The organism is Algoriphagus zhangzhouensis (genome assembly GCF_900148515.1).
Classification (GTDB): Bacteria; Bacteroidota; Bacteroidia; order Cytophagales; family Cyclobacteriaceae; genus Algoriphagus; species Algoriphagus zhangzhouensis.
Map to the genome: position 1 here is coordinate 57672 of NZ_FRXN01000003.1, position 57671 is coordinate 115342.

Here is a 57671-nt window from a genome sequence, read left to right on the forward strand (position 1 = left end):
CCCTGATTCCTGATGACAATTTTCCCAACTGGATCATCTGCAATCCCTAAAAACTCAGCAGCTTTTTGATTGATTAGGATTTTACTTTTATCAGCACCTTCCACCAAAGAAAAGTTACGGCCTTCCACCAATTCAAATTGGTAGGCGTCCAAATAATCAGGATCCGCTTCATACCAATTCATTCCATGTTCCAATTCATCATCTCTCAGATTGAAAGAACGCATTTGAAACTGTCCTGTCATTGGAATCCCTGTCGAAAAGCTAATAGAATTGATTTGAGATTGAGAAGCAAGCATGTTTTTGAAAGCTTCTCTTTCTTCATTTTGAATTTCCCCGTCGTTATGAATTATCAGGAGTTGTTCCTTATTAAATCCAGGATTTGAGTTTTGAAAAAAGCTCACCTGTCTCTGAACTAAGAGCGTGCAAATAATCAAAGCCAGGGAAGTAGCAAACTGGAAAACCACTAGGGCATTTCGGAAAGTATGCGAATTTTTACCGATTCCCATTTGCTGTTTGATCACCAGCAGCGGTTTGAAGGAAGAAAGGTAAAATGCCGGATAGGCTCCAGACAAGAAGGTCAAAACAACAATCAAGACAGGGACCAAGCTCAAAATCAAAGGATTCTGTAGTAGGTTAAACTGAAGGTCTTTTCCTGAAATCTGATTAAACAAGCCATTGGATAATTGAACCAAAATCAATGAAATCCCCATCGCTACAACAACAACCAAAAACGCCTCAGTTAAAAACTGAAAGACAAGTTGCGACTTTTGAGAGCCCATTTCTTTTCGAACTCCAACTTCCATGCTTCTCAATCCAGCTTTCGCTGTCGCCAAATTCATGAAATTGATGCATGCCAAAAGCAATACGAAAAGGGCCACCAGAGAAAACATGTAGACATAACTCTCATATCCATTAGCTTCCATTTCCCGAAGCAGATGAGATTTCAAATGGATATCTTTAATGGGCATCAGTTGTAAGTTGAAGTCTGAACCTTCCTCCTCACTTCCGAATGCCGGAACCGCATAATTGGCAACGATCTGGTTTAATTTCCCTTGAACCTCTTCTTGCTTTCCCTTCGGAAATTTCAAGTAGGTATTCAAAATAGGCCAAGTCCAGGAGTCCATTAAAAAGATCTCTTGGTACATTCCTGGTTCATAGACGAGCATATCAAAATGCATGTGCGACTGAGTAGGCAAATCTTCAAAGACTACTGCTATTTCTCTTGCTACCGGCTCATTGCTACCAATCATCAGAGCTTTCCCAATCAATTCCTGCGGAGCCAAATCACCAAAATACTTTTGAGCCATGGATGCCGAAATAGCTAAAAGATTGGGCTCAGAGAGTGCTTTCTCCTTACTTCCTGCCAAAACGGGTAGATCGAAGACATTGAAAAATCCAGGCTCGGCGTAGAACACTTTTTCTTCTCTGAAAACCTGTTCCTTGTTAGGGCCAGTAGCAGGCTGGATCGTAAAGTCATTCCATTTCAAAATCCTAGTCATTGCCTCTACTTCAGGAATATCCTCTGACACCCTTACTCCCAAAGCTGGAGGTGCAGTCGCATAACTTGCAGTTTCAGCATTCCCCCAATTCGCACTAACCCTAAAAATCTGATCTGAGTCCGTCAAATAACGATCATAGCTCAATTCATCCTGAACAAACAAGAGAATGATCAAAAAGCTGCTCAAGCCTAAACTCAGCCCAAAAATGTTCAATCCCGTATAGAGTTTATTTTTCCGAAGAGTTCTCCAAGCTATTTTCAGGTAGTTTTTGAGCATAATAGATTCAGGTTTGCATAAGTAATTACCCTAGGATTATGCCAGTAATAAATGGCCGAATTAAGCACTCTAAGGCCATTTTCCGATATTCTCCCTAAAAGATCCGAACAGTTTCGTCCGATTTCGAGCAATGGAATTCCCTAGTTCACATCCTATAGCAAAATCGGTTAAAAATCAGTAGTTTAAAGAAAAAAATCATCACCTATGTACGTCAAAAGGCATTATCATATCTATAGCACCATTCGTTGGTCAAGAAAGCTTCTAGTCAACGGGTTCCTATATTCTGCTGCGGTGATCCTAATTTATGAAATCACCAAAATCCCATTTTACCTACCCTGGCAACCTATTTCTGTAATTGGTATTGCCGTGGCTTTTTATCTGGGTTTTAAAAACAACTCCTCCTACGACAGAACATGGGAGGCCAGAAAAATCTGGGGAGCAATCATCAACGACAGCCGATCTTTTGCAACAGGAATCATATCTCTTCCTGTCTCAGAAGAAGTCTCTGATAAGAAGAAAAAGGAAATCATTTACAGACATCTGGCTTGGGTTATTGCACTGAAACATGCCATGAGAGCCGGTAAATCTTGGGAGCACAATGGGGCGGTTGACAAGCTGATTTTTACGCCACATTTTATGGAGGAAGCCATTCAGGGAGTATTCCCAGAAATCAAACGTTACCTTTCAAAGGAAGAAATCGAAGAATTGAAAAAACACAGTAACCTTCCGAGTCAGATTCTACTCAATCAGACTAAAGCTGTGAAGGAATTGGAGGATAGCGGTCAAATTTCGGAATTCAAGCACATCTGGCTTCATGAATTGATCACGCGTCTCTATACAGATCAGGGAATGACAGAGCGGATCAAAAACTTCCCTTTTCCACGTCAATATGCCTCTACGGGTCTTTTTATCAATTACATTTTCTGCGCACTGATTCCATTTGGCCTTTTGGATATTTTTATCCAATCAGACAGCCTCCATCATTGGATGACCATTCCATTTTCTGGAATCATCATCTGGATTTTCTTTTTGGTGGATCGAATCGGTGACTATTCCGAAAACCCATTTGAATCAGCTTATAATGATGTGCCTATTTCATCGATTACGAGAGCAATTGAAATTGATTTGCTCGAAATGATCAGAGACAAGGACATTCCAGATCCTTATCCAGTGGAAAATGGATTTTTAATGTAAAACCAAAAAAACCCTATCATTCAATCTGACAGGGCTTTTTTAGGGTGCAATCGCTAAATTATCTTTTACGGATTGAGCTGGAGCCAGAAACTCTGACTTCACCCATTCTAGGAGAACCTGAATAAATAATATCTCCAGAACCTGAAGATCTTACAGAGATTTCACCTAAGTCGCCTACTTCAGTATCACCGGATCCTGATTTGGACACGTTCAACTCTCCAATCGCCAAGTTCTCAGCTAAGAAGTCTCCAGACCCTGATTGTTTGATTTCTGCCTCATCTACCGAACCTCCTTTGATCTTAATTTCAGCCGAACCAGAAATCGAAGCTTCCAATTCTCTTGCTTCCAAAGTATTCATGATGATATCTCCAGAACCTGAAAGTCCGATATAAAATTCACTAGCCTCCACAGGAGATGTCACTTCCATTTCACCGGAACCAGAGCATCTCACTCCTTCCAATTCACGATATGTGATGTAAAATTTCAGCTTTACATTGTTATAGCTTCCTCTTACCAATCCAACTTCTAGCACATCTCCGTCAATCTCGGTTTTCACTTTATCCAAGCTTACTCCTTTAGCTTCAATTCTGATTTCTTCCTTGTTTCCTTCAGTTAAAATCACTTCCCAGCTACCTCCAGAATGTACTTTTGTAAAATGCCCTGGAGTTCTTGTTTCTGTCTGTTGTGCCTGCACGCAAGATCCCAATCCAAATACCATGAGGATGACTGCGGCAATTTTAGTGTTGATTTTCATATTATTAAGTTTAAAGTTCTAATGTTTTAAGGTTGGAATGTCCCCTTTCTCCGGTACTTGGGTTTAAAATAGATTGTATTTGGTTCTTTGGACTTTGTGCTAAATCATTCATTCTTGATACTCTTAATAGGATTGGCCCAAGCCGCTCTGATGGTTTGACTTGTCACCGTAACAGCAGCAATTATTCCAGCAATACCTCCGGCCCAAAGGAAAGTGGTCCAGGAAATACCGATATGGTAAGCAAAGTCCTGAAGCCAACTATCCATTCCAAACCAGGAAATCGGAATTGCAATTATAAAACCGATAGCCACAAGCTTCAGGAAGTCTTTCCCCAACAGAAGCAAAATATTGGAAGTCTCTGCTCCCATTACTTTTCTGATTCCTATTTCACGAGTTCTTTGTTCGGTTGCAAAAGTCACCAAGCCCAAAAGACCCAAAACTGAGATCACAATGGCTAAGGCTGAGAAGAAAGTGAAGATGGTTTTCACTCGTGCTTCTGCTTCATATTGTCTATTGAAACCCTCATCTATGAAATTAGGCTCGAAAGGATACCCAGGTCTAAAATCCGCCCATTCACCTCTCAAATAAGCCAACACTTCATCTCTTCTACCTGCCTCATACTTCACGCTCACATTGTTATTTCTATCCTGAGAAATCATAAAAACAATCGGAACGATAGGTTGATGAAGGCTTTCGAAATGGAAATCTTTCATAACACCAGTTACAAACCCTCTTCTTCCACCATAATTGAAAGCTTTTCCAATGGCCTCCTCTGGTGATGACCAACCAATTTCTCTTACTGAAGCCTCGTTTAAAATAAATGCCTCTGTCGAATCACTTGCCAATTGGTAATCAAAATCTCTCCCTGCTACGATCGGAATACCATAGGTTTCAAGGAAATTATGAGCCACATGGACATCCGCAATTCGAAGGTTCAACTGAGTCATTTCTCCATTCACTTCGGTAGTCGCTCCCTGCGAATCCAACAATCTACCTGAAGGAACTCTACTTGACATAGAAACTTCAATAATTCCAGGTTGATTTTCCAATCTATCTTTAAGGATCAGATAGTTTTCATTGATCGTGCTATTGCTTGGCAATACCACCATGTCTTCTTTTTCAAACCCCAGATCTTTGTTTTGCATATAGCTCAATTGCCCAATCACAACCAAAACAGCAACGATCAATACAACAGAAATTGCAAATTGACCAACTACTAGAACAGACCTGAAATTCTCATGACCTTTTCCAGCTTTGAACGCTCCTTTGAGCACTTTTGCAGGAGCAAAACCAGATAGAAAAAGTGCTGGATAACTCCCTGAAATCATCCCCACAAATAGGATAATTCCTCCGATCCAAAGCAAGTATTCTGGGTGGCTAAAAAAGTTTAAGGATAGTGGTTTTTCAAGGAAATCGGAGAAGATCGGAAGGAAAAGGAATACTAGAACCAAAGCGATAATCATTGACAAGAAAGTCATTACAAAGCCTTCTCCCATAAATTGGCGAACCAAAACGAGTTTGTCTGCTCCCATCGCCTTTCTCAATCCCACCTCCATGGAACGGAGGGAAGATCTGGCGGTACTTAGATTCATAAAATTGATACAAGCAATCAGCAGAATAAATAAAGCAACAGCACCGTAGATGTACACATAATCGATATTGCCATTAGCCTCAATTTCAGAATCTAGATTGGAATGCAAGTGGATATCCTGAATCGGCCATAAAAACAAATCTGTGGTTTTTGACATTGGAATTCCCTGCCCAGTTTCACCCATATGACGATCAATCATTCCCGCCAACTTATCTTCAAAAGCCTGAGGATCTACTCCATCAGCAAGCTTCAAATAGGTTGAAAAATTATTGGATCCAAAGTTACTCATGAAGGCATCTTGTCCTCCATAAAACTGGACAACCGGAATCAGCGAAGTCAAGAAATCCACATGAAAATGGGAGTTTTCAGGCATATCTTCCATCACTCCTCTCACTTGAAGTGTGAATTTCATTCCCGCAATCTCCATTTCCAGCTCCTTTCCAACAGCTGACTGATCTCCAAAATAGCGTTGAGCAGTACTCTCAGAGAGAATTACTCCATCAGCCTCCTTCAAAGCTTCCTTCCCTTCCCCTTCCTTTACTTTCCAGGAAAAGACATCAAAAACCTCTGGATCTGCCATAAAAAATCGCTCCTCAACAAATGAATTTTCTCCATTTGTGATCAAAGGATCAGCCCCCATCAGTCTTGCAGAATAAACTACATCCTCAGGAAAATCAGATTGAATTAGCGGACCAAATGGTGGCGCCACATGCCCTAGATGAAGGCTTTCTTGACCATCTTGGTTAAACCAAGCTCTGGAAACTCGATAAATTCTATCTACATCTTGATGATAATTGTCATAGCTCAATTCAAACTTCACGTACAACAAAATCACAATACTAACAGCCATGCCTATGGCCAAACCAAACAAGTTGATAAAGACATAAAGTGGATGCTTTTTGGCATTCCTAAAGACAATCTTAAAATAGTTTTTAAACATAGTTGGGTAGTTTTATTCGGATTTAAGGCTTTTGACAGGGTTGGATCTGGCTGCAGAAAAAGCCTGATAGCTGACAGTTAGTAATGCAATTATCATCACAAGGACTCCTGCCAATAAGAATATCAATGGATTAAGTTCTGTCTGGTAAGCAAAGGTTTGAAGCCATTCATCCATGGCCCAATAGGAAATCGGAACAGCTATCACAAAAGCAACCAAAACCAGTTTGCTGAAATTGGTGGTTAGCATCCAGACCAACCCCGATGTAGAGGCTCCCAAGACCTTTCTTACTCCTATTTCCTTGGTCTTTTTGTAAGCTGTGTATGCAGCAAGACCAAATAATCCTATACATGCAATCAGAATTGCCAAGACGGAGAATGAGGCTAAAATCTTACTGGAAACCTGCTCTTCTACATATTGCTTCTGAAGATTATTTTCTAAAAACGAGAATGAGAAGGGTTGATTTTGGCCAAACGAATCCCACAATTTCTCTACATCAGCGATGGTTTGCTGAGGATAATCCCCTGAAATATTCAAAGCCAAGAAATTCTGGAACCCAACAGCAGATTCAGTACTGAAAATCGCCAGAGGTGTAATCGGAAGGTGCAAAGATTCAAAATGAAAATCCTCTGCCAAGCCAACCACGGTATACGGGATATTGACTTGCTCCCCATTCACATTTGCCCCGCTGTATATTTTCTTTCCGATAGGGTCTTCCAAGCCAAAGGCCTGAGCTGCGGCATGATTGAGAATCACAGAGGTACTGTCATTGAATTCCTCTCCAAACATCCTTCCTTCAGTCATTTTGATGCCCATGGCATTCAAGAAGAAGTCATCTGCAACAAAGCCTTTTCCAGTCAACACCTCTGATTTTCCTTCAGGAGTGAATTGGACTCCAAAGAAAGAATTCCCCGGCATGGCACTACTTCCTCCTGCATTGAGTACTCCTGGTATTTTCAGTACTTCTTTTCTGAAAGTCTCTGGGTTTTCCAATTGTCCAAAACGGTCCACAACGAGTACATTTTCTCGCTGAAAGCCCAGATTTTTGGTTTGGATAAAACTGATTTGTCGCTGGATGATCAAGGTTCCAGCGATTAGCATAATGGAAATCGTAAACTGAAAAACAACCAGACCATTTCTTAAAAATTGACCTTTTCGAGTAGAAGAAAGCTTTCCTTTCATGATCTCAACGGCATGCATTTTTGAAATTTGAAAAGCCGGATAATAACCAGCTACTAGGGAAACAAAAACTCCCATTCCCAATAGCCAAGGAATTAAATCGATAGCTTCATCCATTCCAATTGACAAGCTCTTTTGTGCCATATCATTGAAAAATGGAAGAGCCAAGCCAACCAAAATACTGGACAAAGCCAAACTGATAACCACCAGCAAGACTGCCTCCATCAAAAACTGAATAATCAACTGTTGACGATCTGAACCCATTGCCTTTCTAACCCCCACTTCTCTTGCTCTTTCTGAGGATCTAGCGGTTGCCAGATTGATGAAATTAACCGAAGCAATCAGCAGGATGAAAATGGCAATGGAAATAAAAATATAGACATAGCGAATATCTCCATTCGCTTTCATTTCATTCTGGAGCTTGGAAGTCAAATGGATATCTCCGAGTGGTTGAAGGAAGTAATTATAGCCATTTCCGGCAGCGATGTAGTCATCATAATTTACTCCGGTATTCTGCTCTATTTGACCAGCAGCATATTTTTTCACTAAGGAAGGGATATCATTTTGAACCTTCTCCCAAGATGCTGTTGGTATCAATTTGATATAGGTCATCGCAGAAAAACTGGCATATGTGGGGTTTTGATTGAATGGCAAACCAGCCGTAGAACCCAACATATCAAAATTGAAATGGGTATTGACAGGTAAGTCTTGCATCACTCCCGTCACTTCCACATCCTGTCCATTGACTTTCAGTTGCTTCCCAACCACATCAATGGTTCCAAAATATTTAAGTGCTGTTTTTTCATTTAATACATAAGCACTGGTCTGATAAAGGGCCGTTTTGGCATCTCCAGCAACCATAGGAATGGGAAACATTTCGAAAAAATTAGAATCCGCCATGGCTACCAATCGCTCCTCATAAAAATCCTCATCCACTTGAACCATGCTAGCAAAGTCCCCAAATGTAAAAAGCCTGGTGGCATCCTCCACTTCCGGGATTTCATCCTTGAAAACCTCAGCGAATCCATCTGGAATGATCGCATAGAGATTGATATGATCAGGATAGATTCTCTCTAAACCTACTCGATATATTTCCTTTTGATCCGCCCAAAACTTATCATAACTCACTTCGTCTTTTACCTGTAAAAAAATCAGTAAACAACAGGTTAGTCCTAATGTCAATCCCAAAATGTTAATCCCGGTATAAATCTTATTTTTCACCAGGTTCCGATAGGCAATCTTCAGGTAATTTTTAAACATGAGACTAGGATTTTAGATGGATGATTTTGACAAAAAAAGCCGATAAGTATGTTCTCACCGGCTTTTCCATTCATAAGGCTGGGTTATTTTATTGTTTTACAACTTTGGCAGAGCCAGAAGTCGCGACTTGCATTCTTGGGTCACCTCTGTAGTATACATTTCCAGATCCTGAAGCTCCAACTTTTAGGTTTTCCAAGGCAGTGATATAAGTTTTTCCTGATCCTGATTTTCCAACATCTACTGATTCAGCTTCCAAATCAATGGCTTCGAAAGCTCCTGATCCAGATTGACCGACATGGACGTCTCTTGCAGTTCCTCCTTCGATCAAAATATCACCAGATCCACTAATTCCTGCACTGACTGTTCTAGCATGTACATTTTTCAATTTGATCAATCCTGAGCCGGATACACCCAATGCCAATTTATCAGTTTCGATATTGTCTTCAACAGTGATAGAGCCTGATCCGGAAGATCCAAGACCTTCGATTTCACGCATTGTAACATAGAACTTCAGGCGAACATTTTTATAGTTCCCTTTTTCAAGCTTCAGCTTCAACTTGCCATTGTCAACCTCAGTGATGATTTTATCCAAGTCAATATTTTCTGACTCGATTCGTACTTCATCTCTATTTCCGATCTCAACATAGACATCCCAACTTCCTCCAGATTCAATTTTGGTAAAATCCCCTGGGGTACGGGTTTCAGTTCCTTGTGCATTTGCCGTCAATCCTACTAAAAAAAGTAAAACGATCAAGGCTGTGGTTTTCGCAGTATTCATAGCGTGCTTCATAATAGTATTAGGTTTAAATTTAAATTCATCAATTGTGCCAAGGTCTAAAAAGGCCATTTTATGGCAATGGGAGCACTTTTACAATAATTCACTGTCCGTATCAATTGGATTTCGACCGCCAGCGGACAAAGATCATTTTAGAGAATTATCCTATTTTTCAACTTCAATAAATCCAATCCGGTTAAAAATCGAATATGAAAGAATTAAATCTATTTCTCTATTTGACTTCCAATAATGTAGATGCACTCAAAAGCGAATAGGTTGCATATGGGCACAAAAAAACCTCCCTTAACAGGGAGGCATTTTTACTATAAATTAACCTTTAATTTTACTCACTTTTAATGGCTTGAACCGGATTGGAATGTGCCGCTTTCAAGGACTGCAATGTCACAGTCAAGAATGCCACTCCAAAAATGGTAATCGCAGCCAGCGGGATAAACCACCACTCGAAATTGATTCGGTACTGGTACCCTTCCAGCCAATCTTGCATGACCCAGAAGGCTATTCCAGATCCTATCAATATGGAGAAGGATACAATCAGAATAAATTCCTTGTTGATCACCTGCAAAATGGAGAAGGTGGATGCTCCCAAGACTTTTCTAATACCAATTTCCTTGGTCTTTTGTTCGGCGACATGGGCAGAAAGTCCCAATAATCCCAGACAGGAAATCAAAATGGTCAAAATACTGAAGTATTGAGCCAAGTCCCTCAGCCTCACATCCTCTTGATAAAGTCTTGCATAGTTTTCATCCATGAAACTGTATTCGAAAGGAAACTCCGGGTTCATATTTCTTCCCGTCGCTTCCAGAAAAGCTACAGTCTCACGAATCTTATCTGTATTCACTTTGATATACGCTTGCCAGGTATTTTCTGGATCTAAAAGGAGAATAGCTGGAGCCACATTGTTTCTAAAACTTTCGAAGTGAAAGTCTTTCACCACTCCAGTAATGGAACGTTCATCTCCCCACATTCTAAAAAATTCCTGACCCTCTTGATCCTGTTCCATCAGTTTCAATGCTGTTTCATTTAGGATTGCTCCAGATACAGAATCTGCTCCGTTTGCTCGGTCAAAAGCTCGACCTTTAACCAAGCTCAACCCTGTCGTCTCGAGGAAATCATAATCCACCCGAATAATCTCAAAAAGTGCATTGTTTTCAGGATCTTTGCCTTCCCAGGAAACACCTCCTGTATTGGAGTTTCTTCCCATGAATCCGAATGAAGATCTACTGACAGATAAGATATTTTCATTTTTTTCCAATTCAGCCTTGAAAACATCAAAGCTTTCTAAAAGCTTACCTTCCAATGGCACTTGAATCAGTTGATCTTTGGAGTATCCCAAATCCTGATTCATCGCAAAGTTAATTTGCTGATAAACCACCATGGTAGAAACAATCAGAATGGTCGCTAAAATGAATTGGAATAGCACCAAACCTTTCCGAGCCATCACCACTCCTTTTCCTGATTTGGTAAAAGAACGGAAGACGGAAACCACTTTTGTAGCGGAGAGATAGAAAGCAGGATAGGATCCTGCAACCAATCCAGTTAGGATAATAATCCCCAGAATCTGTACCCAGAAAAATCCTGATAAATAAGGAACTGACATATCCTTACCAGTCAGATTATTGAAAATTGGCAAAGTCACTTGAACCAAAAGGATTGCAAAAAAAGCTGCAAATAAGGTGATCAGCAGCGATTCACTCAAAAACTGAAACACCAGAGAATTCTTATTGGCGCCAGAGACTTTTCTCACTCCAACTTCCTTGGCTCTTTTTTGGGATTTTGCTGTACTCAAATTCATGAAGTTGATGCATGCAATGATCAAAACGAATATGCCAATCATGGCAAAAAGCTTCACGTTTTTGATTCTTCCCTCAACTGGCATCCCGTCCTTCCATTGGCCATGGAGATACAATTCTCCTCTCGGGTATGCAAACAGCTCCACATTGGAATCCTCATTTCTCTCTACGATATATTCTGATATACTTTTAGAAAAAGCCTCACCATCTACTCCTTCTCTTAGCTTGATGATCGTGCTTGGGCCATTGTTTCCCCAATCACCTAGCCAGTCATTTTCATCAAAAAACACTTGGTAAGGAAGTAAATACTCAAACTTCAGGGTAGAATTCTTAGGGAGAGTTTTCAATACACCCTGTACTATAAAATTCTTCGAATCTGTTCCTTGACGAATCTCTACATCCTCTCCTACTACGTCAGTTCTGCCAAACAGGGAAATCGCTCCCTCCTCAGTTAATACCACGTGATTGTTCTCGGTAAGCATCCGATTGATATCTCCTTCTAAAGGCTCAAACTGGTAGATATGAAGCAAATCAGGCATGGCGTAGATTCCCTCCAATTTGATGCGCTTGTCTTTTTGAATAAAAAGTTGAGTTTGAGTCCAGGTGTAGGTAGAGGCATATTCGACTTCTGACAAAGTTTCCTTCATACTTTCAGCCAAAACACCGGGAGTAGAAGTGGTAGTGAAAATATCGGCTCCATAGGTCTGATGCTCCATCACTCTATAGATCCGATCGATGTCAGCAAACTCTCTGTCCATTTTCAACTCAGAATCCACCCATAAACCAATCAGGATAGCTGCCCATAATCCCAGGGACAAGCCGAATAAATTAATGAAGAATGTAAGCTTATGTTTTTTGAAACCTCGGAGAGCAATTTTAAAGTAGTTTTTAAACATGTTGGTGGAAGGTTAATCGTTGCGTAGAAAAATTGTGGTAGTCCAGTTGGTTTAGTTCTTATTACTTTAAAGATGTCCCTGCGATTCAAAAGGTTGCATTGAAAATTCAAACGTTTGAAAAAGAAGTGACTGGTAATTATTGCTACTTTATAATGCTTCTGTTTATAAAAAGTTACACAGGTAATGCCAAGTGGTAAAAACAAGCTATACGGCCAGTTTGGAGACTTTTGTCTCAAAAGTATTGTTCGCCAAAAATCAATTTTGTTCGCTGGCGGGCAAAAGAATTTAGTATAGGAAAAGGATTTGACCTTTTCCTATTCTGCAGAATATAAAATTAGTGTGCGATTTATCCTATAAAGCTATTCGCTTTTCAAATGATTTACTGGGTTTGAAGAGGCAGTCTTAAAACTTTGATAACTCACCGTGAGCCAGGCAATCAAAATAGCCAATAGTCCGGCGCCAAATACCACAATCAGACTAATACTTGTTCTAAAAGCGAAATTTTGCAACCAGTAGGTTTCCATCACATAATAGGCCAGAGGACCAGCAATTATAAATGCTATTAAAACCAAAAGTGTAAAGTCTTTGCTCAATAGGGTAATCAGATTTGGCATGCTTGCTCCCAAAGCTTTGCGGATGCTTATTTCCTTTGCTCTTTGCTCAGTTGTAAATGCAGCTAACCCAAACAAACCAAGACAAGCTATACTTATAGCAAGGACAGTAAACACTAAAATTATATTCCCCATATTTTTTTCAGACCTGTAGAGAGAATCGAAATTAGAGTCCACGAAAGAATATTCGAAAGCTGCTCCATCTGCATATTTTGTCCATAGATTTTCGATCAAATCTATTCTATCAGAAATATCTCCTGGATTAATGCGAATAGCCATTTCTTGAAAATAGTCGGGATAAATACCCATGATCAAAGGCTCAATTTTTAGCTTTAGGTTATCGTAATTAAAATCCTTAATCACACCTATCACTTCTCTTTCCTCATTTTCATCATCATTGAAGAATCCAGAGATCTTTTGAGTACCATCCAACTCAGTCCATCCTATCTGTTTAAAGGCACTCTCATTGACCACTAAGGCCAAGCTATCAGTCGGAAAATCCTTTGAAAAAAACCGCCCAGCAACCATCTCATACCCCATGGCATCAAGGTGATCGTGGTCAACCCAATTCATTGTAAATAGAAAGTCCTGCTCGGTATCCACAGCCCGATAAACCGAAGTCCAGTCTATTTCTGGAGGAAGGTTATTTGCATAAGAGGCTGCCACAAAACCGGTATTTGCCAATAGTTCCTGTTTGAAAGCTTCGGCATTATTTCCAAGTGATCGTGTATGAAGAAGGTTAATCACATTTTCCTTATCAAAACCCAAATTGACTTCCTGCATATATGTGAGTTGCCTGTAAACGACAAGACTGCTAATGATCAAGCTGATCGAAACAAAAAATTGGAAAACTACCAATCCATTCCTCAAGCCGGATCGTTTGGCTCCCTTTCTTACTTTACCCTTTAAAACCTCCGACGGAGTAAAAGAGGTGAGATAAAAAGCAGGATATGAACCTGCAAGAAGCCCTACCAAAAACAAAAAGGCAAAGAAACCTAAAAGCAGTACAGGATCTAAGAATACAGACCAGCTCAGTTCTTTACCTGACAAGGCGTTAAAAGGCTGAAGCGCAATCAAAATTAAAACCAGAGCCACAATACCTGACAGAAAACTGTAGATCATTGATTCAGCCAAAAATTGTCCCATCAACGGTATTCTACTAGCTCCGATAGTCTTTCTGACTCCTACTTCTTTGGCTCTGTTTGCAGATTTGGCAGTGGCCAAATTCATGAAATTAATGCAGGCAATAAGAATGATGAAAATGGAAATAGCTCCAAAAATGTATAGGTATTGAATATTGCCTGGGATTGTAGGTTCCTCCGAAAGCTCAGAATACAAATGGATGTCCTCCACGGGCATGAATCCATAACCAACACTATTTCCTTGGGCTCTGAGTTCATTCATAGAGAATCCAAGATATTGCTCAATCTCGGGCCCAAAGTACTTTTCGATAAATTCATCCAGAGAAGCCTGAACATTGCTCATGTCCACGTTCGGATAAGTTCTGAAATAGGTATATAAATTATTACTGGACCAATTTTCGTTTTTCATGTATTCCCAACTTTCTCCAGAAAGGATCATGTCATAAGTGAGGTGGGAATTGGAAGGAGGATTTTCGATCACTCCAGTCACCTCTGTGGCGGTCTTTCCTGACCCACGAAGAAGTACTTTCCCAATTGGATCTTCATCTCCAAAGTATTTTCTCGCATTATCTTCAGTGATTACGATCTTATTTGGCCCATCAATTACTGTAGCCGGATCTCCTTGAAGCAGTTTAAATCCAAAAAAATCAAAGAAGTTTTTATCAACCACTAATATGTTGCCTTCTGTAAATGTGAGCTCCTCATATTGAACAGGAATGGACTCCCACTGTCCAACCCTAAGAGTACTCTCTACCTCAGGAATTTCCTCCCCCATCGCTGGACCGATGGGTGCCCCTGTCATTGCCAGATCAAACTCATTTCCATTGAGCTTACCTGTGAAATCGACCCTGTACAGATTTTCACTTTGAAGGTGAAACTTGTCGTAGCTCAGTTCATCCGCTACAAAAACAACAATCAACACACTGGCAGCAATTCCAAGGCTAAGTCCAAGAATGTTGATTGTAGAATAAATCTTGTTGTTACGAAGATTGCGGAAGGCAATTTTCAAATAGTTATTTAGCATGGTGGTAGGGTTTAGTGCTTTGGGTAGTGGTAGTTGGTTTAGTTCTCTATTTCTTAGATGCTTAGGATTAAAAAAAGGTTGCAACCAATAGCACGAAAAACAGAAATGTATTCAGAAAAAGCCTGTGGAAATTCCTCTTTAATAATTAAAAAATGGATAGAATAAAGTTGTTCCCATTGGGCTGAAGCCCAAAAAGTCCTTCTCAAATTTGTAGAAATGGGTTAAAGCACCATTCCTATTCAATTCTTTTGAAAGGAATTTTGAATTTGAATATCTCAGAAAATAAAAAAGCGTAGTAAAAACTACGCTTAGTAAGATTCTTGTTACTAGGCTCTAAAATCATTCGCTTCTCAAAGACTTCACCGGATTGGTAGTCGCAGCTCTGATAGATTGATAACTGGTAGTAATCAAGGCTATCAAAATAGCAAAAACTCCTGCTCCAATAAATACCTGCCAGCCCAAATCTTGCTTAAACTGATAATCCTCCAACCATTTTTTCATCGCCCACCATGCAATCGGTGAAGCAATCAAAAAGGCGATGACAACCAGTTTTGCAAATTCCTTGGAAAGGAGTACAATGATGCTCCCGATACTCGAACCCAATACTTTCCTGATTCCAATCTCTTTGGTTCTTTGCTCCGCTGTAAAGGCTGTCAAGGCAAAAAGTCCCAAACAAGCAATCAGGATGGCAAAGCCAGCGAAAATCCCGAACACCTTACCCAATCTGGTTTCAGCCGCATACATATTACCAAATCTATCATCCAAAAATGAATAGGTAAAAGGTTGTCCTGGAGCCAATTCATTCCACTTAGCCTCCACAAAGTCTATGACTTGGTCAGTATTGGCAGCATTGAATCGGAAGGATGCAATTCCACGAGGTCGGTTATCTAAAAATATCATCACCGCACCGATATTCTCTTTGAGTGATTCGAAATGGAAATTTTTCACAACTCCAACCACGGTTTTGTTTTGCAAATCATCCAAGTTCATGGTTTCGTTGTCTCCAGCCATAGTGTAAATCTTTTGTCCGATCGGATCACCGTCAAAATTGAAATTGGCCAATGCAGTTTCATTCAAAATCACAGCATTGGAATCTGAAGGATACTGAATCGAAAAATCTCTTCCCTGCACGATCTCCATTCCCAATGTTTTCACATAATCATAATCTACTCTCCAGTTTTGAAGACTGACCATATTCTCTGTTTGCTTGGGATCTTTTCCCTGAGCCCACCAAGGTGTATCACTGCGATAAGTCCCTGCTACAGGCAAATAACCTGAGATCGTTCCACCTTCCATCATGCTATTTGAAAGAACAGCCGTTTTGAAAGCCTCCGCTTGATCGCCCAACGCATAGACATCATTGACTGTGATCACCTGATCTTTATTGAAACCGATTTTTTTGTTTTGGATATAATTGAGCTGATTGAAAACGGCAACAGTAGCGATGATTAGAATAATGGAAATTGCAAATTGAAAGACTACCAAGGAGCTTCTAATCATTCCACTCTTCATTCCCATGGCCACTTTTCCCTTGAGAATACTCACAGGTTTGAATCCAGAAAGGAAAAATGAAGGATAAATTCCCGCCATAATACCGGTGATGATCGCTCCTACCATCAAAACACCATAGAATGTCCACTGAGAAAATGGCATTACAAGCGTTCTTCCTGCCAAATCATTAAAAATCGGAAGCAGGATAGCCACGATCGGTATCGCAATCAGAAATGAAATCACACTTAACAAAATGGACTCCATCAAAAACTGACGGATCAGGTGAGATCTCACTGATCCCATTACTTTTCGGATTCCTACTTCCTTGGCTCTATTGGAAGATCGAGCTGTAGAAAGGTTCATGAAATTGATACAGGCAATCACCAATATGAACAAAGCAATCGCCACAAACAGGTAAACATAAGTAATATTGAAATTCGGCTCGAATTCACCCATCAAGTCACTTTTCAAATGGATGTCTTTTAAGGGCTGCACCATGTATTCCATTTTACCACCATCAGCCAGCATTGCATCCATGGTCGCTCCTTCTCCGAAAACTTTTGTCAATTCAGGCTCCACGTTTTTCTTTATCAGACTTTTCAGTTTGGTATTCAGATTTTCCAGATCAGCTCCCTCTCTAACTTTCAAATAGGTTTGGAAATTATTACTTAACCATGAAGTGGTTTTAGACTCTTCAAGTCCTTCCATTGCCAATAAAAAGTCAAAATGGAAGTGAGTATTTTGAGGAATATCCTCATAGATCCCGGTGATTCTAAAGTCCAGATCATTATCCAAAATCAGAGATTTTCCAAGGGCACTTTCTCCTGGAAAATACTTTTCTGCTGTACTCTTACTGATTGCCATGGTATTTGGCTCAGCCAATACCCCATCAGGACTTCCTTCCAGCAATGGAATTCCAAATACATTGAAAAAATCCTTACTTGCCCAGATCACATTATCTTCTTTGATGTTCTGATCAACTTCTTTCACCAAATAGGAACCTCTTTGTCGAAAATTGACAGCATATTCCACTTCAGGAAACTCTTCGGGAAGAGCTTCAGCCATGGGTGCTGGAGCCTGGATCATATCCCAGTGATTTCCTCCAAAAATGATGTCTGCATGAATTCTGTAAATCTGATCCGAATCCTTGAAATGCTTATCATAGCTCAGTTCATTGATCACAAAAAGCGTAATGATCATACAAACGGCTATCCCCACAGACAAACCGAAAATATTGATGAAGGTATAGAACTTATGCTTTTTTAAGTTCCTGATTGCGATTTTGAAATAATTCTCAAACATTAGTTAAGGGATTTGAAAATTTGAAAATTGAAAGATTGGAAAATTAGTGGCCCAAATTGGAGAATATCAAATTGGTGAGTACTCCAACATTTAACCATGCATTTTGACTTCAAGAGGGATTCTATAAACCCATCCTCATGCCCTGTCTCGTGTCCCCACGAGATATTTTTACATAATGACCGTGAAGACACGGTCATTGGCGAAGACATTTTCTTGACTCTTGATACTAGGTTCTAGCTACTTGATACTTCAAACATCACTCACTTCGAAGCGAATTGATAGGATTTGCCGAAGCGGCTTTGAAAGCTTGAACTCCAATGGTAACTAATGAAATCAGGATCAACAATACACCTGAACCAGCAAATATCCACCAACTCAAGGTGGTCTGAAACGCATAGGTCTCAAGCCAAGAATTGGCCAGATACCAAGCGATCGGAACTGCTATGAGGATTGAAATCAAAATCAGATTTACAAAGTCTTTGGAAACCAAAGTCAATATTCCAGCAGTGGATGCTCCCATTACCTTTCTGACTCCAATCTCTTTTTTTCTTTTTTCTGCGGTGAAAGCCGCCAAACCGAATAGTCCCAAACAGGAAAGGAAAATGGCTGTTAAACCAAAATACTTAGCCAAGGAAGAAGCTCTTTGCTCAGAAGCATATAGTGTCTGATAATCCTCATCCATAAATTTCAAATTGATAGGCTGACCGGTAAAATCTTCAAACACTTCCCCAATCCCAGCAATGGTTTCAGGTTGATTGGAAGCGTTGATTCTTACCATCACTTTTTGGGCAAAACCCGGATCGTATTTTAGGAATGCTGGCTTCACATTTTCTTTCAAGGACTCAAAATGAAAATCTTTGACCACACCAATCACCTCTTTGTCATTTCCCCAAAGGTTGACTATTTGCCCAACGGGGTCCTCGAACCCAATGGTCTTGATCGCTGCCTCATTCAAAATGATTTTACTGCTTTCATCACCGAACTCTGGTGAAAAAGTACGTCCTGCAACCATCTCAAATCCCATCGTTTCTATCAGTCCCATGTTGACTGTGATATTTTCGAATTTGATTTGATCTTCAGGATCTTTCCCCTCCCACTCCAATCCAATCGTAGAACTTGCCAATCCCACTAGTGGATGAGATAAACTGGAGGCATTCTCCACTCCGGGGATATTTTTGGTTTGCTCCAAAAAGGCATCCAGCTTCTGTGGATCAATCCCTGAAGCATTGAATTCTAATAAATGTTCTTGCTGATAACCCAAATTCTGGCTTTGGATAAAGCTCATTTGTTTACTCAAAACAGTAATTCCAATGATGAGCAAAAGGGAAATCGTAAACTGAAATATCACCAATCCTTTTCGAGCTAACAGCTCTCCAAAGCTTCCTTTCATATTGGATTTCATCACCTCCACTGGCTTGAATTTAGAAAGATAAACCGCAGGGTAAACCCCAGCTAAAAGTCCTGTAATCAGCCAAATACCTCCTAAAATCAAGAATATCTGTGTTCCAAATTGCAAAGAAAGTGTCTTGGATGTGATCTGATTGAAAACCGGCTGAAGGAGATAAGCCGCTAAGACCGCAATGATCAAAGCGAAAAATGTCAACAATAAGGATTCGGTAATAAACTGGCTAAACAGACCACCTCTGCTTGCACCCATGGATTTTTTCACTCCAATTTCTTTCAGTCTGCTCATGGACCTAGCAGTAGTCAAGTTCATGAAATTGATACAGGCAATCAGCAAAATGAAGATGGCAATGGCTGAAAAAATCCGAACATAACTGATTCTGCCTCCTGCTACTTTTCCTTCTTCATAAGTTCCATAGAGGTAGGAGTCACCAAAGTTTTGAACCCAGACAGAGACATTGGAATTGGCCTCTTTTTCTTTAATGAAGTTTTCGATTTGTTCATTGAAGGCTGAAATATCAGTTCCTTCCTTAAGAAGCAAATCGGTTGTGCTGTTGAAATTATCCCAATGAGCACCATCCCCAAGCATTTCAACAAAATATGGATAGGCCAGGTAGAATTCCGGCTTCCGAACATCCAGGTTTCCCGGATCTTTAACAACTCCAGTTACTTCTACATCATTTTCAAAATTGAATACATTCCAATGCAATGACTTACCCAAAGCCAATTGAGGTGAGCCAAAAATTTTATTGGCCAATGACTCAGTCAAAACAATGGAATTGATCCCGGTCAAAGCTTTATCCTTACTCCCGACCAAAAAGTCCGTATCAAAAATATCCAAGTAGTCTTGGTCAACAAAAAGACCAGCTCCTTCCATGGTGATATCCCCACTTTCGAAAGACACGCCATCAATAAACGGGGAAAGACCACTGGCTTTTTCGACCTGTGGCAATTCTTCCTTCAATGCCTCTGCCAACCTTGCCGGAGTATAGGGAATGGTGACCATTCCATTCGCATTGTCATGATTGGTCAGTACCGTATAAATCTGATCTACCTGAGTATGGTAGCGATTTATCGAAGTCTCATCCTTTACCCAAAGCATGATCAATATAACCGTGGTCAAGCCAACAGCCAATCCAAACAAATTGATGGCAAAGATATTTTTGTGCTTCAGAAAGCTTCGAATGGCAAGGAGGAGTTGATGGCGGAGCATGAGGGTTTTAATTGTAAAATTGGAACATTGAAAAATTGAAAAATTCCATAATCACTATGAGATCCAGTTCCAAAACTGAAAATTGATCTGTCATCATCACCTTTCTTTATTCATTGAGAACCAATGATTCGGAAAGATCAATTTTCAAATTTTAGATTTTTTCAATTTTCAAATCTTAAACATGAAACTGCTCCCGGATATTCTCGGTCACAACTTTTCCATCAAATAGATTGATGATTCTGTGGGCGTAGTTGGCATCATGAGGAGAGTGAGTTACCATCACGATGGTGGTTCCCTCATTATTCAATTCTTCCAAAAGACGCATTACTTCTTCCCCGTTTTTGGAATCCAAGTTACCTGTAGGTTCATCGGCAAGGATCACAGAAGGCTTTGCTACGATAGCTCTGGCAATAGCCACACGCTGCTGCTGACCACCTGAAAGCTGCTGAGGGAAGTGGTTTCTTCTATGCATGATGTTCATACGGGTCAAAACTTCCTCAACACGTGATTTTCGCTCATCAGCAGGAATCTTCAAGTACAAAAGTGGCAATTCCACATTTTCAAATACTGTCAATTCATCGATCAGGTTAAAGCTTTGGAATACGAATCCGATATTTCCTTTTCTTAGAGATGATCTTTGTCTTTCGGAGTATTTAGCTACTTCATGGTCCAGGAAATGATACTCTCCTTCGTCTGGATTATCCAAAAGTCCGATGATGTTCAAAAGCGTTGACTTACCACAACCAGAAGGTCCCATGATAGCCACAAACTCACCTTTTTTGACTTCGATTTGAATTCCATCCAATGCGGTAGTTTCAACTTCCTCCGTAGTATAAAGCTTTCGGAGATTGACTGTTTTGATTACGTTGGTCATAGTGCTTAGCGGTTTTTAGTGATATTATTTTCTATTTTTTGTTTTCTTTTTTTATCCATGGAATGGGACAGAAGACTGAAGACCGGAGTCGGAAGAAAATCAATTCAATCCTTTGTATATTTTTTAGATGATAAAACCCATCCTTTGGTTGCATTTTCAATGGACATTTTTTCTAAATGCTACCATCATATTCATTAAATCAAATGAACTTTTATATAGTTGTTCAAACTTCTCTACTTCTAAATATTTTCTATACAATGCCTTATATAAACAGGTTATTACTTCTGCCAAAGACCTAATTGCATATCCAATAAACTTCTTTTACTCGGGGTTACTTTGAAGAATTGAGCCTTCAGCAATATTCAGGGCAATGGAATCGGAAGCTCTTTTTATTTGCGATGAAAGATTAAACTGTTCCACTTTTGGAAAATCTTGGCAAACAGTATTTATCTCTTCACCAAGTTCCATTGACTTCTGCCAAATAATCAATTTCTCAAATTTGAAGCTATCCCGAAACTTCATCTAAACTCTATTTATTACTCTATTTTTCACTCCTGTCTCCCGTCCTCTGTCTTCTGTCTTTTTTACATCGGACAACCGACATCGGGCATATTTTATTCTATTTTAATTCAAGAACTTCGTTAGTCCCAAAATTCTCATATCCGGAAACAATAACTTTTTCTCCTTCAACCAATCCATCAAGGACTTCATAGTATTCAGGATTTTTTCTTCCCAATCTGATGTTTCTCTTCTCGGCATTTCCAGATGTATTCAAGACAAATACCCAGTTTCCTCCCGTATCTTTAAAGAATCCGCCAGTCGGAAGTAGCAAGCTTTTCTCACTGTCTCCCAATTCCAGTCTAATCCTTACTGACTGACCTCTTCTGATTCCTTTTGGACTTTCTCCAGTGAAAACCATGTCCACTTCGAATCGACCATTGGTAATAGTTGGATAGATTTTGGAAATCTCCAACTCATGATCCTGACCACTCAAGGTAAACTTCCCTCTCAATCCTTGACCGATTCTTGGCAAATACAATTCATCGATGGGAACTCTAACTTTGAACTCGTCCAAAACATCAATCTGCCCATATCTTTCGCCCGAATTAATAGCCTGACCTACCTCAATCTGCTCCATTGCCAATTGTCCAGGGATCGGAGCTTTGATAACAAGGTTATTCAAAATCTGCCCTACACCCGTCAAAGAAGCATTCATCCGACTTTCAGAAAGTCTCAACTGGTTTAATTGATAGGATCTGGCCAGAGAATCACTTTGATAGGATTTATATGTCAGTTCTTTTCTTTTCAAGTTGTACTCATACTGTTCTGCGACTTCTTCAAACTCTCTATCAGAAACCAATTTCTTTTCATGCAACTCTTTGAAACGCTTGTATTGAGGTTCCAAAAGAGAAATCTGATAATCAATTTCCGCCAATTGACCTTGCTGACTCAGATCATTCTGATCCAGTAAAAGTCGAGTTCGACGAACGTTATTAATCTGCTCGTATAACATGGTTTCACGTTGCATCACATCCAATTGTAGATTTGAATTGGCCATGATCAAAATTGTGTCACCGGCATCTACCAAAGCTCCTGACTCACGAACGACCTGGGCAACCATCCCTCCTTCTACCGCATCTAGGTAAAAGGTCTGAGCGGGCTCAATCTGACCTGAGACCAATATGTAATCGGTAAACTCTCCGGTACTGACTGTCGCTATACTCAATCGGTCACGTTCCACATTCATTGTCGATCTATGATCAGCAAATCCGATTTGATAAATGATACCTAGAAGAACTGCTGCTCCTCCGGCAAACCATGCAATTTTCCTGGGGGTCCAGGTCTTTTTTTCAATTTTTCTATCCATTGTGCGTATTGCCTTTTTCGGGCCTACCCCATTATGCCAAATGATGTGCCATCAAAAAAATGCCTTTTGGAGGCTTTCAATTCGGTTTTTTGGAAAAATGGCTTTTCAGGACTCGAACATTTTCGTCCGCCAGCGAACAAAACATTTCAATTCCGAAAATTAATCTGCTAAATTCATTACCTATTCCAATTGACCTAAATCGGTCAAAATCCTTTGAAATCGCCCATTTTATCAATTTTGTTTCGATTGATAGAATTCGGCAAGCTTTTGGAACAATGGGTTGCGTCCTTTTAATGATAAAATTCTAACACGAACCTGGTATGAATGAGCAACGAATAGGCAAAATCCTGATAGTAGATGACAATGAAGATTTGCTTAAAGCGGCCAAAATCTTTTTGAAAAGACATTTTGCACAAGTAGATACAGAGACCAATCCAGATCTACTTCCCATTTTAACGCATAATGAAAATTATGATGTGATCATGCTGGATATGAACTTCACCAAGGATGTGAGTTCTGGTCAGGAAGGCTTTTATTGGTTGGACAGAATCCTAGAATTGGATCCCTCGGCAGTCGTAGTTTTGATTACGGCCTATGGAGATGTCAATCTCGCTGTGAAAGCCATAAAAGAGGGAGCCACTGACTTTGTTTTAAAGCCGTGGGAAAACGAGAAGCTTCTTGCTACACTGAATTCAGCCTTACAACTGCGCCAGAAAAAATTGGAAGTAAACCTTCTAAAAGATCAAAAAGCAACTTTGCAACAGGACATAGACAATAAGTTCAAGGATATTATTGGCCAAAGTCCAGCCATGCAAAAGGTTTTTGAAACTATAGAACGTGTTGCGACTACAGACGCCAACGTCTTGATTTTAGGCGAAAACGGAACTGGTAAAGAGCTGATTGCAAGGGCAATCCATAGAAATTCAAGAAGAAGTAGAGAAGCATTTGTCGGAGTTGACTTAGGGTCAATAACTCAAACGCTATTTGAATCTGAGCTTTTTGGCCATAAAAAAGGCTCCTTTACGGATGCGAAAGAGGACCGGGCAGGTAGATTTGAGCAGGCACATAAAGGAACTTTGTTTTTAGATGAAATCGGAAATCTACCCCTTCCCCTTCAAGCCAAATTATTGGCAGCCTTGCAAAATCGCCAAATCACCAGAGTCGGAGCCAATAAACCGGTAGATGTCAATATCCGCCTGATTTCGGCAACCAATATGCCCATCCATAACATGGTCTATGACAACAGCTTCCGCCAGGATTTGCTCTATCGTATCAATACTATCGAGATCCAATTGCCACCGCTTCGTGAAAGAGTAGAAGACATTCCTTTGCTGGCAGATCATTTTATTAGCTTTTACTCCAAAAAGTATAATAAAGACATTCGAAAAGCCTCTGAACCCCTTTTGAAAAGGATGATCAAATATCAATGGCCTGGAAATATTCGTGAACTCCAACATAGTATCGAGCGAGCTGTTATCATGAGTAATCACAATGTATTGCAGCCAGAAGATCTGTTTCTTCAAAAGGTAAATCAGCCTGAAAAATCAGAAGAAAACGTGAGTTTGGAGCATTTAAATATCGAGGATGTAGAAAGAATATTGATCAGAAAGGCGCTCCAAAAGCACAATGGGCATATCACTCGAGCTGCTGAGGAATTAGGATTGACGCGTTCCTCATTGTATAGAAGATTGGAGAAATATGGTCTATAGGCGTTTTTCGGTCGGGATCACGCTTCGAATCCTGTTGATCACCATTTGCCTTTTCTTGGGAATCTGGTTGTATTTCAGCCAGGATCTGATTCTGGCTCCAGCCATCCTAGGATTGGTTGTGGCAGGGATCGTCGGTGAGATGATCTATTATGTCAATTCCATCAATCAAAAGTTGGCTCGATTTCTCGATTCCATCCGTTTCGCAGACTTTTCTAGTTCCTTTACTTCTGATAGTAAAATGGGAAACTCATTCAAGGAAGTCAATCAGGCTTTCAATGAGGTCATGGAAGTCTTCAAGCAGACTCGAGCGGAAAAAGAGGAACAAATGCTCTTTCTTCAGATCATTATTCAGCATATCAATACCGGGATTATTTCTTTCAATCCTGTCGGTAAAATCGGTGTCATCAACAATGCCGCCAAGCAACTCTTGCAAATTCCTCAATTTCGGGACATCAATGATCTGGGGAGGCTTTCTCCTGTTTTGCTCAAAGAGGTTTTGGAAATGAAACCAGGCCAAAGAACTTCATTTAAAGTCAATTCAAGCCTATTTTTAATCATCCAATCCACTTCTTTGAAGATGGGTGGTCAGAGTTGGACTTTGCTTTCCCTGCAAAACATCAATGCGGAATTGCAATCCAATGAATTGGAAGCCTGGCAAAACCTAACCAAAGTTCTCCGCCATGAAATCATGAATTCCATCACCCCTATTTCTAGCTTGGTGGATTCCTTGAGAACAATCTTGGACGAAGACAGCTATGTGCAAACCGAAGGAATGTTGATCAAGCGAGATGGCTTTTTGGATATTCAGGAAGGCTTAGATACGATTGCTAATAGAAGTAAAGGTTTGGTCAACTTTGTGAATGCATACAGGGATTACACCAATATTCCTGAACCTAAAAAGGAGATTGTACCCGTTAAGGAGCTTTTTGAAACAGTGTTGATGCTAATGAAAGAGGAACTCAAGACCAATGAGACTTTCGTCAAAACCGAGATCCTTCCAGAAGACCTTGAAATCAGCTGTGATCCCAATCAAATCACAATGATCTTGATCAACTTGGTGAAAAATGCATCTGAATCTATGCAAAAACAAGCTGATCGAATGATTAGCCTAAGAGGAATTTCACAAGGAGATATGGGGACATTGATCCAAGTGGAAGATCATGGTCCGGGCATTGTTAAAGAAGCCTTAGAACGAATTTTTGTCCCCTTCTACACCACCAAAAAGACTGGCTCAGGAATCGGATTGGCTATTTCAAGACAGATTATGAACCTTCATCGAGGAAGCCTTTCCGTGGAATCAATTCCGGGAGAGAAGACGGTTTTTACGCTTACTTTTAAATAAAGCTTACTGCTCCAAAACCTGCTTTTCTTCCAACAAAACCTTCCTTAAAGCTTCATATTCTAAATCCTGAACGGCTATTTTCTGATCGATGGAAAGTGAAGCGGCAGCGGCTGCACTTTGTCCCAAAATCATAAATACAGGTTCCATCCGTATCGAGCCAAAAGCAGTATGAGAACTGGAAACACAAACCGGAACCAATAGATTGCTCACCTCATCCTTTTTTGGAATTAGAGTCCCATAAGAAATCGAATAAGGCTGTTTCGGATGAACTCCAATATCACCTTCATTTTGCACAAAACCACCCGGAGTCACAAAGCGCTGCGTATTATGGGAATCCAAGGAATAAGACCCCATTCCTACTGGCTGAGGCACTTCTTTGACTCCCAATACATCATGCTCAGTCATCACATAATTTCCAATCATTCGACGCGCTTCTCTCACATAAATCTGATGCGGCCAGCCACCGTTATCAGTGAATTCATCAGCTGCCAATCCATATTTTGACATTTCATCCCGTACTTCTTGAGGGACCTTAGGATCATTTGCAAGGAAGTACATTAGACCTTTTTGATAATCTGCATGTTCCAGAATGATCTCCTTTCTCCTTTCATAGGAAGCTTCTGGATAATCGTAATTTTTACCAATATAATCCGTACTGAAAGGTCCGTGATTGTTGGTATCCGTTTTATTGTTTGGGATCGGGTCAAACTTATTGAATGTCTCATCCCATCCAGAGGCATACACCCTAGCTAGCAATTCGTAGCGTGCAGGATTATAATTTTCAGGTTTTGCGAAAGGGATCAAATTATCCGGATTTCGACTCAATGCCATTCTGAAATTATAGGCTTGGAGCTTTTTGTCCCCCTCTCCATTGATTCCTGGAGCCTGGTCAGAAATTTCTGGTAAAAGCCCGGAACTTGGATCTCCAGGCACTTTGTAAGCACTGATCGAATCTTGGAAATAATGCCCATGTTGGTAAACGCCAACTTCTACCCCATTCCAATTTTCACCATAAACTGAATTGGCTTCTCTTCCTACAAAATAGCTGACACCTGCTGCAGCCATCAAATCTCCTTCATAGGTGGCATCGATGAACATTCTCCCCTGAAATGTCTTTCCTGAAAGAGTTTGAAAAGATTGAATAGCCCCATTTTCTAATACCATTCCATTTTCCCGATCCAGCCATTCATCTCGATAGATTATAAGATTATTTTCCTTTGCAAAATCTTCAAAAACCTGTTCGGCAACATGGGGCTCAAAAATCCACATGGTCCGGTTTGCTCCATCCATGGCCGGAGTACCTTGGCCCATATTCCCATACTCTTCCCGCTTTTGCCACTTCCATGCGGAGTCTTGTTCGTAGTGTAAATAAACCCGATGGTAAAACTCCCGAGCCAATCCCCCAATCACGGATTTATTTCCTGTATCTGTAAAGCCCAAACCTCCTGAGGAAAGACCTCCTAAATGAGTATCAGGAGAAACAACCAACACGGTTTTACCCATTTTCTTGGCTTGAACTGCTGCTGTTACTGCCGCAGAAGTTCCTCCATAAATGATTATATCAGCTTCGAAAAGGTTTTCTGTTTTTGGGCTACAAGAAAAAATCAACCCAATAAAAAGGAAGACAAAAAGGTTAGATTTATAAGACATTTTGGATCAGATTGTTAGAGTTAATAAGATAGATCAAAATAAAAAAAGGGCGAACACCGCCCTTCAAAAATTTAAATCAAATCTTGAATTAAAACCTCAACAATACCTTTATCAATCGATCTATATCATTCTGACTATTAAATAGATTAATAGACACTCTTAAAGCTTTTCCTCTAACAGAAACATAGATTTTTTCTTGCTCCAAGACCTCCTTCAGATCTAGAGGATTTAGCCCTTCTTTCAATGGAAGTTCGAATAAATGGTTGGATGAAAAGGAACTCATATCCATCCCCAAACCAATACTATCCTGAAAATTGGCAAGCGTTTTCTTCAACTCTAAATCATAGGTCTGAATCATTTCTGGTGTCCATTCCAAGAGTTGAATCAAGGATTGCTCCAGCATGGGCATCAGCACAAAGTGGCTGGTCTCTCCCACGTCAAATCGATTGGCTTGGGGAAGATATTTTTCTTGGTAATCCGTCAAACTTGAAAAAGTCTGAGAATTGGTTCGATTCATCCAGGACTCCTCCAATGGCCTCCCCTGATCAAAGGTTGAGCTAAAATATGCGATCCCCAATGAATAAGGTCCCAAAAGCCATTTATAAGTCGCACAAATCAATGCGTCGATTTGGCAAGCTTTGACGTCAATTGGCAAGGCTCCTACCGATTGGGTACCATCCACTATAAAGCAAGCCCCAACCTCTTTGCACTTCGCTCCAATAGCTTCCAAATCATAGTGGCAGCCACTCATCCAATGCACACTGGACAACAAAACAACTGCAGTATTTTCATCAATCGAAGCCAATACATTTTGATTCCATCGTTCATTTTTTGATTCTGAATTATCAGGCCTTTTGATCACTTCCAAAGTGGCTTCATTCTCATTTGCCCATCGATTGATTGAGAAATAACCACTAGGAAACTCATCCTCCACAGTGATAGCTTTCTTGCCTTTAGCAACTTTCCAGTTTGATAATGCGACTGCAAAACCGTAGGAAGTACTCGGTATAATCGCAACTTCATCAGATGCAGAACCGATCAATTGGGAGAAAAGTCCTTTCACCTTTTTGACACCTTTGAAAAAATCATCTGGGGCAATTGTTTGAGGATTTCTCATCTTTTGTAAATCCTCTATTGCTGCTTGTTCCGAGCTTTTTAAAACAGGGCCACGGTAGGCATTATTCAAATAGGAAACATCCTCAGCGAGCGAAAAAAGGTGCTTTTGGCAAGAGATCATAGGAATTGAAAATTTGAGATCAAGATATAAAAAAAGGGATCCTTATTGAATCCCCTTCTCAGGATATTTACCGGTGACATTCCTACCGAAGGCCATCATTTCTTCTATTTGCCCTTCCATATCACCATTTGGATAAATGGCCGGTCCAATGCCAGCTTCTTTCTTTTTATAATCCAAATAGCCAACCACAACAGGAACATCCGCCCCTAATGCGATATGATAAAATCCGGATTTCCATTTTTTCACAGCACTTCTGGTTCCTTCGGGAGTCACCATAATGACCAACTCATCAGATTCCTTGAGCATATTCACCATCGCTTCGGTATAGGTCTGCTTTCTTCCGCCAGGAATACGCTTTCTATCGATAGCAATCCCACCTAGCCCTTTGATCAACCAACCCAATGGTCCTACCATCACCTCTTTTTTGATGGTGAATTTTACAGGAATATCCATCAGGTAAAATGCAGCTCTTGCATATAACAAATCCCAATTGGAAGTATGGGGAATTGCGATCATCACAGCCTTTTTCAGCCCTTTTGGCCAGTTGTCATTGAGTGACCAGCCTGTGATCCAAAACACAATGCGAGAAAGAAACTTCATCATATGCTACTAATTGATAATTACTCGTTTTTAAGTTCTAAAATAGATGGGTTTTCGTCGATAAACCTCCGAACCTCATCATATCCGGCTTTATAGAGTTCCGGTGCTTTCTTTAAATCAAAGACTCCTATTTTCCCTAAACCCGGAGACTCTATGAAATAGTCACATTTATCTCTACGACTATAGACATTGTGGTTCATCATCATGATCACCGACCTTTCAATCAGATTTTTCATGTTTTTGATATTGCTTTCCTCTGGAAGATGATTGCAGCTTACCCCAATCACATAATCGCAGGTTCCCTCATGAGGTTCAACAGGAAGATTATTCAAAATCCCGCCATCTACCAAATGTTTATTACCAATAATGATTGGTTCAAACATCCCTGGAATACAAGCCGAAGACATCACTGCAGGTATCAACTCCCCTTGGGAGAAATAAACTGTTTTCCCCTTCTTAATATCTGTTGCGGTAACGGTCAATGGAATCTGAAGCTTTCCAAAATCATTATCTTTCAAATACAATTTGAATAGGCTCTCCACACTGGTCATTTTCAATAGACCAGTCCAAGAAATGGCCGGCTTCATGAATTTGAAATAGTTGGTATCCAGGATGATTTTTAGGATTTCCTCCGGTTGATACCCCTGACAATACATTGCTCCGACAATTGCTCCAGCGGATGTTCCACTGACTTGATTTGGGAAAATACCAACCTCATTGAGTCCCTTCAAGACTCCCAAATGGGAAATCCCCCTAGCTCCTCCGCCAGAAAGTGCCAATCCAATTTTCAAATCAGATTTCATGCAGTTTGAAAGTTTGGTCTACACGAACTCCTTTTTCGGTCATCTTCACCGTGCAGCATTCATTCACAGGATCATGTTCGAAAAACAAGATATAACCTTCTCTTGCAGCCTCCTCCAAGAATTTGGCTTTTTCATCCATCGTCAACAAAGGCCTGGTATCATAACCCATCACATAAGGAATAGGAATATGACCTACTGAAGGAATCAAATCAGCTACAAAAACCACCGTTTTTCCTTTGTATTGAAGCTTTGGAAGCATTTGCTTATCGGTATGGCCGTTTACAGTAATAAAATCAAATCCTGGGAACAGAGAATTAGTTTCTAAGTCTGTAAACTTGAGATGTCCCAACTCTTCCATCGGAAGGATATTTTCTTCCAAAAAGGAGGCTTTTTCACGTGGGTTGGGTTGAGTCGCCCATCTCCAATGATCCGGATTGGACCAATACGTAGCTCTTGGAAAAGTAGCTTCATATTGCCCATGACTTCCATACTTAATCCCTCCACCACAATGGTCGAAATGAAGGTGAGTCAGAAAATTATCAGTGATTTGATGAAAGCCAACTCCCAGACTTTTAAGGGATTTCTCCAAAGAGTCATCTCCATGAAGATAATAGTGAGAAAAGAATTTGGCGTCTTGCTTATCTCCAATCCCATTATCTATCAACACTACCCGATTGCCATCAACAACCAATAATGAACGCATCGCCCAGGTGCAGAGATTGTTCTCATCTGCTTCATTAGATCGACTCCAGAGTACTTTGGGAACTACCCCAAACATTGCTCCTCCATCCAATTTAAAAAGTCCTGTGTTGACAGTGTATAATTCCATTTCGGGTTTTATTAGGGTTAAAAAACCAGAAGCAACCTTAACCTGGGAAAAGATTGCTTCTAGCTTATTTATAGAAAATAATAAATCCTTACTCGACTACCACGCCCATTGAACAGAATTTGTCAATTCGCTGGTCAATTCGTTTTTCAGGTTTGATCTTATCCAATTCTTTCAAGGCATCCAAAATGGCTCCTTTCAAGGTATTAGACATCCATTTCAAATCTTTATGCGCCCCGCCAAGAGGCTCAGGAATGATATCATCTACCAATCCATTTCCTTTCATATCCATAGCTGTTGGCTTCAAAGCTTCTGCAGCCTGCTCTTTGTAATCCCAAGATCTCCAAAGGATTGTAGAACAGTTTTCCGGAGAAATCACAGAATACCAAGAGTTTTCCAACATCATGACTTTATCACCTATCGCTATCCCCAAAGCTCCACCCGATGCACCTTCACCGATGATGACGCATATCACTGGAACTTTCAGCATAAACATCTCTTTGATGTTTCTAGCAATCGCTTCACCTTGACCTCTTTCTTCAGCTTCCAATCCTGGAAATGCTCCTGGAGTATCAATCAAAGTAACAATTGGCTTTCCAAACTTCTCCGCCATTTTCATCAAGCGAAGTGCTTTTCTATAGCCTTCAGGATTCGCCATTCCGAAGTTTCGCAATTGTCTTTGTTTGGTGTTTCTACCTTTTTGCTGACCGATGAACATCACAGTCCGTCCATCCAAATCTCCCAACCCACCTATCATGGCCTTGTCATCAGAGACATTTCTATCTCCATGCAATTCCACAAAATCATTGGTCATCTCGTAAATGTAATCCAAGGCATATGGTCTATCAGCATGTCTGGACAGCTGAACCCGTTGCCAGCGAGTCAGGTTTTCAAAGGTTTCTTTTTTCAAAGCAAGGATTTTTTCTTCCAGGGACTCAATATCTGAACTTAAATCGATATTCCTACCATTGGCTAAATCCTTCATTTCCTGAAGTTTTTGCTCCAGATCAGCTATTGGCTTTTCGAATTCTAATACCATTTTGGTGATTTTTGAAAGAAACAAAGATAAGTCAAAAACTGGCAAAGTCTCAAAGTATTGTCCATGGAAGGTTGGATGCGGCTATCAGATTTATATAAATATTTGTTTTAGAACCATTTACATACTTGATTTTGAAATGAATCTCCACTGAAGGAAAAATCAATTCTGTGAACGGGTAAGTATTAATCCCAATCATCTTTATTTTTGAAAAGGAAAGATCTGAGCCGAAATCTGGCTTGGATAAAAACACACATGGAAAAAGAAATCAATTTAAGATCCGTCAATGTGATCCGATACATCCTTCCTTTAAGAGAAGGCGGATCCTTGCCTGCTTTGGCAGATGCCGATGACGGATTCAAATACGTATTGAAATTTCGCGGTGCTGGACAGCGTGAGAAAGCTCTAATTGCTGAGTTATTAGGTGGTGAAATTGCCAGAAAACTAAGCTTGAAAGTCCCTGAATTGGTTTTTGCGGAGCTGGATCCCGCTTTTGGAAGATCTGAAGGAGATGAAGAAATCCAAGACCTGCTGAAAGGAAGCCAGGGGCTGAACCTCGCCTTACACTTTCTTTCTGGAGCCATCAATTATGATGCTTTGGCCATGACTTTGGATCCGCTGTTGGCTTCCAAAATCGTTTGGTTGGATATGCTGATCACCAATGTGGACAGGACTTTCCGAAACACCAATATGCTAATGTGGAACCGAGAGCTTTGGCTCATCGACCATGGAGCCTCTTTCCTTTTTCAACACAACTGGACTAATTGGGAGAAAAGCGCTACCAACCAATTTCCAATTATCAAAAACCATGTTTTGCTCCCACAAGCAAGCCTTCTGGAAGAAGCCAATGCTGAACTGAAGCAGCTTTTGAGTCCAGAATTCTTCGAAAATCTGGTTCAAATCATCCCTGATGAATGGCTGCTTGCTGGTGGGGATGAAGAAGACCCCAATCAGGCGAGAAAAGTCTATCAAGACTTTTTAACTCTTCGTCTCTCTAATTCAGATCAATTCACTAAAGAAACCCAAGATGCAAGGACAGCACTTATATGAGTATGCCATCATCCGTGTGGTACCTCGGGTGGAGCGGGAAGAATTTATCAACGCAGGAGTCATTGTCTGTGATTGGAAAGGTGGCTTTTTGAAAGCCAAAATCCATTTGCATACTGAAAAGCTTCTTTGCCTTGATTCAGAAGCAGACATCGAAATTATTCAATCCAATTTGCAATCCTTTGAGAAAATTTGCGAAGGAAAACAAAAAGGTAGTCCTATTGGTGACATGGATCTGGCTTCCAGATTCCGATGGTTGACAGCTGTTAGAAGTTCTGTGATTCAGACTTCTCGTCCACACAATGGATTCTCAACCGATTTGGATCAGACTCTCGAAAAATTATTTAAAGAACAAGTGAAATAACCCCATAAAACCTTGAAAAAGCTCCTTTCCTCATTTTTCCTTTCTCTTATTCTGTTTGTTTCCTTGGCTTTCCAAAGCTTTGCTCAGGTTGATACTGTAAGTACTTTTAGCAAGTCTATGAACAAGGAAATCAAAGCAGTGGTCATCTCACCAGAAAATTTGGATCCAAACCAAGATTACCCTGTCACCTATTTACTCCATGGATATTCTGGCAACTATAAATCATGGATCGATGGAGTTCCTCAATTGGTGGATTTGGCTGAAGAATACCAAATGATCATCGTTACTCCTGACGGGAATTTTGACAGCTGGTATTGGGACAGTCCTGAAAAGGCTGATTCAAAATATGAAACCTATATTTCCAAAGAGTTAGTGGAATTTATGGATGAAAAGTATCCGACTCTAGCTTCCAAAGAAGGACGAGCTATCACAGGTCTGAGCATGGGAGGTCATGGGGCTTTATATTTGGCTTTCCGTCATCAGGACGTTTATGGGGTAGCTGGAAGCCAAAGTGGCGGAGTGGACATTACGCCTTTTCCTGAAAACTGGAACATGAAAACCTATTTGGGAGAAAAGTCAAAATATCCTGAAAGATGGGAGGAATATTCAGTGTTAGGCCAGCTCCATTTATTAAGCAGAAACAACCTTCCAATTATTATTCATTGCGGAACGGATGACTTTTTCTATCAAGCAAATCTCAAGTTGCATGAAGAACTCACCTACCTAAACATCCCACATACTTTTACTGCCAATCCAGGAGGACATAACTGGGAATATTGGGAGGAATCAGTTCAATATCACTTGCTTTATTTCAAGAATTATTTTGAATCAAAAAAAACAAAAGACTAACCTATTGGCAAAACTCATTTTTTTATTAGTCAAGAATAGCTCAAATCATCACCTTAGACTTAATCCAAATAAAAGATTACACATCTTAATATATCAAAACATAATTCTGCTATTAGTTCAAATCACCACGGCTTACGTTATAAAATTTAAGCAAATCTTAATAATAGACTAAGAATACTTTAAGGAGTCCGCCGTTACATTGGTTGTTAATTAAATTTTATATCAACCATGGACAGTAAACTAACCCGGAACGAATTCCTAAAAGAATTAGGATTCAAAGGAGCTTCATTGTTGGCTATTTATTGTGGAGCTTCCACACTAACTTCCTGCACCAATGAATCCAACACGCCAACTAGTGGAACAGTAGATTTTACCCTAGATCTATCTGTCTCTCCCAACACCACATTGAATACCGTGGGAAATTACCTGATCACAAACAGGATAGTAATCGCCAGAATTTCGGACTCTTCATTTGCTGCTGTTACCCAGATTTGTACTCATGAAAATCGAGCAAAAGTGATTTACCAGAACAGTTCTGGAGAATTTTACTGCACCGAACATGGGGCCAGATACACAACAGGAGGTGTTGGTCTTAATTCAGAAGGAAAAAAAGGAATTACTTCCTATAACACGGAACTTACCGGAACTACGCTTAGGATTTATTCTTAAAATCCACCCTACCCTTATCTATCATGCTTAAGAAATTCAAGCTCTTAGTGCTCCTGGTCCTTTGTGGATCAGGAGCTTTTGCACAAGACGACTTGCTGAATATGCTCAATGTGGACATGGGCAAAGATACCACATTCACGCAGGCAACTTTTAAAGCGTCCCGGCTAATCAATGGTCAAACTATTGAAACTGTATCCAAAAACCATCTTAATTTTTGGATATCACACCGTTTTGGTTCGGTCAATAGCGGTTTCATTTCCAACTTCTTCGGACTAGATGAGGCTAGAATCCGATTAGGACTGGAATATGGATTAACGGATCGATGGCTAATCGGAGCTGGAAGAAGTTCAGAGGAAAAAGTCTATGATCTGTATACCAAGTACAAATTACTTCGTCAGTCGAATCACTTTCCAATTACCCTGACAGCATATGGAAGTATGGCTATCAATACGATGCCAACTGGCTATGTCATGAATTCAGGAAATGAAATGGTATTCTACACCAATCCTGAACGATGGACCTATACCGGACAGGCTTTGATTGCTAGAAAATTCCACGAGAAATTCTCATTTCAATTGATGCCAACATTTATCCATTTCAATAAAACGGAAAGCAATTCATTTGATAACAACTTAATATCTCTTGGTATGGGAGGTAGATACAAAATCAGCAACAGAGTAACTTTCTCATTAGAATATTACTACAATCTTGTTGACCGAAATGGCTTTGAGACCTCCACAGGCTATGCCTATCCTTATCATAACTCCCTTTCTATGGGATTTGATATTGATACTGGCGGACACGTATTCCAATTGCATTTCACGAATGCCAGAGGCATGATCGAGCGTCAATTCATTGGTTTGAATACCGGTACTTGGGAAAATGCAGACATTTTCTACGGGTTTAATATTTCCAGAACCTTCAGTTTTGACAAAAAACGATAAGCTAAATTCAACATGAAAAAATTAGCAATTGCCATTTACCTGTTGCTTTTCGCCTTCATGGCAAATGGACAAAGTCTTTTCTCTACCAAAAGTGGAAGGATTTCTTTTCGTTCAGATGCGCCATTGGAGGATATTGAAGCTGTAAATAATAAAGTAGCAGCAATTCTAAACGCTGATAATGAAGAGCTAGCTGTACAAATGAGAATCATCGATTTTGAATTCTCTAATAAACTCATGCAGGAGCACTTTAATGAGAATTATCTGGAAAGTGAAAAATATCCAACTGCGACATTTAAAGGAAAAATCATTGAAAAATTGGACCTCCAGAAAGCTGGAACCTATCCTGCCAATGCCAAAGGCACTTTGACCGTTCACGGAGTCAGTAAAGAAGTTGCTATTCAAGGAACTATAAAATCAACAGAAGGCAAGTTGGAAGCCGAATTTGAGTTTCCAATCAAGTTGGAAGATCATGAAATTGAAATTCCATCGATTGTCTTTCAAAAGATTGCCGAAGAGGTTGAAGTCAAAGGGAAATTTACTTTGGTCAGAAAGTAGAGTTCAATAAGGAAATAAAAAAAGGTTTCTATTTAAGGATTAATTGTCTATTCGGCTGCGTACCTGCACCTAAATACTCGCCTATAATGGCTTGAGCAATAAAAATGACAATAGACAGTTTTGAATGACGGGTTGATTCATGTAAATTGGAATCAACTCTTCTTTTTAAAACAAAATTTGAATCCAACTTTTCCTTTTCTGCCCTTTTTCCTATAGGTGAAAAAGGACCAAAAAACCCACCGCTGTCCATTTTTGGGTTAAAATCAATTTCCTCCCCACACGTCGGCAAACTCCTCAATTTTGCACAAACTCTTTTCTAAACTTGAAGTTTGTGGTAGCAAAATTTTCGTCAAACAAGCCTCCTAATTGCAACCCTCACAATTGATTTCTTAACACCCAAAACTGGAAGGCGGATCCAGACTAATTTTGATGTCATGACTTAATTTAAAGTAATCTGTTTTGCCAAAAGTCTCAAATATTACCTGTGACTTCAACTGGACCATTTGCTTTGAAATGGCTGGTGACGGATTGAGGTCAACAAGCGTTAAGAAAATCGGCTAGTTCCGAACTTGTTCGGAAATCCGGCGATTTTTAGCGTTTGACCCAATCTGGCAGAAAATGTCCGTAGACATTTTCAAGCCAATTCAGGCAAAAGACTTTTGTAACTTTTGGTCTTTCAAAAGTTAGATAAAGATTCCGTTCAATCCATTTTTCAAATTCGATGATTATTTCGGCCTCAGACTGTTAAACAACAAGAGTTTGAAAAATATTTTTAATTAATCAATAACTGCTGATGGGTAAGGAACCGGTAGACCTGTTTCCTTATTAATTGGCATTTGAGCTTCTCTTTGCTGCAAAAGTCCTGTCATCAATAAAGCCATTTCAATTGTCTTCAACTTTTGAACTTTGCTCAAATCCCGAGTTTCACTGATGTCATTTGCAATATTAAACAACTCCAACTTCTGGTCTGCATGATGGTAGATCAGTTTGTAATTCCCTTTCCTAAGGATAGAATAAGGTGGATTGTAATAAGTATTTGGATAATGCCATAAAATCGACCTTTCTTGATTTCCCTTCTCACCTTCTATCAATGAAGTCACAAAACTTTCTCCTTCGATCTCATATTTTTCTTGAATTTCAACCTGGCCTGCCATTTCCAAGAAAGTTGGAAAAATATCATCAATAAACACATAATCCTCATTCTGGGAATTTGGCATAACCACTTCTGGCCATTTAACGATCAAAGGAACTCGAATCCCTCCTTCATACGGACTCAATTTATAACCTCTCAATGGTAGATTTTGTGGCACTTCCTTGTGAACTCCATTATCAGACATAAAAACCACAATGGTATTGTCACTCACTCCTAATTCCTCCAAGTGATTCATAAGATCTCCCAATGATTTGTCCATTGCTTCAATCATTGAGGCATAAGTTGCTTCCCTTTCTGTCAAACCTTGGTCTGCATATTTTTGGTAAAAGCGATCATCCCTTTCCCATGGAGCATGAATTGCATAGTGAGACATATAGAGATAAAAGGGTCTTTCTTCCTCCACAGCCTCAGTTAATGCCTTTTTGGCTTCCAGTGTCAAAGCTTCTGTCAGATAAATATCTTGGCCATGGTAAGCCTCCAATCCAGGTACATCCCAAACATGCTCTCCATTTGTTCTCCATGCAGCACTGAAATCTTTGGTACCCCAATAGCTCCCTGGACCTCCTGCTGCATGACCACCTATATTCACATCAAAACCTAGGTTTAAGGGATTTTCACCAGGAGTTCCCATCGATCCAAAATGAGCTTTGCCGACATGGATGGTTTTATAGCCAAGTTTTTTCAGTTCTGCTGGTAAAGTGGGCGAATAAAAAGTCCTAGGAACTGATCTATCTGGACTGAGCCCATTCAAATTCCAATCAGGAGATTTGACCACAGGAATATCATCATCAGGGGACTGATCCTTTCTCAAAGTCCAATTGGTGACTCTATGCCTGGCAGCATTGACTCCTGTCAACAAACTGACCCTCGAAGGCGAACAAACTGCATAGGCATAGGCTTGGGTAAACTTCATTCCCTCATTTGCCAATCGCTCCATATTTGGAGTTGTGTACCTTTTATTTAGCTCTGTTATTTCAGTATAGAATGGAACCGAAGTATCTGTCCAACCCATATCATCCACAAAAAAGAAAACGATATTCGGCTGGCTCTCACTGGTATTTTGAGAGAAAACCGAAAACACGAAGATGAAAGAGAACAAAGAAAAAAGGAGTAAGCCTTTACCAAAACCAGAGAGTCTTTTCACAGTAGAGAGGGAATTAATTTTAGAATTGAAATACAAAAAAGCATTTTTTGAGCAATTAGACTAAACTTTTGAACATGATATAAGTATCAACCAATCCCAATGTTTGATGTCTAAAGCCATTGGGAGTAGTTCCAATTATCTTAAACCCAAACTTTTTCCATAGTGCCACAGCCGGCAAGTTAGTACTTACCACAATATTGAATTGAATCCCCAAAAAGCCCTCGCTCTTAGCAAACTCGATAGAATGTTCACAAAGGAGTTTTCCAATACCTTTCCCATGGTGGTCAGGACTGACCATATAGCTTCCATTTGCGATATGATTCCCAAGATCTATTTGATTAGGCTTAATCACATAAGTCCCAACTACTTCCCCGTTTTCATTTTCGGCTACAAAAGTGCTCATGTAATCAGCAAACCAATGTTTGGGAAGAGATTCTTTGGGTGTTTGTGGGTCAAAAACATAGGTGTCACCACTTGAGATTACCATGGAGAATATCTCCCAAACAGCGTCAAAATCCCGATTAAAGTCAGCTTTTCTTATTTTCATCAAAATTCAATTAGATGAAAATATAGCCTTAAGAAAAAGAAAAAATGATCATTCCTCGTAAAAAGAAACTTTGAGATCTTCCAAAATCCCCCTGACACTCGTTTTGTTAAATGGCTTGTGATAATAGCCTATTACTTCTTTATATGATACGGCTCGATTTCGCTGCTCCATCCCAATAAAATTGGTAATCACCACAATTTTAAATCGCTCTTTAAAATGGTAATCGAACTTTCCAAATTCATCCAAAAATGCCCATCCATCCATGACAGGCATTTTCAAATCCAATAAGATCAAAATGGTTTCTTGGAAATTCAAATTATTTGAAAGGGAGCGGATATAGTCAATGGCAGGTGAGCCATCTAGAAATATTCTTACTTTATTTCGAAAGCCAAACCCGCACAATCTTCTCTTTACAACCTCTGTATAAAGCTTATCATCATCTATTAATACAATTTCAGAGAACTCCATTCTTAAAAAATTTTATATAATAATTTAAGAACGAATCTAAATAGAGCAAAATAATTGAAAATATATTTTTAAAATTAAATAAAATACATAATTAAGTAGATGAAATTCAATTATTGAAGAACAAAATCAATTATATATTAAACAATTAATTATGATGTGATTTAGTAATTAAATTTTAAAAAAAACCATAAGAAAATAGTTTAATAAAGCTTTTAAAAGCTGGTGTTTCAAAGATAAATAATTAATGTCGAAACATAAATTCAACCTCGTATTTCGAATCTCTAGTGACTCATTTCAAAATATTGATTTTCAATTATTTAAAATCAAAACAAACTCTTTTCCAATCTTCTCAACTTTCGTTTCAAAGCATTGGTTTTCATAACCAGTAAACACGCTAAGACAAAAAGAATAATGAGCATACCTGAAACCAAATTCAATCTGGTAAAAAAGTTCACCCAGGAAACCAATGGACTTGCCAATTCTTTATATAGCATAATTCCAACACTTCCTAAATAACCAAAAGCGTCAGCTATGTAAAACAAGAACCCTACTGTACCTTTGAATCTCAAAACCGCTATAAACCTCTCAAATATCAAACAGTGAAATAATATATATGGCAGGTAAATACTAAACCCCGAAACAATCATCCAAAGGATAGGATCCATTAATTGATTTCCAAAAAGGATTGTAGCCAAAATCATTAATGCAGCCCCCAGTAAAGTCAAAAACATCCCGGATCGAAATGCAGACTTGTTATCCAGAATGAGAATCCCAGCAGCTGAAATTAGCAACACCACAATGGCAATAGGAATCTCAGTTAAAGTAATCAATTCAGGCTGTCCAGACATTCCCAATTCTTTCCAGAATTCTACAATAAAATTGTCTCTGAAATCGCGGACTATGGTCAATAAGACATAGATCAAAACGAGAAATAAGAATGCTCCCCCGTGTTTTTTCAAAAACTTGATCCGGTCTGCCCTCTCCATAGGCTTTCTCTCTGTCCTCAGTTCTTTATCCAGATCAGTGGGGCCTTTCACCTTGCTTAAGATAAAAGAAGAAGCGATAAACATAGGAAAGAACAATAGCCCCGTGGCAAAAGGCATCCACAATTCAGGTACAGCAAAACTCCCCATTAACCAAAGTCCAATAGATTTGACAAAACCGGTAGAAAAGATGAAAGTGGCACTTAAGCCAGCCACCAATAATTCAGAATTCCGCCTTCCTTCGAGGTAAACCAAAACGATCCCGAAAATCATCCCTAAAGGCAGGCCATTCAAGAACATGGCAACAGGCTTTAACCAATCTGGAACCACAGCAAAAGCCATTAACATCAGGATACTAAAACCTACCAAACTCACCAAGGCAGCAAACCGTTTTCCAACGGAGAGCTCGGAAACTACTTTGATTCCAATAAACTTGGAAAGCATATATCCCATCACCTGGCTGATGATTAAAAGGGTTTTGAAATGGAAAGAACCTAAATCACCGATTTCCTCATATTGACCAGCTAAAAAAGCCTTTCTGGATGCATACATTCCAGTATAGGCTAAAAATGCCATGCTTAGCAAGACTAGGTCAGTTTTCGATATAGATACTTTATTCAATCTCAAATTGAACAGTTTTTGAGTTTTAAAAATCACTGTAAATTCTAATAAGGGCGTTTGACCAAAAATAGACTCAAACAAATAATCCCAAGAATCCAGAATGTTATTATAGTATTAATTTTTCGTTTAGAGAAATTAATTTTCTTATTATGAAATTTTTAACAACCTTTGATATAAATGGATTGAGCCATTTTCAAATAGTTCGATTCAGTCAATTAGAATTTGATATTCATGGAAAATTCAAACTATCTGACCAGCTATATCGGGGGTAAGATCAAAGATTTGAGAAAATCTAGAAACCTTAAGCTCGGGGATCTTTCAGATCTTTCAGGAATCAGTATTGCAATGCTGAGCAAAATTGAAAATGGAAGAATCTATCCGACAATTCCTTCTCTAATCCAGGTCTTACAAGCCCTCAACGCTGATCTCAACGAGTTTTTCTCAGATCTAAAAGAAGACCCTAACTCTCCTGAATACATCCTGATCAAAAGATCGGACTACAAATCGATCAAGAAAGAGGAAGAATCAATTGGTTTTGATTATGAATTAATCCTCAACAGAAAGATAGAGAAGTCTTCATTGGAAATTTCTCTCCTGACTATTTCAAAGTCCTCTAAAAGGGACCGAGTATCAACGGAAGGCCTAGAATACTTATATGTTATCAAAGGAAGCTTGAATTTTGAATTAGGTGACACTTCTATTTCGCTTGAAGAAAATGATTCTCTTTTCTTCAATGGAAAAATCCCCCACGTCCCTGTCGGTACATCCCAATCTGATGTGATTCTTTTGGTTATTTATTTCATTGAAATCAATTAATCACATCATGGAAGATATCGGGAAAGCCATGGTTTTTAAAGGGATCAAATCCCCCTTTAGCTTGGAGGAGTTTCAATTCCCCCAATTAAAATCTGGAGAAGTCTTAGTCAAGAACACCTACAGTACTGTTTGTACCAGTGATCTCCATACATTTTACGGAAGAAGGCATTCCTGCACTAATAGCGTTTTAGGGCATGAAGTCATCGGAGAGATTGTTGATTTACCTCAAAACGGCGTGTCTGACTACCAGGGGAATTCCCTTAAGATTGGAGATAAGGTCACTTGGACTGTTTTTGCCTTTGATCCCCTATCGGAAAATACTCTAAAGGGATTTCCTCAAAAGTCTGAAGGACTTTACAAATATGGGCATGAAGAAATCAATGAAGAATATCAGTTGAACGGAGGCTTTTCCACACATACACATTTGCGAAAAGGAACAGCCATTTTCAGGCTCCCTTTTAATCTGACCTTGAAAGAAGCCGCTCCTATCAATTGTAGTCATGCAACTATTGCAGGAGCGATCCGAATGGCTGGAGATATTTCAGGTAAGAATTTATTGGTTAGCGGAGTTGGAATGCTTGGATTATCGGCTTGTGCCCAAGCAAAATTCCTGGGAGCTAAACAAGTTTGGGCTCAGGACATCAATTCTGAAAAATTGAATTCTTCAAAGGAATTCGGAGCAGATCAAACCTTTCTTTTTTCTGAAAATGAAATAGAATCTTCCTCTCTGGAGATTGGAGGGATGGACATCGTCATTGAGACTTCCGGTTCTCCAGAAGCTATTGAAAAATGCATCAAACTCCTGGGAATCGGTGGCACTATCATATTGGTAGGATCTGTTTTTTCCCAACGTGATTTAGCAATCAATGGAGAAGTTTTGGTTAGAAAAATCCTAACCATCAAAGGACTTCACAACTATATTCCAGAAGACTTGGCGACTGCGATAGAGTTTGTTTCCACCGCCAAAAACAGATTCCCTTTTGAAAAGCTGGTCGGGGAAGAATTCCCATTAGAAGAGTTGGAAAAAGCATTTGAATTGGGACAAGAAGGCAAACATATTAGAGTTGGAGTAAAGCCATGAAACACAGATTGAAATACCCTTTTTATCAATATAATCAACATTACCATGTATGATTTAATAGTTGTAGGCGGTGGAGTGCTTGGAGCATTTCATGCTTATCATGCTTTGGAAGCTGGATTGAAGGTGGCTATCCTAGAAAAGGATAAAACCCCTCAGGAGGCGACCACTCGCAATTTTGGTCAAGTTGTCCCCTCTGGAATGGATAGTAAATGGCAAACCTATGGTCGGGAAAGCTTAAAAATTTACAAATCCATCCAAGCTAAGTTTGATGTAACAGTCCGAAACAATGGATCGGTTTATCTGGCTTCCAATCCAGAAGAACAGCAACTGATCGAGGAGCTTTTTTCCATCAATCAATCCAATGGATATCCTTCCGAATTGCTTTCCAAAGAAGCTTGCCTGGCCAAATATCCCGGATTGCGAAGTGATTATGTGGTAGGTGGATTGTTTTTCCCAGAAGAAGTCACAGTAGAACCAAAAACGATGATTCATCGATTATTGGAATACTTGATAAGGGAAAAAGGGCTAGCCTATTTCCCCAACCATCAAGTGATCTCCTGCAACAATACTGGAAATGGGGTTTGGCTAGAAACCGCAGCTGGACACAAATTCAAAGGAGAAAAAGTTATAATTTGTAATGGTAGGGATTTCAAGACTCTTTATCCTGAAATCTTTGTAGAAAGCGATCTAGAAGTCACCAAACTTCAAATGATGCTAACCAAACCTCAGTCAAAAAGCTACATACTTCCGGGTTCTATTTTGACAGGATTATCGATTCGCAGGTACGAGGCTTTCCATGAATGTCCTTCTTTCGCAGAAATCAAAAGTCGGGAACCTAAGGATTCTTTGGAGAAAAAATGGGGAGTTCATATCCTTTTCAAACAAGCTACAGACGGCTCTGTAATTTTGGGAGATTCTCATGAATATGCGGATGCCAAGGACAGCGATAATTTGGGTTATGACTTGAATATGGACATCGATCAGTTTATGATTGATGAAGCCAAAAAGATCATCGATCTTCCTACTTATGAGATAGCTCACCGTTGGTTTGGGGTATATTCCCAATGCAAAACCAAAGACATTTTCCTACAAACCATTGATGAGAATATCCATGTGGTGACTGGAATTGGTGGAAAAGGAATGACCGGAAGTGCCGGGTTTTCAAAAGAACATATTGAACAATTATTTAAATAAAAATGAGCAAGATAAAACTAGCCGTATTTGATATGGCGGGAACCACTGTAGATGAAGACAATGTCGTCTATAAAACCGTCCAGAAAGTCATCAACGACAAAGGCTATGGCGTTAGCTTGGACCAGGTTTTAGAATATGGAGCTGGAAAAGAAAAACACCAGGCCATCATTGATGTGTTGACCAATTGTACAGAGGAGCAAGAGGTCAAAGAAAAAGCAGCTGAGATTTTTGGGAATTTCAAGCCGGAATTGAAAGCAGCATATGAAAACTTGGATGTGAAGACATTTGAAGGCGTCAAAGAAATGATGGAGGCTCTTCGCTCCAACGAGGTCTTTGTCGTTCTCAACACAGGTTATGATAGAAAAACAGCCCAATCATTGGTCGACAAACTAGGCTGGGAAGTAGGAAAAGATATAGATGGATTGGTGACAGCCGATGATGTGGTCAATGGGAGACCCGGCCCTGATATGATTCTAAAAGCGATGGAAATCGTAGGAGTTACAGATTCTCAAACTGTCCTAAAAGCTGGAGATTCAGCCATCGATATTGAAGAAGGGAAAAATGCCAATTGTGGCCTGACAGTGGGAGTTTTGACTGGCGCTCAAACTTCCGAACAGCTTCAAACTGTCAATCCTGATTATATTCTAGAAAGTGTGGCTAGTCTGGATAAGATTTTGGGTTGAAGATTTTAATTTAAACCTTCTAGGCCTTTCGAGATTTCGAAAGGCTTTTTTATTGAATAGTCTAAAAGATTTTACCGCATCACTTCGAATTCCTAAAACAAAAAAGCCCCGAATTGCTTCGGGGCTTTTTGCGGAACGGACGGGACTCGAACCCGCGACCTCCTGCGTGACAGGCAGGCATTCTAACCAGCTGAACTACCGCTCCTAATGGAGTAATTAATAAAATATTTGCGGAACGGACGGGACTCGAACCCGCGACCTCCTGCGTGACAGGCAGGCATTCTAACCAGCTGAACTACCGCTCCTTGTTACCAGACCTCTTTTGACCTTGGTTTTGAGTGATGCAAAGGTATTGTTTTGATCTCTTTTTGCAAAAGCTTGAAAGAAAAAAACTCAATTCATTTTGTATTCTCTTCTTTCTCAGTGAAATAAATTTTCCTTCTACAAGCCATTTTTAACATCAAATTGAAAAATAGCTGACCTCACTCCTTTCCAATCAGACTATTTCAAGCCTTTTTCCCAATTCCAACTATCTCTCATGGAATCCTCCAAGGAGTAAGATGGTTGCCAGCCCAAAACTGAATTGATCTTTTGAGTATCCGCCCAAATTTTGATCACATCTCCTGCCCTTCTCGGCCCAATCTCATAATTCAATTTCAAATCATTCACCTTTTCAAAGGTATTGATGACTTCTAAAACTGTATTTCCATTTCCAGTCCCCACGTTGAACACATCATAGAAATCTATTTCCTGCTGGGACAAATAATCCAAGGCTTTCATATGCGCATCAGCCAAGTCCATCACATGGATAAAATCACGGATACAAGATCCATCAGGAGTATCATAATCATCCCCAAATACCGTGATCTTTTCACGGATACCTGCGGCAGTCTGCGTAATGTATGGAATTAGGTTATTTGGAGTCCCATTTGGAAGCTCGCCTATTTTCCCAGATGGATGAGCGCCAACAGGATTAAAATATCTTAAAGAAATCGCTCGGATTCCCGGTTTGCTATTCACAAAATCAACCAACACATCCTCACAAACCTTTTTGGTATTACCGTATGGGCTTTCCGCATCTTTTCTTGGCGTAGATTCGGTCACAGGAAGTACATCTGGCTGACCATACACGGTGCAAGAGGAAGAAAAAACGATATCCTTAATCCCTTTATCTTGCATGAAATCAAGCAAAACCAATAAAGAACCAATGTTATTCCGGTAGTATTTCAATGGTAGCTGAGTACTCTCTCCTACTGCCTTGAAAGCGGCAAAATGGATTACTCCAGAAATCTCATGATCCTTGGCAATTTCTTCATAAATAGCCCGATCATTACAATCCCCTTTGTAGAAAATCGGTTTAGCCCCGATAATCTCCTCTAATCTACCTAAAACGCTTTCACTTGAATTGGAAAGGTCATCTAAAATAACAGGGGTCAAGCCAGCCTCAGCCAGCACTACAGCAGTGTGGGAACCGATATAACCTGCCCCACCTGTGATCAATATTTTTTTCATGCTAATGGTAAAAATTCTGAGCAAGCAAAACTATCTAAAAAATGGAATTAGGAGAATTAAACCAGACTTTATTCTCACCAAATCTACTTTTAACTCAAAACCCATTTTTGTCATTTCAAGGGTCCTAAAGATTCAAATAAATAGTTATTTCGCTTTTCGTGACCCTTACCAAGCAAAACCCTACTCATTATTTAATTGATTACCAATTGGTTTTATGATTTTATCAAATTCATACCGGTCCGGAAGAGCTTGGAATTTCCTGCGTTTTCAATCTCTTAGAAACAATTAAATCCCTATCTTTGCCGCTTCAAAAAAAGCTTAGAAATACATGATCTCAGTAGATAATCTTTCCCTCAAATTTGGAAAAAGAACCCTTTTCGAAGACGTTAACCTGAAGTTCACTCCAGGCAACTGCTACGGTGTAATCGGTGCCAATGGAGCTGGAAAATCTACCTTCTTGAAAATACTTTCCGGTGAAGTCGATAGTACCTCCGGAGCAATCAATATCACTCCTGGCCAGCGCATGGCTGTTTTAAAGCAGAACCACTTTGAGTTTGATGAGGTGGAAGTGCTTAAGACGGTTTTGATGGGACATAAAACTCTTTATGCCATCATGGAAGAGAAAGATGCCATCTACATGAAGCCTGACTTCTCTGAGGAAGACGGATTGAGAGCCTCTGAATTGGAAGCTGAATTTGCTGAAATGGACGGATGGAATGCGGAATCTGATGCTGCAGCCCTACTTTCAGGTTTGGGAATCACTGAAGACTTGCACTACCAGCCGATGAAAAACTTGGCAGGTAACCAGAAAGTACGAGTTCTTTTGGCTCAGGCTCTTTTCGGTAATCCAGACATCCTAATTCTTGATGAACCTACCAACGACTTGGACTCTGAAACCATCGTTTGGCTGGAGGACTTCTTGGTCAATTTCAAAAACTTGGTAATCGTAGTTTCTCACGATCGTCACTTTTTGGATTCCGTTTCTACCCACATTGTGGATATTGACTTTGGTAAAATCAAAATCTACTCTGGCAACTATACTTTCTGGTATGAATCTTCTCAATTGGCATTGAAGCAAAGATCCGATCAGAATAAGAAAGCTGAAGAGAAAAGAAAAGAATTGCAGGAATTTATTGCTCGATTCTCAGCGAACGTCGCAAAATCCAAGCAGGCTACTGCTCGTAAGAAAATGCTTGAGAAACTCAACGTGGATGACATTGAGCCTTCTTCTAGAAAATACCCTGGCATCATGTTCAAGCCTGAGCGTGAAGCTGGTGACCAAATTTTCATGACTGAGAATCTTGAATTGGTTTCTGATGGAGTCACTTATTTCACCGACGTGAATTTGATGGTTGACAAAGGCGATAAGATCGCTTTCATCTCCAAAACCAAGCAGGCTGTCAACAAATTCTTCCAGACTATCATGGAGGAAATCCCTGCTACAAAAGGTTCCTTGAAATGGGGAGTCACCATCAATAAGGCTTACTTGCCAAACGACAACTCTGAATATTTCAATTCTGACTTAAACCTCATTGACTGGTTGAGACAATACTCCTCCAATCAAGAAGAGGCATATGTTCGTACCTTCTTGGGAAGAATGCTTTTCACTGGTGAAGAAACTTTGAAAAAGTGTACAGTTCTTTCTGGGGGTGAAAAAGTTCGTTGTATGATATCTAAGATGATGCTCCAAAACCCGAATCTTTTGGTGATGGACGAACCTACCAACCACTTAGACTTGGAATCTATTACAGCTTTCAACAACGCAGTAATTGATTTCCCTGGAACCGTCCTAATGTCATCTTATGACCACGCTTTCGTTCAGTCTTCGGTAAACAGAATCATTGAATTCACTCCAAACGGAACCATCGACAGAAGAATGCCTTACGATGATTATTTGGAAAATGAAGAAATCAAAGCTCTTCGCGACAAAATGTATGGACATAGCTAAGTTCTAATTGCTGATAGCTGCCATCATAGCCTATTTAGCGATCACAGTTGGGATCGGGGCCTGGTCTTCCAGACTGGTTCGAAACTCCAATGACTTTGTATTAGCGGGAAGATCTCTCCCGCTTTTTCTTTCTGCATCTGCCTTGTTTGCGACTTGGTTCGGATCGGAAACCATATTCGGAGCCTCATCCGTATATCTGGAGGAAGGGTTGATTGGTGTTATAGAAGATCCATTTGGGGGTGCACTTTGCTTGGTGCTCTTTGGAATGTTCTTTCTTCGCCCCATGTACCGAATGGGAGTTTTGACCATTGGAGACGTTTTCAAGAGAATCTTCGGAGCCAAAGTGGAGCTAACAGCTTCCCTATTCATGATTCCTGCATACTTCGGATATGTTGCAGCTCAATTAGTCGCTCTAAGTTTAGTTTTAGGAACGGTCACCGATTTAAACTTGCTTCAGGGAATTATGATTTCTGCGGGAATAGTCGTTTTCTACACCTTTTTGGGAGGAATGTGGGCGATTTCCATCACCGATTTTATTCAAACCACGATGATTGTAATCGGCCTTCTTTGGGTGGCTACAATGATTGCAAAAGAAGCGGGTGGAGTGTCAGAAATCCTTTCTCAGGCACCGCCTGAAAGCTTCCAGATCCTTCCTGAAAACACCCTAAACGCTTGGCTCAACTATTTTGGAGCATGGATTATTTTGGGTTTGGGCTCCATCCCTTCCCAAGATATCTACCAACGTGTGATGGCCTCCAAATCAGAAAGTGTCGCAGTCAAATCAACTTATTTGGCAGGCCTATTTTACTTAAGTTTCGGACTTCTGCCTTTATTTATAGCCTTGGGAGCGAAAGTTCTTTATCCAGAATTATACCTTGAAAATAAGCAGATGCTCTTGCCTTCCATGATTTTGGAACATGGAGGATTGCCTGTTCAGATTGTTTTCTTCGGTGCGCTCATCTCTGCGATTATGAGTACAACTAGCTCGGGTCTTTTAGCACCAGCTGCTATTATCTCTGAAAATATCATCCGGCCACGTTTCGGTAAAAATCTAGATGACAAGCATTTTCTATGGATTCTTAGAGGCAATGTGATTGCAGTAGCCATTGTAGCAACCATCTTAGCCAGTTTGGAATCTGATATTTATGATCTGGTTGCAGGAGCCTCAATTCTCATGTTGGTTTCACTCTTTGTACCTTTGACCGCAGGTTTATATTGGAAAAAAGCCTCTCCGCTTGGAGCCATGCTTTCTATGATTATTGGAATGCTTGTCTACTTGATTGCATCTCGATTTGAAATGGAAGTTTCCCCTCATTTAATTGGCTTGGCAGCCAGTATTCTTGCCATGATTATCGGGAGCATAATCTCCCCAAAACAAACTCAATCCATTCATGAATTATCCTAAAATCGTACTAAAGAAAGGAAAAGAGATTTCCCTATTCCGTAAACACCATTGGGTCTTTTCCGGAGCCATAGCCCACATGGACTCCGATTTAGAAGCAGGCCAGCTTGTTTCTGTATTTTCCCAAAAAGGAGATTTTTTAGGAACTGGTCACTATGCGCATGGATCTATCATGGTTCGCTTGATCACCTTTGATCAAGAAGCGATTGATCAGGAATTTTGGAACAAAAGAATCCAAAATGCTTATCAGGTAAGGAAGGCATTAGGCTTGACTGACAATGCAGAAACCAACGTTTATCGTTTGGTGCATGGAGAAGGTGATTTGCTTCCGGGACTCATTGTGGACTTCTACAATGGCACAGCGGTGATCCAGGCTCATCATGTCGGAATGCATGCACATATTCAGGAAATAGCATCAGCTATCCAATCGGTTTATGGGGAGAGCTTAGCTGGAGTCTTTGACAAAAGCTCAGAAACCCTTCCGAAAAATCTGGACATTGCATCCAACGAATGGATTTTGGGCGCTCCGAAAACAGACTTGGTTCAAGAGTATGGAGCAACCTATAAAATTGACTGGGAAAAGGGTCAAAAAACAGGATTTTTCATCGATCAGAGAGAAAATCGAAAATTGTTAGCTTCTTTTTCCAAAGGCAAGAAGGTATTGAATACGTTCTGCTATTCCGGAGGATTCTCTGTATTGGCATTGTTAGACGGAGCCAAAGAAGTGCACTCAGTTGATATTTCTCCAAAAGCTATCGAATTGACTGAAGAGAACATATCGCTTAATCCAAAAATCACTGGTCAGCACGAATCAAAAGTAGCAGATGTGGTAAAATACATACGTGAAATCGGAGATGATTATGATGTGATAGTATTGGACCCACCAGCTTTTGCCAAAAATCTAAAAGCACGACACAACGCGGTGCAAGGCTATAAAAGGCTGAATGTAGAGGCTTTGAAAAAGATTAAATCCGGTGGCATTTTATTCACATTCTCTTGTAGCCAAGTGGTTGATAAAGCATTGTTTAGAAACACCATCACTGCCGCAGCCTTGGAATCAGGTAGAAAAGTGAAAATCCTTCACCAATTAAGTCAGCCTGCTGACCATCCGATCAACATCTATCATCCTGAAACTGAATACCTCAAAGGCCTTGTACTTTATGTAGACTAAAAATCAAACAATTTTCCAAGGTGGATCAAGTCTTTTGGAGTATTTTCACCCTGTAAACTTACAACACTATGTATACTGGAATCCAACATTTACACTCTGGGCTTGCTTACTTGGTTTTGATCGCGTTGATCATCGTTATCGTTTTGATGCTTATCGGATCATTGAGTGGAAAAGAGTTCACTGAAAAAGACAGAAAAATAGCTCTAATCGCTTTCATCCTTTCCCACGTTCAGTTGTTGGTAGGATTGATCCTATATTTCGTCAGCCCAATCGGTTTGAGCCTTTTGCAAGGTGGCGGAGCGATGTCTGATCCAATTGCAAGATTGACTGCACTAGAGCACCCTTTGATCAATATCATTGCAATTGCTGTAATCACCATCGGCTACAGCAGAGCGAAGAAGCTATCTACTTCTAAAGCCAAATTCAGATCCATCTATATGATGTATGCAATCGGTTTGGTTTTGATCTTGAGCAGAATCCCTTGGGGAAATTGGTTAGGCTAAGCCTTCAATAAATCACATTAAACCAAAAAATCCGGAGCTGATCATCAACTCCGGATTTTTTGGTTCTCAAATTCTTAAATCTTGGTTCTTGGCTCTCGGCTCTTGATTCCTGATTCTAATTTAAAATCCACCTTTTATCGTTTCTGCTATTTCAGCCAGTTCCTCATTGCTAAGTTTCAACTTAGGTCGGGTAAAATTGATATCATCCATCGTTCTCAAGGGTACCAAATGAACATGTACGTGAGGCACCTCTAGTCCGATTACCGCCACTCCTACTCTTGTACATTTGATCGTTTTATCGATTGCTTTGGCCACTTTCTGAGAGAAAACAGTTAAACCAGAAAGAACCTCAGGATCGAGATCAAAAATGTAATCCACCTCTTGCTTAGGTACTACCAACACATGTCCTTTTACCAAAGGCATGATATCTAAAAATGCGATGTAATTATCATCCTCAGCTACGATATGAGCAGGGATTTCTCTGTTGATGATTTTTGTAAAGATGCTTGCCATAATGCCCGAAAATAAAAAAATCCCGGCGAAAACCGGGATTCAAATGAATTAAATATGGATTAGTAAGAGATATCTAAAATCTCAAACTGAAGCTTTCCAGCTGGTGCATTGATCTCTGCGATTTCACCGATAGTTTTTCCAACAAGACCTTTTCCAAATGGAGAGGCCAAAGAGATTTTTCCAGCTTTCAAATCAGCCTCTTCTTCAGAAACCAAGGTATAAGCTACGGTCATCCCGTTTTTAACATTTTTGATTTTCACAGTACTCAAAATACCAACTTTGGACTGATCCAATTGAGAATTGTCAAGTACTCGCGCATTCCCTACAACAGCTTCCAATTTTGCAATCTTCAACTCCAAAAGACCCTGAGCATCCTTAGCAGCATCGTATTCGGCATTTTCAGACAAATCACCTTTGTCTCTTGCCTCTGCAATTTGCTTAGCAATATCCGATCTACCCTTAGTCTTCATCTCGTGAAGTTCATCTTTCAGCTTCTTCAGGCCTTCCTCGGTATAGTATTGTACTTTTGACATAGTTATGTTTGTTAGTAGGCACAAAAAACAAAGTAACGGTCGCATGAATGGGACCGTTACCTTTTCTCTTGCTTGTATTTGTTAGGCAAAAATAGCAATTATCCATTCACAAAGCAAAAAAGCCATCATTTTTCAATGGTATGGAAGACTTTGTAAATCTTTATTTGAATGCTTTCTTGATCCTTTTTACAAGGACTTGATTGATCTTTTCATAGGACTCAAAAGTCCATCCCGCCACATGTGGACTAAAGATGACATTATCTCTTTGAGCCAACTTTTCAAACTCCTCTTTCTGCTCAGGGGTAAACTTCTTGAATTTCTCATTTTCCAGCACATCCAAGACTGCTCCTCTTAGAATCCCTGCATCCAAAGCTCGGTTCAAGGTTTCAAAACTGATCACTTCTCCCCTTGCTGTATTGATCAACCAAAATGGTTTGGCAAAGCTTTCCAACTCTTCAAAAGTAAAAAAACCTTTGGTTTCGGGAGTCAAAGGAACATGGATGCTCAAAATATCAGCCTCCGCTTTTACTTTTTCCCAAATGACTTCTTGGACATTATCGTCCTCAAATTCTCTCTTATACTTGTCATAAGCCATCACGCAAACTCCAAAGCCCGACATACGTTTTGCAAAGGATTTTCCCATATTGCCATAGCCCATGATCCCAACGGTCTTCCCTTTGAGCTCATGCCCCCTATTTCCTTCCCTATCCCAGATTCCTTTTCTTACCTCAGCATCGGCTTTGATCACATGATTGAACAAAGCCAAAAGTCCACCTACAGCATGCTCTGCTACAGCATCTCTATTGCCTTTTGCGGCATGGAAAAGCTTGATTCCTCTCTCTACTAAGTAATCCAAATCAATCTTATCCAAACCGGCACCTGCCCTTGCGATAAATTGCAATTGGCTGGCTTTTTCTAACAACTCCCGATCCATCGGTGTCTTCGAGCGGATCACCAAGCCATGAAAATCATGGACTTTATCCATAATCTCAGAGCGAGAAATTTTAGGTTCATAGTGAACGGTATGCTCGTCTTTCTCCAGCAATTCAATTATGCTGGGATGCATTTCATCTATGATAAGTATTTTCATTCTATTATAAATTCAATAAAAGCATGGCTACGCCGAAATAAACAGCAAGCCCTAACAAGTCATTGGTAGTGGTGATAAATGGTCCCGAGGCAATAGCGGGATTGATTCCAAAACGATTCAGTACCAAAGGAGTGACAGTCCCCATAAAAGAGGCCAACAAAACCACACAAAACAGAGCTATTCCTACAGTAACTCCAAAGATCGGTTCAAAGCCATACAGAAAAACAACGACTAGGAACACAAAAGCTCCCAATACGACTCCATTGATTAAGGCAATCATCAAGCCCTTGAAGAAACGTTGAAATGGAGTATCATCAAATACCGACTTGCTAGCTAATGATTGTACAATCAGAGAACTGGCCTGAATTCCTACATTTCCACCTGTTGCAGCAACCAAGGGTATAAAAGAGGCCAAAGCTAAATATTTATTCAACCCATCTTCAAAGAAACCAATGATCTTGGCCCCCATCAATCCTCCCATCACTCCAATCAACAACCAGGGAAGTCTCGCTTTGGTGATCATAAAAATGGAATCGGATTCCTCAATATCTCCGGAGATACCGGCCATTGCCTGGATATCCTCATCCGCTTCCTCTTGAACTACGTCCAAGATATCATCCACGGTAATTCTTCCGACCAACTTGTTTTTGGCATTAATGACAGGAACAGATTCCAAGTCATACTTTCGCATGATAGAAGCCACTTCCTCCTGATCCATATAAGTTGGAACGGAAATAACCTCTTCTTCATAGATATCCTCAATCTTGGTATTTTCCCCAGCCAGGATGATTCGTTTCAAAGAAACTCTCCCTAAAAGTTGTTGGCGATTATTTACAACGTAGATAGAAAAGATCTTCTCTACATTTTCGGCTTGTCTTCTAATCTCATTGATGGTCTGGATTACATTCCAGTTTTTATTGGCCCGGATGAATTCCTTTGCCATGATACCACCCGCTGTATCCTCTTCATAGCGTAAAAGGTCTAAAACCTGCTCAGACTTGAGTTTATCTTGAAAGTGAGAAATTACTTCCTCCCGCTCCCTTTCTCCTAAAAGCTTGAGCATATCCGCTCCATCATCAGAGTCCATCAACTCGATGTAGGAAGCGATTTCAGGTTCGGAATATTCCTTTAAAACCCTAAAAAGGGTGTTATCATCCAGTTCGATTAGAATATCAGCTGCGGTTTGCTGAGGCAAAGCCCGAAGCACATAGATGGATTCTTCCATCGAAAGCTCGTCCAGCACAGCTGCAATATCAGCCACATTGACCCCATCTAGTGATTCCTGAATAAAATCAAGATCCTGAGACTCGATCGCCTGCTGAAGGCTCTCTAAGTATTCTTTCGAAAGTTCAAATTGCTTAATGATTTCCACGAGAAGCTTCGATTTGTTGGGTTAAAAACACAAAATCAGCCACATCCAATTGTTCCGCACGTTTATCCAAAAGTGGATTAATTTTCAAATCTTCCGGAAGTTGAAATGATTTGAGAGAATTACGCAAAGTTTTCCTTCTATTTCCAAATCCTGCCTTTACTACCTGGAAAAATAATTTTTCCTTGCAGTCCAGCTTTTCCGTTTGGTTTCTAGTCAAGCGGATGACTCCAGAGTCAACCTTTGGAGGAGGATTAAAAACTCCCGGAGGCACGGTAAACAAATATTCAATATCATAAAACGCCTGCAGCAAAACAGATAAAATCCCGTATGCTTTATTTCCTTTCGGAGAGGCTATTCTTTGTGCCACTTCCTTTTGAAGCATACAAACTACCTCAGTCACTTTATCTCTTTCATCCAAAACACGGAAGAAAATCTGAGATGAAATATTATAAGGAAAATTACCCGCTATGGCGTATTTATCAGGCAAAACGGAGGAGAAATCCTCCTTCAAATAATCCCCTTCAATGATCTTTTCCTTGAGCTGGGGATATTTTTGATATAGATAGGCTATGGACTCAGAATCAATATCGATCAGATAAAGTTCCATTGGATTTTTCAAAAGAAAATCCGTGAGCACACCCATACCCGGTCCGATTTCAAGGACACAATTCACCCCATCATGACCTTTGACTGCCTGAGCAATCCGCTCGGCAATACTCAAATCAGTCAAAAAATGTTGTCCCAGATGTTTTTTGGGTCTGACGTTTTGCATCGAATAGCTCAGATTATTTTTTATAACTTGCGCCTAAAATTAAGACAATATTCCTAAAGGCCTAAGTCCAATCAAGGGCCCTCTTTTTAAATCTTTGTTTTTATGAGCACAAGAAATTCAAAACCCATCATTGGGATCAGTATCGGAGATGTAAACGGCGTCGGAGCGGAAGTCATTATGAAGGCGCTTTTGGACAATAGATCTCATAAAAACTTCACTCCCCTGATCTATGGTCATGGAAAAGCATTGAGCTTTTACAGAAAGCAACTGAATATGGAGGACTTCAATTTTCTTCAAATTAGGAGTCTGGATGAAGTCCAATACAAAAGAGTCAATGTAATCAATGCAGTTGAGGAATGCCCGGAGATTATTCCTGGTGTAGAAACTCATGAAGCTGGTAAAATGGCTCTGGATTCCTTGAAAATGGCAGTCGAAGACCTGAAATCCGGCAAAATCCAAGCTTTAGTGACCGCTCCAGTCAATAAGAACAATATCAATTCTGAGGAATTCAAATTTGTGGGACATACGGAGTTTATCACCGATTCTGTAGGAGCCAAAAACAGTCTGATGTTTATGGTGGCCGAACAATTGAGAGTTGGCTTGGTGACTGGCCATATTCCTCTTTCTCAAGTTTCCTCAGCAGTGACCAAAGAAAAAATCAAAGAGAAAGCCAATATGATGTTGGCCAGTCTGGAAAATGACTTTGGAATATCTAAGCCAAGAATTGCCATTTTGGGACTAAACCCTCATGCTGGTGAGGATGGATTGTTGGGAAAGGAAGAAGAAGAAATCATCCGTCCAGCAATCAATGAGCTGAAAGATCAAAATAAAATGGTCTTTGGCCCATACCCATCCGACGGCTTCTTTGGAATGATGCACCAAACCAAATTTGACGGAATCCTTGCCATGTATCATGATCAGGGCTTGATTCCATTCAAATCAATCGCATTTAGCAATGGAGTGAACTTCACAGCTGGACTTCCTGTTATCAGAACCTCCCCTGACCATGGTACAGCCTATAATATAGCTGGAAAAGGTCTTGCAGATGAGGGCTCTATGCGTGCAGCGATCTTTCTGGCAGCAGATATCGTTCAATACAAGGAATCCCTTTTGGAGGAAGCTTAATTTATTGAGCAAAAACCAAATAATATTTTCCCTAGGATTATTAAAAAAATAAAATAATGTCTATTTTTGCGGTCTTAAATCGGAAGGAGGAATCGTGAAATTCTTGAGAAGCTTTGATATTGAGGTAATTAAGTTCAAAGAGGGAAGTCACGAAATTGATTTTCAGATTGATGATCAGTTCTTCTCCCAGTTTGAAGACAATGACTTGGTCCAAAAAGGTGACTTGACCGCACGGGTCTTGATGCACAAAGGAGCCAATTTGATTGAAATGGAATTTCAAATTGCAGGAAAAGTAAGATTGACCTGTGA

Annotated in this window: 47 protein-coding genes, 2 tRNA genes and 1 pseudogene (2 of these 50 cut by a window edge); 19 read left to right on the forward strand and 31 right to left on the reverse strand. The window is 40.0% G+C overall.

Annotation, left to right across the window (positions count from 1 at the left end):
- On the reverse strand, positions 1-1775 hold the 5' portion of the coding sequence (locus tag BUF13_RS10530) for an ABC transporter permease (protein ID WP_073571778.1). 652 nt of this gene lie to the left of the window's left edge; only the first 1775 of its 2427 coding nucleotides appear in the window; its start codon is at positions 1773-1775; the stop codon falls past the left edge of the window.
- A 204-nt stretch (positions 1776-1979) separates the two neighbouring features.
- On the opposite strand from BUF13_RS10530, the gene BUF13_RS10535 reads away from it, so the two are divergent.
- The gene (locus tag BUF13_RS10535) at positions 1980-2969 is read left to right on the forward strand and encodes a bestrophin family protein (RefSeq protein WP_073571779.1); all 990 of its coding nucleotides are present in this window, start codon (positions 1980-1982) and stop codon (positions 2967-2969) included.
- A gap of 58 nt (positions 2970-3027) precedes the next feature.
- On the opposite strand, the gene BUF13_RS10540 is transcribed toward BUF13_RS10535, so the two are convergent.
- From BUF13_RS10540 to BUF13_RS10590, 11 genes and pseudogenes are all read right to left on the reverse strand, one after another.
- Positions 3028-3723 carry a head GIN domain-containing protein gene (locus tag BUF13_RS10540; RefSeq protein ID WP_073571780.1) on the reverse strand — a complete coding sequence of 232 codons (696 nt, stop codon included), beginning with the start codon at positions 3721-3723 and terminating at the stop codon, positions 3028-3030.
- A 104-nt stretch (positions 3724-3827) separates the two neighbouring features.
- On the reverse strand, positions 3828-6254 hold the full coding sequence (locus tag BUF13_RS10545) for an ABC transporter permease (RefSeq protein WP_073571781.1): 2427 nt from the start codon (positions 6252-6254) through the stop codon (positions 3828-3830).
- Positions 6255-6266: 12 nt separating this feature from the next.
- Complete coding sequence (locus BUF13_RS10550; RefSeq protein WP_073571782.1) at positions 6267-8690, reverse strand: ABC transporter permease; 2424 nt, start codon at positions 8688-8690, stop codon at positions 6267-6269.
- An 88-nt stretch (positions 8691-8778) separates the two neighbouring features.
- On the reverse strand, positions 8779-9480 hold the full coding sequence (locus BUF13_RS10555; RefSeq protein WP_166669826.1) for a head GIN domain-containing protein: 702 nt from the start codon (positions 9478-9480) through the stop codon (positions 8779-8781).
- A 328-nt stretch (positions 9481-9808) separates the two neighbouring features.
- On the reverse strand, positions 9809-12172 hold the full coding sequence (locus BUF13_RS10560; RefSeq protein WP_073571784.1) for an ABC transporter permease: 2364 nt from the start codon (positions 12170-12172) through the stop codon (positions 9809-9811).
- A gap of 359 nt (positions 12173-12531) precedes the next feature.
- Positions 12532-14949, reverse strand: a complete 2418-nt coding sequence (locus BUF13_RS10565) for an ABC transporter permease (protein ID WP_073572434.1) — start codon at positions 14947-14949, stop codon at positions 12532-12534.
- Positions 14950-15288: 339 nt separating this feature from the next.
- Complete coding sequence (locus tag BUF13_RS10570; protein WP_073571785.1) at positions 15289-17742, reverse strand: ABC transporter permease; 2454 nt, start codon at positions 17740-17742, stop codon at positions 15289-15291.
- Positions 17743-17998: 256 nt separating this feature from the next.
- On the reverse strand, positions 17999-20359 hold the full coding sequence (locus tag BUF13_RS10575; protein ID WP_073571786.1) for an ABC transporter permease: 2361 nt from the start codon (positions 20357-20359) through the stop codon (positions 17999-18001).
- 175 nt (positions 20360-20534) lie between these two features.
- Positions 20535-21233, reverse strand: coding sequence for an ABC transporter ATP-binding protein (locus BUF13_RS10580; RefSeq protein ID WP_073571787.1), 699 nt, complete (start codon positions 21231-21233; stop codon positions 20535-20537).
- Positions 21234-21389: 156 nt separating this feature from the next.
- A pseudogene (locus BUF13_RS20815) lies at positions 21390-21755 on the reverse strand (four helix bundle protein).
- Positions 21756-21852: 97 nt separating this feature from the next.
- A complete protein-coding gene (locus tag BUF13_RS10590) occupies positions 21853-23100 on the reverse strand; it encodes an efflux RND transporter periplasmic adaptor subunit (protein ID WP_073571788.1) in 1248 nt (415 codons plus the stop codon).
- A gap of 320 nt (positions 23101-23420) precedes the next feature.
- On the opposite strand from BUF13_RS10590, the gene BUF13_RS10595 reads away from it, so the two are divergent.
- A complete protein-coding gene (locus tag BUF13_RS10595; RefSeq protein ID WP_073571789.1) occupies positions 23421-24809 on the forward strand; it encodes a sigma-54-dependent transcriptional regulator in 1389 nt (462 codons plus the stop codon).
- Positions 24799-26151: a sensor histidine kinase gene (locus tag BUF13_RS10600; RefSeq protein ID WP_073571790.1), complete on the forward strand. Its 1353-nt coding sequence runs from the start codon at positions 24799-24801 to the stop codon at positions 26149-26151. The genes BUF13_RS10595 and BUF13_RS10600 overlap by 11 nt, the downstream gene beginning before the upstream one ends.
- Positions 26152-26154: 3 nt before the next feature.
- On the opposite strand, the gene BUF13_RS10605 is transcribed toward BUF13_RS10600, so the two are convergent.
- The 6 genes from BUF13_RS10605 to BUF13_RS10630 form a co-directional block, all read right to left on the reverse strand.
- A complete protein-coding gene (locus BUF13_RS10605) occupies positions 26155-27801 on the reverse strand; it encodes an FAD-dependent oxidoreductase (protein ID WP_073571791.1) in 1647 nt (548 codons plus the stop codon).
- Between the two features lie 88 nt (positions 27802-27889).
- Entirely contained in the window at positions 27890-29038 is a 1149-nt protein-coding gene (locus BUF13_RS10610; protein ID WP_073571792.1) for an aminotransferase class V-fold PLP-dependent enzyme, read from the reverse strand.
- Between the two features lie 42 nt (positions 29039-29080).
- Positions 29081-29641 carry a 1-acyl-sn-glycerol-3-phosphate acyltransferase gene (locus tag BUF13_RS10615; RefSeq protein ID WP_073571793.1) on the reverse strand — a complete coding sequence of 187 codons (561 nt, stop codon included), beginning with the start codon at positions 29639-29641 and terminating at the stop codon, positions 29081-29083.
- A gap of 17 nt (positions 29642-29658) precedes the next feature.
- Positions 29659-30441: a patatin-like phospholipase family protein gene (locus tag BUF13_RS10620; protein ID WP_073571794.1), complete on the reverse strand. Its 783-nt coding sequence runs from the start codon at positions 30439-30441 to the stop codon at positions 29659-29661.
- Positions 30431-31270, reverse strand: coding sequence for an MBL fold metallo-hydrolase (locus tag BUF13_RS10625; protein WP_073571795.1), 840 nt, complete (start codon positions 31268-31270; stop codon positions 30431-30433). The genes BUF13_RS10620 and BUF13_RS10625 overlap by 11 nt, the downstream gene beginning before the upstream one ends.
- A gap of 88 nt (positions 31271-31358) precedes the next feature.
- On the reverse strand, positions 31359-32306 hold the full coding sequence (locus tag BUF13_RS10630; protein WP_073572435.1) for an acetyl-CoA carboxylase carboxyltransferase subunit alpha: 948 nt from the start codon (positions 32304-32306) through the stop codon (positions 31359-31361).
- Between the two features lie 252 nt (positions 32307-32558).
- Here BUF13_RS10630 and BUF13_RS10640 point away from each other — a divergent pair, with 252 nt between their 5' ends.
- The 6 genes from BUF13_RS10640 to BUF13_RS10665 all read left to right on the forward strand — a co-directional run bounded on the left by BUF13_RS10640 (position 32559) and on the right by BUF13_RS10665 (position 36731).
- Positions 32559-33353 carry a HipA family kinase gene (locus BUF13_RS10640; RefSeq protein WP_073571797.1) on the forward strand — a complete coding sequence of 265 codons (795 nt, stop codon included), beginning with the start codon at positions 32559-32561 and terminating at the stop codon, positions 33351-33353.
- A complete protein-coding gene (locus BUF13_RS10645) occupies positions 33331-33714 on the forward strand; it encodes a DUF3037 domain-containing protein (protein WP_073571798.1) in 384 nt (127 codons plus the stop codon). The genes BUF13_RS10640 and BUF13_RS10645 overlap by 23 nt, the downstream gene beginning before the upstream one ends.
- Positions 33715-33726: 12 nt before the next feature.
- On the forward strand, positions 33727-34563 hold the full coding sequence (locus BUF13_RS10650) for an alpha/beta hydrolase (protein ID WP_073571799.1): 837 nt from the start codon (positions 33727-33729) through the stop codon (positions 34561-34563).
- A 228-nt stretch (positions 34564-34791) separates the two neighbouring features.
- On the forward strand, positions 34792-35232 hold the full coding sequence (locus BUF13_RS10655; protein WP_073571800.1) for a Rieske 2Fe-2S domain-containing protein: 441 nt from the start codon (positions 34792-34794) through the stop codon (positions 35230-35232).
- A 23-nt stretch (positions 35233-35255) separates the two neighbouring features.
- Positions 35256-36176, forward strand: coding sequence for a DUF5777 family beta-barrel protein (locus BUF13_RS10660; protein WP_073571801.1), 921 nt, complete (start codon positions 35256-35258; stop codon positions 36174-36176).
- A gap of 12 nt (positions 36177-36188) precedes the next feature.
- A complete protein-coding gene (locus BUF13_RS10665) occupies positions 36189-36731 on the forward strand; it encodes a YceI family protein (protein ID WP_073571802.1) in 543 nt (180 codons plus the stop codon).
- Between the two features lie 28 nt (positions 36732-36759).
- On the opposite strand, the gene BUF13_RS10670 is transcribed toward BUF13_RS10665, so the two are convergent.
- The 5 genes from BUF13_RS10670 to BUF13_RS10690 form a co-directional block, all read right to left on the reverse strand.
- Positions 36760-36981, reverse strand: a complete 222-nt coding sequence (locus BUF13_RS10670; protein ID WP_073571803.1) for a hypothetical protein — start codon at positions 36979-36981, stop codon at positions 36760-36762.
- Positions 36982-37507: 526 nt separating this feature from the next.
- Positions 37508-39028, reverse strand: coding sequence for a sulfatase (locus BUF13_RS10675; RefSeq protein ID WP_243839730.1), 1521 nt, complete (start codon positions 39026-39028; stop codon positions 37508-37510).
- 55 nt (positions 39029-39083) lie between these two features.
- Positions 39084-39575: a GNAT family N-acetyltransferase gene (locus BUF13_RS10680; protein WP_073571805.1), complete on the reverse strand. Its 492-nt coding sequence runs from the start codon at positions 39573-39575 to the stop codon at positions 39084-39086.
- Between the two features lie 48 nt (positions 39576-39623).
- Positions 39624-40043 carry a response regulator gene (locus tag BUF13_RS10685; protein WP_073571806.1) on the reverse strand — a complete coding sequence of 140 codons (420 nt, stop codon included), beginning with the start codon at positions 40041-40043 and terminating at the stop codon, positions 39624-39626.
- A gap of 323 nt (positions 40044-40366) precedes the next feature.
- Complete coding sequence (locus tag BUF13_RS10690; RefSeq protein WP_073572436.1) at positions 40367-41602, reverse strand: DUF5690 family protein; 1236 nt, start codon at positions 41600-41602, stop codon at positions 40367-40369.
- Between the two features lie 276 nt (positions 41603-41878).
- Here BUF13_RS10690 and BUF13_RS10695 point away from each other — a divergent pair, with 276 nt between their 5' ends.
- The 4 genes from BUF13_RS10695 to BUF13_RS10710 are packed head-to-tail and all read left to right on the forward strand — an operon-like array spanning position 41879 to position 45421.
- On the forward strand, positions 41879-42463 hold the full coding sequence (locus BUF13_RS10695) for a helix-turn-helix domain-containing protein (protein ID WP_073571807.1): 585 nt from the start codon (positions 41879-41881) through the stop codon (positions 42461-42463).
- Between the two features lie 7 nt (positions 42464-42470).
- Positions 42471-43544 (forward strand): zinc-binding dehydrogenase, encoded by a 1074-nt coding sequence (locus BUF13_RS10700; protein WP_073571808.1) that lies wholly within the window; start codon positions 42471-42473, stop codon positions 43542-43544.
- A 45-nt stretch (positions 43545-43589) separates the two neighbouring features.
- Positions 43590-44738: a TIGR03364 family FAD-dependent oxidoreductase gene (locus BUF13_RS10705; protein WP_170865144.1), complete on the forward strand. Its 1149-nt coding sequence runs from the start codon at positions 43590-43592 to the stop codon at positions 44736-44738.
- A 2-nt stretch (positions 44739-44740) separates the two neighbouring features.
- Positions 44741-45421, forward strand: a complete 681-nt coding sequence (locus tag BUF13_RS10710; RefSeq protein ID WP_073571810.1) for a phosphonatase-like hydrolase — start codon at positions 44741-44743, stop codon at positions 45419-45421.
- A 131-nt stretch (positions 45422-45552) separates the two neighbouring features.
- Here the strand turns inward: BUF13_RS10710 and BUF13_RS10715 are convergent.
- From BUF13_RS10715 to galE, 3 genes are all read right to left on the reverse strand, one after another.
- Positions 45553-45626: transfer RNA gene (locus tag BUF13_RS10715), tRNA-Asp, on the reverse strand.
- Positions 45627-45652: 26 nt separating this feature from the next.
- Positions 45653-45726, reverse strand: a tRNA-Asp gene (locus tag BUF13_RS10720).
- A 196-nt stretch (positions 45727-45922) separates the two neighbouring features.
- Positions 45923-46933: a UDP-glucose 4-epimerase GalE gene (gene galE, locus BUF13_RS10725; RefSeq protein WP_073571811.1), complete on the reverse strand. Its 1011-nt coding sequence runs from the start codon at positions 46931-46933 to the stop codon at positions 45923-45925.
- A gap of 328 nt (positions 46934-47261) precedes the next feature.
- Here galE and BUF13_RS10735 point away from each other — a divergent pair, with 328 nt between their 5' ends.
- From BUF13_RS10735 to BUF13_RS10750, 4 genes are all read left to right on the forward strand, one after another.
- The gene (locus BUF13_RS10735; protein WP_073571813.1) at positions 47262-48881 is read left to right on the forward strand and encodes an ABC-F family ATP-binding cassette domain-containing protein; all 1620 of its coding nucleotides are present in this window, start codon (positions 47262-47264) and stop codon (positions 48879-48881) included.
- Positions 48882-48888: 7 nt separating this feature from the next.
- On the forward strand, positions 48889-50286 hold the full coding sequence (locus BUF13_RS10740) for a high affinity choline transporter 1 (RefSeq protein ID WP_073571814.1): 1398 nt from the start codon (positions 48889-48891) through the stop codon (positions 50284-50286).
- Positions 50273-51454, forward strand: coding sequence for a class I SAM-dependent rRNA methyltransferase (locus BUF13_RS10745; protein ID WP_073571815.1), 1182 nt, complete (start codon positions 50273-50275; stop codon positions 51452-51454). The genes BUF13_RS10740 and BUF13_RS10745 overlap by 14 nt, the downstream gene beginning before the upstream one ends.
- Before the next feature lie 68 nt (positions 51455-51522).
- Positions 51523-51957: a hypothetical protein gene (locus tag BUF13_RS10750; RefSeq protein ID WP_073571816.1), complete on the forward strand. Its 435-nt coding sequence runs from the start codon at positions 51523-51525 to the stop codon at positions 51955-51957.
- Between the two features lie 120 nt (positions 51958-52077).
- On the opposite strand, the gene BUF13_RS10755 is transcribed toward BUF13_RS10750, so the two are convergent.
- From BUF13_RS10755 to rsmA, 5 genes are all read right to left on the reverse strand, one after another.
- Entirely contained in the window at positions 52078-52470 is a 393-nt protein-coding gene (locus BUF13_RS10755; RefSeq protein ID WP_073571817.1) for an HIT family protein, read from the reverse strand.
- A 59-nt stretch (positions 52471-52529) separates the two neighbouring features.
- A complete protein-coding gene (gene greA / locus BUF13_RS10760) occupies positions 52530-53003 on the reverse strand; it encodes a transcription elongation factor GreA (protein WP_073571818.1) in 474 nt (157 codons plus the stop codon).
- A gap of 160 nt (positions 53004-53163) precedes the next feature.
- The gene (locus tag BUF13_RS10765) at positions 53164-54093 is read right to left on the reverse strand and encodes a 2-hydroxyacid dehydrogenase (RefSeq protein WP_073571819.1); all 930 of its coding nucleotides are present in this window, start codon (positions 54091-54093) and stop codon (positions 53164-53166) included.
- A 4-nt stretch (positions 54094-54097) separates the two neighbouring features.
- Positions 54098-55465 (reverse strand): magnesium transporter, encoded by a 1368-nt coding sequence (gene mgtE / locus BUF13_RS10770; protein ID WP_073571820.1) that lies wholly within the window; start codon positions 55463-55465, stop codon positions 54098-54100.
- Positions 55452-56237: a 16S rRNA (adenine(1518)-N(6)/adenine(1519)-N(6))-dimethyltransferase RsmA gene (rsmA, locus tag BUF13_RS10775; RefSeq protein ID WP_073571821.1), complete on the reverse strand. Its 786-nt coding sequence runs from the start codon at positions 56235-56237 to the stop codon at positions 55452-55454. The genes mgtE and rsmA overlap by 14 nt, the downstream gene beginning before the upstream one ends.
- Positions 56238-56339: 102 nt before the next feature.
- Here rsmA and pdxA point away from each other — a divergent pair, with 102 nt between their 5' ends.
- Positions 56340-57362, forward strand: a complete 1023-nt coding sequence (gene pdxA, locus BUF13_RS10780) for a 4-hydroxythreonine-4-phosphate dehydrogenase PdxA (protein ID WP_073571822.1) — start codon at positions 56340-56342, stop codon at positions 57360-57362.
- Positions 57363-57456: 94 nt separating this feature from the next.
- Positions 57457-57671 carry the 5' portion of a YceD family protein gene (locus BUF13_RS10785; protein WP_073571823.1) on the forward strand. 352 nt of this gene lie beyond the right edge of the window, so the window shows 215 of its 567 coding nt (coding positions 1-215); its start codon is at positions 57457-57459; its stop codon lies off the right edge, out of view.

Coding starts and splice junctions, on each gene's coding strand:
- BUF13_RS10535 (WP_073571779.1), top strand. CDS start 1,980: ATGTACGTCAAAAGGCATTATCATATCTATAGCACCATTCGTTGGTCA.
- BUF13_RS10540 (WP_073571780.1), bottom strand. CDS start 3,723: ATGAAAATCAACACTAAAATTGCCGCAGTCATCCTCATGGTATTTGGA.
- BUF13_RS10545 (WP_073571781.1), bottom strand. CDS start 6,254: ATGTTTAAAAACTATTTTAAGATTGTCTTTAGGAATGCCAAAAAGCAT.
- BUF13_RS10550 (WP_073571782.1), bottom strand. CDS start 8,690: ATGTTTAAAAATTACCTGAAGATTGCCTATCGGAACCTGGTGAAAAAT.
- BUF13_RS10555 (WP_166669826.1), bottom strand. CDS start 9,480: ATGAAGCACGCTATGAATACTGCGAAAACCACAGCCTTGATCGTTTTA.
- BUF13_RS10560 (WP_073571784.1), bottom strand. CDS start 12,172: ATGTTTAAAAACTACTTTAAAATTGCTCTCCGAGGTTTCAAAAAACAT.
- BUF13_RS10565 (WP_073572434.1), bottom strand. CDS start 14,949: ATGCTAAATAACTATTTGAAAATTGCCTTCCGCAATCTTCGTAACAAC.
- BUF13_RS10570 (WP_073571785.1), bottom strand. CDS start 17,742: ATGTTTGAGAATTATTTCAAAATCGCAATCAGGAACTTAAAAAAGCAT.
- BUF13_RS10575 (WP_073571786.1), bottom strand. CDS start 20,359: ATGCTCCGCCATCAACTCCTCCTTGCCATTCGAAGCTTTCTGAAGCAC.
- BUF13_RS10580 (WP_073571787.1), bottom strand. CDS start 21,233: ATGACCAACGTAATCAAAACAGTCAATCTCCGAAAGCTTTATACTACG.
- BUF13_RS10590 (WP_073571788.1), bottom strand. CDS start 23,100: ATGGATAGAAAAATTGAAAAAAAGACCTGGACCCCCAGGAAAATTGCA.
- BUF13_RS10595 (WP_073571789.1), top strand. CDS start 23,421: ATGAATGAGCAACGAATAGGCAAAATCCTGATAGTAGATGACAATGAA.
- BUF13_RS10600 (WP_073571790.1), top strand. CDS start 24,799: ATGGTCTATAGGCGTTTTTCGGTCGGGATCACGCTTCGAATCCTGTTG.
- BUF13_RS10605 (WP_073571791.1), bottom strand. CDS start 27,801: ATGTCTTATAAATCTAACCTTTTTGTCTTCCTTTTTATTGGGTTGATT.
- BUF13_RS10610 (WP_073571792.1), bottom strand. CDS start 29,038: ATGATCTCTTGCCAAAAGCACCTTTTTTCGCTCGCTGAGGATGTTTCC.
- BUF13_RS10615 (WP_073571793.1), bottom strand. CDS start 29,641: ATGATGAAGTTTCTTTCTCGCATTGTGTTTTGGATCACAGGCTGGTCA.
- BUF13_RS10620 (WP_073571794.1), bottom strand. CDS start 30,441: ATGAAATCTGATTTGAAAATTGGATTGGCACTTTCTGGCGGAGGAGCT.
- BUF13_RS10625 (WP_073571795.1), bottom strand. CDS start 31,270: ATGGAATTATACACTGTCAACACAGGACTTTTTAAATTGGATGGAGGA.
- BUF13_RS10630 (WP_073572435.1), bottom strand. CDS start 32,306: ATGGTATTAGAATTCGAAAAGCCAATAGCTGATCTGGAGCAAAAACTT.
- BUF13_RS10640 (WP_073571797.1), top strand. CDS start 32,559: ATGGAAAAAGAAATCAATTTAAGATCCGTCAATGTGATCCGATACATC.
- BUF13_RS10645 (WP_073571798.1), top strand. CDS start 33,331: ATGCAAGGACAGCACTTATATGAGTATGCCATCATCCGTGTGGTACCT.
- BUF13_RS10655 (WP_073571800.1), top strand. CDS start 34,792: ATGGACAGTAAACTAACCCGGAACGAATTCCTAAAAGAATTAGGATTC.
- BUF13_RS10660 (WP_073571801.1), top strand. CDS start 35,256: ATGCTTAAGAAATTCAAGCTCTTAGTGCTCCTGGTCCTTTGTGGATCA.
- BUF13_RS10665 (WP_073571802.1), top strand. CDS start 36,189: ATGAAAAAATTAGCAATTGCCATTTACCTGTTGCTTTTCGCCTTCATG.
- BUF13_RS10670 (WP_073571803.1), bottom strand. CDS start 36,981: ATGGACAGCGGTGGGTTTTTTGGTCCTTTTTCACCTATAGGAAAAAGG.
- BUF13_RS10680 (WP_073571805.1), bottom strand. CDS start 39,575: ATGAAAATAAGAAAAGCTGACTTTAATCGGGATTTTGACGCTGTTTGG.
- BUF13_RS10685 (WP_073571806.1), bottom strand. CDS start 40,043: ATGGAGTTCTCTGAAATTGTATTAATAGATGATGATAAGCTTTATACA.
- BUF13_RS10690 (WP_073572436.1), bottom strand. CDS start 41,602: ATGGCATTTTTAGCCTATACTGGAATGTATGCATCCAGAAAGGCTTTT.
- BUF13_RS10695 (WP_073571807.1), top strand. CDS start 41,879: ATGGAAAATTCAAACTATCTGACCAGCTATATCGGGGGTAAGATCAAA.
- BUF13_RS10700 (WP_073571808.1), top strand. CDS start 42,471: ATGGAAGATATCGGGAAAGCCATGGTTTTTAAAGGGATCAAATCCCCC.
- BUF13_RS10705 (WP_170865144.1), top strand. CDS start 43,590: ATGTATGATTTAATAGTTGTAGGCGGTGGAGTGCTTGGAGCATTTCAT.
- BUF13_RS10710 (WP_073571810.1), top strand. CDS start 44,741: ATGAGCAAGATAAAACTAGCCGTATTTGATATGGCGGGAACCACTGTA.
- galE (WP_073571811.1), bottom strand. CDS start 46,933: ATGAAAAAAATATTGATCACAGGTGGGGCAGGTTATATCGGTTCCCAC.
- BUF13_RS10735 (WP_073571813.1), top strand. CDS start 47,262: ATGATCTCAGTAGATAATCTTTCCCTCAAATTTGGAAAAAGAACCCTT.
- BUF13_RS10745 (WP_073571815.1), top strand. CDS start 50,273: ATGAATTATCCTAAAATCGTACTAAAGAAAGGAAAAGAGATTTCCCTA.
- BUF13_RS10750 (WP_073571816.1), top strand. CDS start 51,523: ATGTATACTGGAATCCAACATTTACACTCTGGGCTTGCTTACTTGGTT.
- BUF13_RS10755 (WP_073571817.1), bottom strand. CDS start 52,470: ATGGCAAGCATCTTTACAAAAATCATCAACAGAGAAATCCCTGCTCAT.
- greA (WP_073571818.1), bottom strand. CDS start 53,003: ATGTCAAAAGTACAATACTATACCGAGGAAGGCCTGAAGAAGCTGAAA.
- BUF13_RS10765 (WP_073571819.1), bottom strand. CDS start 54,093: ATGAAAATACTTATCATAGATGAAATGCATCCCAGCATAATTGAATTG.
- rsmA (WP_073571821.1), bottom strand. CDS start 56,237: ATGCAAAACGTCAGACCCAAAAAACATCTGGGACAACATTTTTTGACT.
- pdxA (WP_073571822.1), top strand. CDS start 56,340: ATGAGCACAAGAAATTCAAAACCCATCATTGGGATCAGTATCGGAGAT.